56 protein-coding genes and 1 tRNA gene (2 of these 57 only partly in view) are annotated in these 55915 nt (G+C 58.2%); 37 read left to right on the top strand and 20 right to left on the bottom strand.

The features are described from left to right. On the bottom strand, window positions 1–548 hold the 5' end (the start) of the coding sequence (locus tag DXY30_RS06785) for a hypothetical protein (protein WP_115093937.1). 559 nt of this gene lie to the left of the window's left edge; the window shows 548 of its 1107 coding nt (coding positions 1–548); it begins with the start codon at window positions 546–548; its stop codon lies beyond the left edge, outside the window. A gap of 1 nt (window position 549) precedes the next feature. Then, on the bottom strand, window positions 550–1041 hold the full coding sequence (gene coaD / locus DXY30_RS06780; RefSeq protein WP_115023053.1) for a pantetheine-phosphate adenylyltransferase: 492 nt from the start codon (window positions 1039–1041) through the stop codon (window positions 550–552). 69 nt (window positions 1042–1110) lie between these two features. On the opposite strand from coaD, the gene DXY30_RS06775 reads away from it, so the two are divergent. From DXY30_RS06775 to DXY30_RS06745, 7 genes are read left to right on the top strand one after another with little or no spacing between them, the layout of a single operon-like run. Further along, a complete protein-coding gene (locus tag DXY30_RS06775) occupies window positions 1111–1593 on the top strand; it encodes a flavin reductase family protein (RefSeq protein WP_115024162.1) in 483 nt (160 codons plus the stop codon). Between the two features lie 9 nt (window positions 1594–1602). Continuing rightward, window positions 1603–3594 carry an excinuclease ABC subunit UvrC gene (gene uvrC, locus DXY30_RS06770; RefSeq protein ID WP_115093934.1) on the top strand — a complete coding sequence of 664 codons (1992 nt, stop codon included), beginning with the start codon at window positions 1603–1605 and terminating at the stop codon, window positions 3592–3594. After that, on the top strand, window positions 3591–3878 hold the full coding sequence (locus DXY30_RS06765) for a hypothetical protein (protein ID WP_115093932.1): 288 nt from the start codon (window positions 3591–3593) through the stop codon (window positions 3876–3878). Before uvrC ends, DXY30_RS06765 begins: the two co-directional genes overlap by 4 nt. 2 nt (window positions 3879–3880) lie before the next feature. Then, window positions 3881–5368, top strand: coding sequence for a cryptochrome/photolyase family protein (locus DXY30_RS06760; protein ID WP_115093930.1), 1488 nt, complete (start codon window positions 3881–3883; stop codon window positions 5366–5368). 35 nt (window positions 5369–5403) lie between these two features. Beyond that, complete coding sequence (gene hemJ, locus DXY30_RS06755) at window positions 5404–5976, top strand: protoporphyrinogen oxidase HemJ (RefSeq protein WP_115023060.1); 573 nt, start codon at window positions 5404–5406, stop codon at window positions 5974–5976. Window position 5977: 1 nt separating this feature from the next. Then, a complete protein-coding gene (locus DXY30_RS06750) occupies window positions 5978–6625 on the top strand; it encodes a PHP domain-containing protein (protein WP_115093928.1) in 648 nt (215 codons plus the stop codon). A gap of 27 nt (window positions 6626–6652) precedes the next feature. After that, a complete protein-coding gene (locus tag DXY30_RS06745; protein WP_115093926.1) occupies window positions 6653–7207 on the top strand; it encodes a hypothetical protein in 555 nt (184 codons plus the stop codon). Here DXY30_RS06745 and cobN read toward each other — a convergent pair. Further along, window positions 7197–10925: a cobaltochelatase subunit CobN gene (cobN, locus tag DXY30_RS06740; protein ID WP_115093924.1), complete on the bottom strand. Its 3729-nt coding sequence runs from the start codon at window positions 10923–10925 to the stop codon at window positions 7197–7199. The two genes, DXY30_RS06745 and cobN, sit on opposite strands and share 11 nt — an antisense overlap. Before the next feature lie 65 nt (window positions 10926–10990). On the opposite strand from cobN, the gene DXY30_RS06735 reads away from it, so the two are divergent. From DXY30_RS06735 to DXY30_RS06725, 3 genes are read left to right on the top strand one after another with little or no spacing between them, the layout of a single operon-like run. Next, window positions 10991–11905, top strand: coding sequence for a branched-chain amino acid transaminase (locus DXY30_RS06735; protein ID WP_115023068.1), 915 nt, complete (start codon window positions 10991–10993; stop codon window positions 11903–11905). Between the two features lie 52 nt (window positions 11906–11957). Further along, window positions 11958–15584, top strand: coding sequence for a methionine synthase (gene metH / locus DXY30_RS06730; RefSeq protein WP_115093922.1), 3627 nt, complete (start codon window positions 11958–11960; stop codon window positions 15582–15584). Window positions 15585–15630: 46 nt separating this feature from the next. After that, the gene (locus DXY30_RS06725; RefSeq protein ID WP_115023072.1) at window positions 15631–15903 is read left to right on the top strand and encodes a DUF4090 family protein; all 273 of its coding nucleotides are present in this window, start codon (window positions 15631–15633) and stop codon (window positions 15901–15903) included. A 34-nt stretch (window positions 15904–15937) separates the two neighbouring features. On the opposite strand, the gene DXY30_RS06720 is transcribed toward DXY30_RS06725, so the two are convergent. Further along, window positions 15938–16168, bottom strand: coding sequence for a hypothetical protein (locus tag DXY30_RS06720; protein WP_115023074.1), 231 nt, complete (start codon window positions 16166–16168; stop codon window positions 15938–15940). A gap of 111 nt (window positions 16169–16279) precedes the next feature. Between DXY30_RS06720 and DXY30_RS06715 the strand changes: the two genes are divergently transcribed. Beyond that, window positions 16280–16675 carry a DUF2237 family protein gene (locus tag DXY30_RS06715; protein WP_115094255.1) on the top strand — a complete coding sequence of 132 codons (396 nt, stop codon included), beginning with the start codon at window positions 16280–16282 and terminating at the stop codon, window positions 16673–16675. Here the strand turns inward: DXY30_RS06715 and DXY30_RS06710 are convergent. Further along, window positions 16657–17385, bottom strand: a complete 729-nt coding sequence (locus DXY30_RS06710; protein ID WP_115093920.1) for an SDR family NAD(P)-dependent oxidoreductase — start codon at window positions 17383–17385, stop codon at window positions 16657–16659. The two genes, DXY30_RS06715 and DXY30_RS06710, sit on opposite strands and share 19 nt — an antisense overlap. Before the next feature lie 76 nt (window positions 17386–17461). On the opposite strand from DXY30_RS06710, the gene DXY30_RS06705 reads away from it, so the two are divergent. Both DXY30_RS06705 and DXY30_RS06700 read left to right on the top strand, forming a co-directional pair. After that, the gene (locus DXY30_RS06705) at window positions 17462–18379 is read left to right on the top strand and encodes a SpoIID/LytB domain-containing protein (protein WP_244281305.1); all 918 of its coding nucleotides are present in this window, start codon (window positions 17462–17464) and stop codon (window positions 18377–18379) included. After that, entirely contained in the window at window positions 18369–19211 is an 843-nt protein-coding gene (locus DXY30_RS06700) for a DUF4922 domain-containing protein (protein WP_115093918.1), read from the top strand. Before DXY30_RS06705 ends, DXY30_RS06700 begins: the two co-directional genes overlap by 11 nt. A gap of 20 nt (window positions 19212–19231) precedes the next feature. On the opposite strand, the gene DXY30_RS06695 is transcribed toward DXY30_RS06700, so the two are convergent. Beyond that, the gene (locus tag DXY30_RS06695) at window positions 19232–19705 is read right to left on the bottom strand and encodes a hypothetical protein (RefSeq protein ID WP_137006810.1); all 474 of its coding nucleotides are present in this window, start codon (window positions 19703–19705) and stop codon (window positions 19232–19234) included. A gap of 82 nt (window positions 19706–19787) precedes the next feature. Between DXY30_RS06695 and DXY30_RS06690 the strand changes: the two genes are divergently transcribed. Then, a complete protein-coding gene (locus DXY30_RS06690) occupies window positions 19788–20501 on the top strand; it encodes a sigma-70 family RNA polymerase sigma factor (RefSeq protein WP_115093915.1) in 714 nt (237 codons plus the stop codon). Here DXY30_RS06690 and DXY30_RS06685 read toward each other — a convergent pair. Continuing rightward, the gene (locus DXY30_RS06685; RefSeq protein ID WP_115023087.1) at window positions 20486–20671 is read right to left on the bottom strand and encodes a hypothetical protein; all 186 of its coding nucleotides are present in this window, start codon (window positions 20669–20671) and stop codon (window positions 20486–20488) included. The two genes, DXY30_RS06690 and DXY30_RS06685, sit on opposite strands and share 16 nt — an antisense overlap. A 155-nt stretch (window positions 20672–20826) precedes the next feature. Between DXY30_RS06685 and DXY30_RS06680 the strand changes: the two genes are divergently transcribed. Then, entirely contained in the window at window positions 20827–22371 is a 1545-nt protein-coding gene (locus DXY30_RS06680) for a DUF3370 family protein (protein WP_115093913.1), read from the top strand. Window positions 22372–22449: 78 nt separating this feature from the next. Then, entirely contained in the window at window positions 22450–23397 is a 948-nt protein-coding gene (locus tag DXY30_RS06675) for a molecular chaperone DnaJ (RefSeq protein WP_170951199.1), read from the top strand. A 63-nt stretch (window positions 23398–23460) separates the two neighbouring features. Here DXY30_RS06675 and DXY30_RS06670 read toward each other — a convergent pair whose 3' ends face one another. Further along, a complete protein-coding gene (locus DXY30_RS06670; protein ID WP_115093908.1) occupies window positions 23461–23994 on the bottom strand; it encodes a YqhA family protein in 534 nt (177 codons plus the stop codon). A gap of 534 nt (window positions 23995–24528) precedes the next feature. Continuing rightward, on the bottom strand, window positions 24529–25023 hold the full coding sequence (locus tag DXY30_RS06665; RefSeq protein WP_115023095.1) for an allophycocyanin subunit alpha-B: 495 nt from the start codon (window positions 25021–25023) through the stop codon (window positions 24529–24531). A 100-nt stretch (window positions 25024–25123) separates the two neighbouring features. Here DXY30_RS06665 and rlmD point away from each other — a divergent pair, with 100 nt between their 5' ends. Continuing rightward, window positions 25124–26521 carry a 23S rRNA (uracil(1939)-C(5))-methyltransferase RlmD gene (rlmD, locus tag DXY30_RS06660; RefSeq protein ID WP_115093907.1) on the top strand — a complete coding sequence of 466 codons (1398 nt, stop codon included), beginning with the start codon at window positions 25124–25126 and terminating at the stop codon, window positions 26519–26521. Here the strand turns inward: rlmD and pheT are convergent. Then, window positions 26511–28934 (bottom strand): phenylalanine--tRNA ligase subunit beta, encoded by a 2424-nt coding sequence (gene pheT / locus DXY30_RS06655; protein WP_115093905.1) that lies wholly within the window; start codon window positions 28932–28934, stop codon window positions 26511–26513. The two genes, rlmD and pheT, sit on opposite strands and share 11 nt — an antisense overlap. A gap of 126 nt (window positions 28935–29060) precedes the next feature. On the opposite strand from pheT, the gene rpmG reads away from it, so the two are divergent. The 3 genes from rpmG to DXY30_RS06640 are packed head-to-tail and all read left to right on the top strand — an operon-like array spanning window position 29061 to window position 31556. Next, a complete protein-coding gene (rpmG, locus tag DXY30_RS06650; protein ID WP_006851071.1) occupies window positions 29061–29255 on the top strand; it encodes a 50S ribosomal protein L33 in 195 nt (64 codons plus the stop codon). Window positions 29256–29293: 38 nt separating this feature from the next. Then, window positions 29294–29515 (top strand): 30S ribosomal protein S18, encoded by a 222-nt coding sequence (gene rpsR / locus DXY30_RS06645; protein WP_006041316.1) that lies wholly within the window; start codon window positions 29294–29296, stop codon window positions 29513–29515. A gap of 10 nt (window positions 29516–29525) precedes the next feature. Then, window positions 29526–31556 (top strand): ribonuclease catalytic domain-containing protein, encoded by a 2031-nt coding sequence (locus DXY30_RS06640; protein ID WP_115093903.1) that lies wholly within the window; start codon window positions 29526–29528, stop codon window positions 31554–31556. Here DXY30_RS06640 and DXY30_RS06635 read toward each other — a convergent pair. Then, window positions 31553–33331, bottom strand: coding sequence for an FAD-dependent oxidoreductase (locus DXY30_RS06635; RefSeq protein WP_115093901.1), 1779 nt, complete (start codon window positions 33329–33331; stop codon window positions 31553–31555). The two genes, DXY30_RS06640 and DXY30_RS06635, sit on opposite strands and share 4 nt — an antisense overlap. A gap of 86 nt (window positions 33332–33417) precedes the next feature. Between DXY30_RS06635 and metG the strand changes: the two genes are divergently transcribed. Together metG and lptC are read left to right on the top strand one after the other, a co-directional pair. Beyond that, window positions 33418–34962 carry a methionine--tRNA ligase gene (gene metG / locus DXY30_RS06630; RefSeq protein ID WP_115093899.1) on the top strand — a complete coding sequence of 515 codons (1545 nt, stop codon included), beginning with the start codon at window positions 33418–33420 and terminating at the stop codon, window positions 34960–34962. 8 nt (window positions 34963–34970) lie between these two features. Beyond that, the gene (gene lptC, locus DXY30_RS06625) at window positions 34971–36140 is read left to right on the top strand and encodes an LPS export ABC transporter periplasmic protein LptC (protein ID WP_115093897.1); all 1170 of its coding nucleotides are present in this window, start codon (window positions 34971–34973) and stop codon (window positions 36138–36140) included. On the opposite strand, the gene DXY30_RS06620 is transcribed toward lptC, so the two are convergent. Continuing rightward, a complete protein-coding gene (locus tag DXY30_RS06620) occupies window positions 36085–36735 on the bottom strand; it encodes a cofactor assembly of complex C subunit B (protein ID WP_115093895.1) in 651 nt (216 codons plus the stop codon). The genes lptC and DXY30_RS06620 overlap by 56 nt on opposite strands. Before the next feature lie 62 nt (window positions 36736–36797). On the opposite strand from DXY30_RS06620, the gene DXY30_RS06615 reads away from it, so the two are divergent. From DXY30_RS06615 to DXY30_RS06590, 6 genes are all read left to right on the top strand, one after another. Beyond that, window positions 36798–37205, top strand: coding sequence for a tellurite resistance TerB family protein (locus tag DXY30_RS06615; RefSeq protein ID WP_115093894.1), 408 nt, complete (start codon window positions 36798–36800; stop codon window positions 37203–37205). A gap of 33 nt (window positions 37206–37238) precedes the next feature. Further along, on the top strand, window positions 37239–37910 hold the full coding sequence (gene psb32 / locus DXY30_RS06610) for a photosystem II repair protein Psb32 (protein WP_115093892.1): 672 nt from the start codon (window positions 37239–37241) through the stop codon (window positions 37908–37910). Between the two features lie 13 nt (window positions 37911–37923). Further along, window positions 37924–39072 (top strand): proton extrusion protein PcxA, encoded by a 1149-nt coding sequence (pxcA, locus tag DXY30_RS06605; protein WP_115093890.1) that lies wholly within the window; start codon window positions 37924–37926, stop codon window positions 39070–39072. After that, complete coding sequence (cobU, locus tag DXY30_RS06600; RefSeq protein WP_244281303.1) at window positions 39059–39643, top strand: bifunctional adenosylcobinamide kinase/adenosylcobinamide-phosphate guanylyltransferase; 585 nt, start codon at window positions 39059–39061, stop codon at window positions 39641–39643. The genes pxcA and cobU overlap by 14 nt, the downstream gene beginning before the upstream one ends. Continuing rightward, window positions 39640–40131 carry a tRNA (cytidine(34)-2'-O)-methyltransferase gene (locus DXY30_RS06595; RefSeq protein ID WP_115093888.1) on the top strand — a complete coding sequence of 164 codons (492 nt, stop codon included), beginning with the start codon at window positions 39640–39642 and terminating at the stop codon, window positions 40129–40131. The genes cobU and DXY30_RS06595 overlap by 4 nt, the downstream gene beginning before the upstream one ends. Window positions 40132–40203: 72 nt before the next feature. Next, window positions 40204–41253, top strand: a complete 1050-nt coding sequence (locus tag DXY30_RS06590; protein ID WP_115094249.1) for a M23 family metallopeptidase — start codon at window positions 40204–40206, stop codon at window positions 41251–41253. A 62-nt stretch (window positions 41254–41315) separates the two neighbouring features. Here DXY30_RS06590 and DXY30_RS06585 read toward each other — a convergent pair. Then, window positions 41316–41389: transfer RNA gene (locus DXY30_RS06585), tRNA-Met, on the bottom strand. A gap of 46 nt (window positions 41390–41435) precedes the next feature. Then, the gene (locus DXY30_RS06580; RefSeq protein WP_115093886.1) at window positions 41436–41738 is read right to left on the bottom strand and encodes a hypothetical protein; all 303 of its coding nucleotides are present in this window, start codon (window positions 41736–41738) and stop codon (window positions 41436–41438) included. A 121-nt stretch (window positions 41739–41859) separates the two neighbouring features. Here DXY30_RS06580 and DXY30_RS06575 point away from each other — a divergent pair, with 121 nt between their 5' ends. Then, on the top strand, window positions 41860–42462 hold the full coding sequence (locus tag DXY30_RS06575) for a peroxiredoxin (protein WP_115023120.1): 603 nt from the start codon (window positions 41860–41862) through the stop codon (window positions 42460–42462). A gap of 45 nt (window positions 42463–42507) precedes the next feature. Here DXY30_RS06575 and DXY30_RS06570 read toward each other — a convergent pair whose 3' ends face one another. Beyond that, window positions 42508–45255: a UPF0182 family protein gene (locus DXY30_RS06570; protein ID WP_115093884.1), complete on the bottom strand. Its 2748-nt coding sequence runs from the start codon at window positions 45253–45255 to the stop codon at window positions 42508–42510. Further along, a complete protein-coding gene (ftsH, locus tag DXY30_RS06565; protein WP_115093882.1) occupies window positions 45252–47051 on the bottom strand; it encodes an ATP-dependent zinc metalloprotease FtsH in 1800 nt (599 codons plus the stop codon). The genes DXY30_RS06570 and ftsH overlap by 4 nt, the downstream gene beginning before the upstream one ends. 87 nt (window positions 47052–47138) lie before the next feature. On the opposite strand from ftsH, the gene rpmF reads away from it, so the two are divergent. Beyond that, window positions 47139–47315, top strand: a complete 177-nt coding sequence (rpmF, locus tag DXY30_RS06560) for a 50S ribosomal protein L32 (RefSeq protein WP_115093879.1) — start codon at window positions 47139–47141, stop codon at window positions 47313–47315. Here the strand turns inward: rpmF and DXY30_RS06555 are convergent. Genes DXY30_RS06555 through DXY30_RS06545 form a run of 3 tightly spaced genes read right to left on the bottom strand, consistent with a single transcriptional unit; the run spans window position 47279 to window position 49312 of the window. Beyond that, window positions 47279–48235, bottom strand: a complete 957-nt coding sequence (locus tag DXY30_RS06555) for a phosphoribulokinase (RefSeq protein ID WP_244281301.1) — start codon at window positions 48233–48235, stop codon at window positions 47279–47281. The genes rpmF and DXY30_RS06555 overlap by 37 nt on opposite strands. Before the next feature lie 10 nt (window positions 48236–48245). Then, complete coding sequence (locus DXY30_RS06550) at window positions 48246–48557, bottom strand: DUF565 domain-containing protein (protein ID WP_115093875.1); 312 nt, start codon at window positions 48555–48557, stop codon at window positions 48246–48248. Continuing rightward, entirely contained in the window at window positions 48554–49312 is a 759-nt protein-coding gene (locus DXY30_RS06545) for an HAD-IA family hydrolase (protein WP_256359545.1), read from the bottom strand. Before DXY30_RS06545 ends, DXY30_RS06550 begins: the two co-directional genes overlap by 4 nt. 53 nt (window positions 49313–49365) lie before the next feature. On the opposite strand from DXY30_RS06545, the gene recJ reads away from it, so the two are divergent. Continuing rightward, on the top strand, window positions 49366–51264 hold the full coding sequence (gene recJ / locus DXY30_RS06540) for a single-stranded-DNA-specific exonuclease RecJ (RefSeq protein ID WP_115093871.1): 1899 nt from the start codon (window positions 49366–49368) through the stop codon (window positions 51262–51264). Between the two features lie 10 nt (window positions 51265–51274). Here recJ and psb30 read toward each other — a convergent pair whose 3' ends face one another. After that, window positions 51275–51382, bottom strand: coding sequence for a photosystem II reaction center protein Ycf12/Psb30 (gene psb30 / locus DXY30_RS06535; protein ID WP_115023138.1), 108 nt, complete (start codon window positions 51380–51382; stop codon window positions 51275–51277). A gap of 108 nt (window positions 51383–51490) precedes the next feature. Between psb30 and DXY30_RS06530 the strand changes: the two genes are divergently transcribed. From DXY30_RS06530 to DXY30_RS06505, 6 genes are all read left to right on the top strand, one after another. Next, window positions 51491–51865 (top strand): YkgJ family cysteine cluster protein, encoded by a 375-nt coding sequence (locus DXY30_RS06530; RefSeq protein ID WP_115093870.1) that lies wholly within the window; start codon window positions 51491–51493, stop codon window positions 51863–51865. Next, on the top strand, window positions 51855–52187 hold the full coding sequence (locus tag DXY30_RS06525) for a TMEM165/GDT1 family protein (RefSeq protein WP_115093868.1): 333 nt from the start codon (window positions 51855–51857) through the stop codon (window positions 52185–52187). Before DXY30_RS06530 ends, DXY30_RS06525 begins: the two co-directional genes overlap by 11 nt. 2 nt (window positions 52188–52189) lie before the next feature. Further along, window positions 52190–52507, top strand: a complete 318-nt coding sequence (locus DXY30_RS06520) for a TMEM165/GDT1 family protein (protein WP_115023143.1) — start codon at window positions 52190–52192, stop codon at window positions 52505–52507. A gap of 100 nt (window positions 52508–52607) precedes the next feature. Further along, entirely contained in the window at window positions 52608–54929 is a 2322-nt protein-coding gene (locus tag DXY30_RS06515; protein ID WP_115093866.1) for an RNB domain-containing ribonuclease, read from the top strand. Between the two features lie 3 nt (window positions 54930–54932). Then, window positions 54933–55541, top strand: a complete 609-nt coding sequence (locus tag DXY30_RS06510) for a flavin prenyltransferase UbiX (protein ID WP_115094248.1) — start codon at window positions 54933–54935, stop codon at window positions 55539–55541. Further along, window positions 55538–55915, top strand: partial view of a hypothetical protein gene (locus DXY30_RS06505; RefSeq protein ID WP_115093864.1) — the 5' portion only. The gene runs 96 nt beyond the window's last position; the window shows 378 of its 474 coding nt (coding positions 1–378); the start codon lies at window positions 55538–55540; its stop codon lies beyond the right edge, outside the window. The genes DXY30_RS06510 and DXY30_RS06505 overlap by 4 nt, the downstream gene beginning before the upstream one ends.

Raw genomic sequence — 55915 nt, 5'->3', positions numbered from 1 at the left:
TGGGCCTGTTGGCGGCTCGCTTCGTGTTGTTCGGCGTGCTGACGCTTCAGTTCAATCGCCTCTTGATCCAGTTGCTGGCGACGCTCCAGGGCCTCCTGCTCCAGCTGCTGCCGGCGGGCAGAGAACTGTTGCTCCATCTGTGCCAGCTTGCTTTGCATCTCCTGTTCGAGCTTTGCGCCCTGCTGACGCGTCGTTTGAAGTAGTTGCTCACACTGCTGGCGGGTCTCATCACGCATCTCATTCACCTGCCGCTCCGCTTCCTGGCGGATGGCGGCATTGTTCACCAGCTGTTCGCGCTGGCGCTGGGCCTGATCAACGATTTCCTCTGCGCTCTTGCGGGCGGTGTTGATGAACTCGTCGCGCCGATCAATCAGCTTGGCGGCACGCTCAAGATCTGTTGGAAGTCCTTCCCGTACGGCATCGAGAAGCTCCACGGCATCTGTTTCATTGACCAGACGTCCGCCGGTGAAAGGGAGTCGACTGCCTTCCAGAACAACTTCCTCCAACTGGTCGAGTTGATCGAGAACGGTGAACCGGACGTCGTTCATCTCAGCTGGTTGGGAAAGCCGAATTAAAGAGCCTGTTGAGGTCCTTCGCCACCTCTGGCGGCACCATGTGGTCGATGGATCCGCCAAAGCGGGCCACTTCCTTCACCACGGAGCTGCTGAGGAAGCTGTGCCGAGCAGTCGTGGCCATGAACACGGTCTCCAGATCCTCCGCTAGCGACCGGTTGGTGTGGGCGATCTGTAGCTCATATTCGAAGTCACTCATCGCTCGCAGGCCCCGCAGGATTAAGTCGGCGCGATGGGTGACAGCGCAGTTCACCGTGAGGCCATCGAAACTGATCACCTCAACGCCAGACAAATGGTGCGTCGATGTGCGGATCTGTTCGATTCGTTCTTCGATCGTGAAGGCAGGTCGCTTGCTCGGATTGCTGAGCACGGCAACGACCACTTCGCCAAAGAGACTTACCGCCCGCTCAATCAGGTCCATATGACCGTTGGTGAGGGGGTCGAAACTGCCTGGGTAGAGCGCCCGCATCGGGAATCAGCGATGGGCGGATCCTATGCAGCGGATTGCTGTTTAGATTTCGTCCATCGCACCCGTGCCATGAGCCTCGACGCTGACGCCAAGAAGGTCCTGCTCCGCAAGATCCCCCATGGGCTTTTCATCTGCGGCGTTCGCAACGGCGATGAGGTCAATGGTTTCACCGCCAGCTGGGTGACACAGGGATCCTTCGAACCACCTCTGGTGGTGATGGGCGTTCGAGCCGACAGCAGCAGTCACGCCATCATCGAAGCCACCGGCAAGTTCTCCCTGAATGTGCTGCGGGCCGACCAAAAAGATCTGGCTGCCGTTTTCTTCAAGCCCCAAAAGGCGCTTGGTGGTCGTTTTGAGGCGGCACCTTTTGAAGAGGGAGAGCTCGGCTTGCCTCTCCTCACCGATGCCGTCGGTGGTGTGGAGTGCGAACTCGTGGGGTCGATCAAGCATGGTGACCACACGGTCTTTGTTGGAGAAGTGAAAACAGCGCGTCTGATCGCTGATGGTGATGCGCTGAATCTGGCCAGCACCGGCTGGAATTACGGCGGCTGAGCTGACGAGGTGGATCCAGCTCCAGCTCCCGGTTCACCGCTGCTGACGCAGCCTGAACGTCTTGAACACCGCCTGAAGGAGATTCCCGCTGAACCGGGTTGCTATCTGATGCGGGACGGCGACGACCGGATCCTCTACGTCGGTAAGTCCAAGTCCTTGCGCAGTCGGGTGCGCAGTTATTTCCGCAGTAGGCACGATCTGTCGCCACGGATCCGCCTGATGACGCGTCAGGTCTGCGAGATCGAATTCATCGTGACCGACAGCGAGGCGGAAGCCCTCGTTCTTGAATCCAACCTGATCAAGAACCATCAGCCTCACTTCAACGTGCTGCTGAAGGACGACAAGAAATACCCCTACCTCTGCATCACTTGGAGTGAGCCCTATCCACGGATTTTCATCACCCGTCGCCGTCGTTTCCGCAGTCCCCTGGACCGCTTCTACGGGCCCTATGTCGATGTTGGGCTGTTGCGTCGCACGCTGTTTCTGGTGAAACGCGTCTTCCCGCTGCGGCAGCGGCCACGACCGATGTATCCCGACCGCACCTGCCTCAACTACAACATCGGCCGCTGTCCGGGGGTTTGTCAGGAAAAAATCAGCTCCGAGGACTACCACCGCACCATCCGCAAGGTGGCGATGGTGTTTCAGGGCCGCAGCGATGAGTTGCAGCAGCTGCTTCAGGAGCAGATGGGGCGTTACGCCGAGCGGATGGATTACGAATCGGCAGCCCGGGTGCGCGATCAACTTCAGGGTCTGGATCAGCTCACCGCAGACCAAAAGATGAGCCTGCCGGACTCGTCCGTCAGCCGTGATGTTCTTGCCCTTGCGTTTGATGAGCGGCTGGCGGCCGTCCAGCTGTTTCAGATGCGTGCCGGGAAGCTGGTGGGACGTCTCGGCTTCACCGCCGATGCGTCCGGTTTGGAGCCTGGCCTGATCCTGCAGCGCGTGATTGAAGAGCACTACAGCCAGGTGGATTCCGTTGAGGTTCCGCCCGAGCTTTTGGTTCAACACGCTTTGCCCCAGCAGACGCTGATGGAGGACTGGTTGTCGGAACAACGGGAGCGTCGGGTACAGATCCACTGCCCGCAGCGCCAGCAAAAGGCAGACCTGATCGAACTGGTTCAGCGCAATGCTGAGTTTGAGTTGCTTCGTGCCAAGCAGGGGCAGGAGAAGCAGTCTTTGGCGACGGAGGATCTGGCGCAGCTTCTGGAGTTACCGACCCCGCCGCGGCGGATTGAGGGGTATGACATCAGCCACATCCAGGGCAGCGATGCCGTGGCCTCGCAGGTGGTGTTCATTGATGGACTGCCCGCCAAGCAGCATTACCGCAAATACAAAATCCGCAGCAGCAGCATCCGAGCTGGCCACAGCGACGACTTCATGGCGATGGCGGAAATCATGCGTCGCCGTTTTCGACGTTGGGCTCGGGCGAAAGCTGAGGGCGTGGATGTGGGGGCGCTGCGACACAAAGGGGGCAGTGCGCTGCAAACCGACGGCCTTAACGACTGGCCTGATGTGGTGATGATCGATGGGGGCAAGGGCCAGCTTTCGGCCGTGATGGAGGCCCTCCGCGAACTGGATCTCCATGAGGATCTGAACGTCTGCTCCCTCGCCAAACAGCGCGAAGAGGTTTTTCTCCCGGGTGAAAGCCAACCGCTGGAGACTGAACCGGACCAGCTCGGTGTTGTGCTTCTGCGCCGGTTGCGGGACGAAGCTCACCGTTTTGCCGTCACCTTCCATCGCCAGCAGCGGGGAGAACGGATGAAGCGGTCTCGCCTGTCTGACATCCCAGGGGTTGGGCCGAAGCGGGTGAAGGATCTTCTGGCCCATTTTCATTCGATTGATGCCATCCAGTTGGCGTCGATCGAGACCCTCTCCAAAGCACCTGGGGTGGGCCCCGCGCTGGCCCGCGATATCCATGACTTCTTCCACCCTTCCGAGGACGGAGACGACGGTGTTAACGGGGCTGCTTTAGAAGAACAGCCTCAGGAACTCTCCGCATGATCCGTCATCTCTGCATGGCCCTGGCAGGAGTGCTTCTATTCGCCACCCCGGTTTGGGCGTCTCCCGGCCTCTGCACAGGGCCTGTGTGTGCCGACGGCATCACCCGCAGTGCCAAGAATCATTGGCAGTTGGTGCTGCGTCTCATCGACCAGCAGGGCCATCACGAAAAGGTGGTCATGAATTGCCGGGCCGGCCAGCTGAGCCCGATGTCCGGTCCTGTGGACCGGGCCTATGCCACCGCCCTGGGTCGTCGTGCCTGCCGTCTTGCGGGTGAGGACAGCTGACGGTGGACCTCAGCCTCGTTTTTCCCCATCAGCTGTTTGAGCACCACCCTGCGATTCGTCCAGGACGGCCCGTTGCCCTGATCGAGGATTCGCTCTTCTTTGGTTCCGACCCCACCTGGCCGATGCAAGTGCATCGGCAGCGTCTTCTCCTTCATCGAGCATCGATGACGGCCTACGCCGAGATGCTTCAAGCCAAGGGCCTCACCGTTCTGCGCGTTCTGCAGGGGCAGGTGGGCGACACCGATGAGATGCTGGCTGATCTAGTGGCTCAGGGATACCGCTTTTTTTATCTGGCGGATCCGGTGGACGACGTCCTCTCGAAACGGATCTCAGCCTTTGCATCGCGGCATCAATGCGGCCTAGAGATCGTCCCCACACCGATGCTGCTCACCCCAGCTGCGGTGATCGATGAACACTTCGCTGCTGGCAAGAAGCCCTTGATGGGTCGCTTCTACGAGATGCAGCGCAAGCGACTGGATCTGTTGATCGAACCTGAGGGTGGCCCCGTTGGCGGGCGCTGGAGTTTTGATGCCGATAACCGCAAGAAGCTGCCCAAAGGCATTGTTGTTCCTGATCCACCAGTGGAGCGCTCGACGGCAGCCGTTGACCAAGCGCGGCAGCAGCTGATCGAGGAGGGTGTGGCTGGTATCGGCAGCTGGGATTCGTTTCATTACCCCGTGACCCATTCCGAAGCTGCCCGCTGGCTGGATGGGTTTCTCGACCAACGGTTGCGAGAGTTCGGGGCCTATGAAGATGCGATCAGCACCCAGCACCGGGTGATGTGGCACAGCGTGCTCACACCGATGCTGAACATCGGTCTGCTCACGCCACAACAGGTGCTGGATCGCACGCTGGAGCGAGCTGCGAGCGGCGATGTTCCCTTGAATTCACTTGAAGGATTTCTGCGTCAGATCGTCGGCTGGCGGGAGTTCATGGCCGCGATGTACCGGCGCCATGGGGTGGAGATGCGAAAGGGCAATTTCTGGGGTTTCGAAGACCGACCGATTCCCTCTGCCTTCTACAACGCATCAACGGGCCTGCCCCCGATTGATGACGCCATCCGTCATGCGCTCGAGACCGGCTACTGCCACCACATCGAACGCTTGATGCTCCTGGGCAACGTGATGCTCCTCTGCGGATTCCATCCAACCCGGATCTACACCTGGTTCATGGAGCTTTTTGTCGATGCCTACGACTGGGTGATGGTGCCCAACGTTTATGGAATGAGTCAGTTCGCCGATGGTGGGCTGTTCACGACCAAGCCCTATCTGTCGGGTTCGAATTACGTGCGCAAGATGTCGGACTACCGCAAGGGGGAGTGGTGCGACACCTGGGATGGATTGTTCTGGACCTTCATCCACCGCCATCAGGACTTCTTCCGTCGCCAATACCGGCTGGCGATGATGGCCCGAAACCTGGATCGAATGGGCCCTGATGCTCTCTTGGCCCATCAGCGCCGGGCCAGCGATTTTCTTGACGGGCTCACCTGAACCCTGCGTAAGGTCGCTTCAGATCGGCTGTGTTGATGACGTTCTCGCCCGAGGCCTACCTCTGGTTCAAGACCCTGCACATCGTTGGGGTTGTGGTGTGGTTTGCGGGCCTCTTTTACCTGGTGCGCCTGTTCATCTACCACGTCGAAACCGAGGAGCTGGCGCCGGAACTGCAACAGCCGTTCCGGGATCAGTACACCTTGATGGAGAAACGTCTCGCCAACATCATCACCACGCCCGGCATGGCTGTGGCTGTCTCGATGGCCATCGGCCTGCTGTTGGCTCAACCGTCTTGGCTTCAGCAGGGCTGGATGCACGCCAAACTTGCTTTTGTGGCAGCCCTGCTGGCCTATCACGTGTTTTGTTATCGGCTTATGGGCCAACTGCACGCGGGCACCTGCGCCTGGTCGGGCAAGCAGCTTCGGGCTCTGAATGAGCTGCCCACCCTGCTGCTGGTGATCGTGGTGATGCTGGTGGTGTTCAAGACGCAATTCCCGACAAGCGCGGCGACCTGGTTCATCGTTGCTCTGGTGGTGTTCATGGCGGCGTCGATCCAGTTCTATGCCCGCTGGCGGCGTCTGCGGGCTGAAGCCTCTGCCAAAGCCTGAGATGACCCACCCCCTCAAGGCCGTCCTCGAGCAGGTGGGACCGTCGAGCTGCCCCACCACGCACAACTTTCACTGCCACACCGTCTGCAGTGACGGAAGCCTCGAACCTCTCGAGCTCATCCAACAGGCCACCGAGCTGGGGCTCCAGCACCTGGCGGTGACGGATCACCACAGCTCCCAGGCCCATAGGGAGATCCGTGCCTGGTTAGGTCAGCAACGCGGCGCCGGTGCTGTTTGTCCCATGGTCTGGAGCGGGATGGAAATCAGTGCTTTGCTGAAGGGATGCCTTGTGCATGTTCTGGCCCTCGGCTTTGAGCTGCACCACCCAGCACTTCAGCCTTACAACCGCGGTGATGCCGTCGTTGGTGAACCTTTGCGTGCCGAGGCGGTGGTCAAGGCCATTCATGCCGCCGGCGGATTGGCAATCCTTGCTCATCCCGCCCGGTATCGCCTTGACCATGACGTTCTGATCAACGAGGCGGCTCGGCTGGGTTTCGATGGGGGTGAGGCCTGGTACGACTACGACATGCAAACGACCTGGTCTGCCAGCCCATTGATCTGCGACTCCATCGATCGTCAGCTCGGCAACCTTGGCCTTTTGCGTACGTGTGGCACTGATACCCATGGAATTGACCTTCGTGGCCGCTAAGTTCGGTCCATCTCAGTTCCGGTCGACATGGGCTTCTTGGATCGTCTGCTGAAAAAGGATTCCGCAGAGTCCGACTCCTCGATTGAGCCTCGCAAGCCAGCGAAGGAGAAGCCGGCGGAGTTCTTCCTCGATGCAGATTCCTCATCCTCACTGGGGGATGTGAACTACATGCGGGAGTCGAAAACGATTCGCCGCACCTTCCCCGGCACGGCTGCCAGCCCCGGAACGAAGGAACAGATCATGGAGGTGGCTGCCGAAACCGAGAAGCTTGAGAAGCGCAGCGAAGGCCTTGGCGGGGTCGTCAAGAAGGATGAATCCGTCAACATCACAGCCGGCATCCCCAAGCCGGTGAAGAAAACCTTTGCTGAACAGGTGAGCACGAAGGAGATGAGCCAGCGCCTCAAGGGCACGGCTATCACCGGGGTTAATACCCCTGCTGCGGCTGATGCAGCTCCTGTCGGTCGCAAGGAAGAGCTGAAGGCCCCGGCGGAACCGACGGCCAAGGTTGGCTCCGCGGCACCATCCTCCAAGCCTGGATCAATCGATCCCTTCCGTCAGATGGTCCGAGATCTCAACAAATAGGGCTGCCCCGTTCAATCTTGGCTTCGCTGCTGTTCACCAGCCGTTGCAGCAGCTGCAACTGTTCAGCAGTTGCGGTACCCCAGAGGCCTCGATTCGAGGCTTCCAAAAGTCGTTCCGCCATATCCCTAAGCACCCAGGGATTGCTGGTGCTTAGGAACTCCTGGATCCTGGGCTGGTTCAACCACTGGTCCCAGAGTGCTCCGTAACACCAATCGGGTACACGATCGGTGGAGGCGTCATAGGCGAACAGGTAATCAAGACTGGCCCCCATCTCGAAGGCCCCCTTGTAGCCGTGTTGCATCATTCCCTCGATCCAGCGGGGATTGAGCATCCGGCTGCGCATCACCTTGTCGATTTCTTTCTCGAGATGGTGCATCCGAGGCCGTTCATGGCGTGAGTGATCCCCAAACCAGAGCTGCGGACGCGCCCCGGACACCTCTTCCACGGCTGCACTCAGCCCACCCTGGAACTGGTAATAGTCGTCTGAATCGAGCAGATCATGCTCGCGGTTGTCCTGGTTGTGCAGAACCACCTGCACCCTGCCCAGTGCCTGCTCGAGTCCGGAGCGATCAAGGCTGGGAGCGTCGGAACCGTCATAGGACCACTGACTCCAGCTGAGGAAAGCCTGCGCGAGGTCTGAGCGTGACTCCCAGCTGCCACTGTCGATCAGGGCCTGAAGACCGGCTCCATAGGCACCTGGGGCTGATCCATAGATGCGGCCCTGGGGTCCCCCTTCACGGGTCAGACCCGCCAGAGGATTGACTGAGTCCGGTTCATCGAGCACTGCGACCATCGACTGGGCTTGATGCACCCAGCCCACCAACTGGGGAAAGGCATCGCGGAACAGTCCAGAGATGCGCAGCACCACATCCACCCGCGGTCGACCCAGCAATCGAGCCGGAATGACCTCGAGATCCACCAACCGACGGGTGGGGCCATCCCAGACCGGCCGAACACCGATCAGGGCCAGCAGTTGGGCGATGTCTTCTCCGCCATTGCGCATCGTGGCAGTTCCCCAGACCGATAAAGCCATATGGCGCAATGGCTCCCCTTGCTCCAGCAGATGAAGGTCCAGCAGCTGCTCCGCTGACCGACGCCCGAGATCCCAGGCCGCTTCCGTGGGCAAACCCCGTAGGTCGACCGAATAAAAATTTCGGCCCGTGGGAAGCACATCGGGACGTCCACGACTCGGAGCTCCTGAGGGTCCCGCTGCTATGCGCTGGCCTTGAATGCCCCGCAAGAAGGCCGATTTTTCGGCCCCGGCACAACCGTTCAAGCGGGGCCAGAGCTCGTTGCGGAGGTTGAACAGGCAGCGATCATCCGGGTCCCAGTTCTTGAAGGGTTCGGCCAGCCCGTCGCTTCGTTCTCCGTGGACAACCTGTCGAATCAACAGAAGCGCCTGCTGCTCAAGCCAGTCACAGCCATCTCCGACCCGACGGCAATCCGAGCCGCCCAGCCTGCTTAGCCGGTTCTGGTCGGTCTCAGACAGCCGCTCACCTTCATCCTGTTGCCAGGGGTCGAACGCCAGGCTCGCTTGCTGGGCCATGGCCTGCAGCAACCCTGGCTGCCCTTGCCGGGGCGGGCGGGCGAGTGCGATCAGCAGTTCATCGGCTGCGGCGGCAGAAGGAGCGACGCCGAACCGATGCAGCCCGGTGCGGATCTGCGATTCCTTGAGTTCGCAGAGATAGGTCTCTGCCTGATCCAGGCAGGTCTCCAGGAGTTCCGGTTGACGTCGAAGCTCCTCCCCGCTGGGAATTCCAGGCCAGTTGAGGGTCAGCAAGGTGGCATGAACCGACTGTTCCAGCACCCGCGCCCGTTCACCCCCGAGCTGACGAACCTCCACCAGTTCATCGAGAAGCCCTTCTAAGCGCTGCAATGGTCCATGCAGCCCAGCACGGCCGAGAGGAGGTGTGAGGTGGTCCAGAACGACGGCGTGACCACGTCGTTTGGCCTGGGAGCCTTCTCCGGGGTCGTTGACGATGAAGGGATAGAGGTGGGGGATGGGACCCAGGGCCAGATCGGGGCCGCAGCTCTCGCTCAGTCCCACCGATTTGCCCGGCAACCATTCGGCACTGCCGTGTTTTCCCACATGCAACATCACCTGGGTCTGATGCACCTGGCGTAGCCAGAGGTATTGGGCCAGATAACGGTGCGGTGGTGGAAGATCTGGTGAATGAAGATCAGCGATCTGATCAGCGTCGTAACCACGATCCGGTTGGATCAACACCAGCACATGACCGAAGCGCAGCCCGTGAATCGCAAAACCCTTGCTTCCGTCCAGATCGCAGGCGCTCTCCGGCGGTCCCCATCGGGATTCGATCAAGCGTCGTGCCGGCTCAGGAATTGTGCTCCACCAGTCCAAATAGATGGCAAGGGCAAGATGATCCAGCGGCGGTCGGTTCTGCCCCTCCGGTGCATTGGTCCGTCCGGCCAGAAGCTGTTGCATCAAGGCATCGCCCGTGCTTGGCAAAGACTCCGTCCCGAGGCCATAGCCCGCTTCCGCGAGCCAGGTGAGCATCCGCCACGTGCTGTCAGGTGTGTCGAGACCGACGCCATTGGCAACACGGCCATCCCGGACGGGATAGTTGGCCAGAACCATGGCGATACGACGGTCAGCGCATGGCGTCTGGCGCAGCTCGATCCAGCGGCGGCTGTGCTCTGCAAGCCATCCAATCCCCCTTGAATCCGGCTCTAGGCAGGGAATGGCTGTGGCTAGAGGTCCGGTGGCCTTCTGGTGGTCACGAAAAGCGCACGGGCGCGTGGTGATCCGCGCATCCAGTTCTGGCATCACAACCTGCAGCGAAAGATCCATCGGATTGAGCCCTTGGCTGCTCTCCAGCCACTGGGCGCGGCTGCGGCTGCTGCTGAGCAGCTGCAACACCGGTCGATCCAGGCGATCCCAGAGCGGACTGCCCAAGCCGGCTTGTTCCGCCTGGACCGAGGCAAAAGACGTGCCTGCAATGACGAGCTCTGCCCGTTGCTGCAGGAGCAGGTCATGCACTCCGGCCTGGACTGCGGGGTCTCGCAAGCTGCTGACCCAGAGCAGACAGGGTCGCAGTCCCTGCCTCCGCAGGGCGTCATTCAAGGCATCCGCCAGGGCGAGATCACCTGCTTGAAACTGGGCTCTGTAGAGCACCACTCCCACCGTGGCAGCGGATTCATCCCGCCAGTCCCAGGGCATGGGGTCAGGGCATGGCACCACCGCAATGCTCCTTGGGGACGGTGGGCTGCCGTCAAGCAGGGCCTCGAGGCATCGCAGCAGTTGGCCCATGTTCTCGATACCTCCCTCCCGCAGTAGTGCCGACAGCTGATCAGCTAGTTCAGGGCTGCAGGAGCCAAGTCCATGGAGTTCGTTGGTTTGGTCGGCGGTTCCGGCCAGGACGATCAATTCCCGTTGCGGTGCATCACTGCACCATCGCTGCAGCTGCTCGAACCCGTAGCTCCAGTGCCCACGGCTTCCCAGCAGTCGAACCACAATCAACCGAGCCGCCTGGGCGGTGGTGTTGAGGTAGTGGTCCAGCTGAGCTGGGTGTTCGAGACAACTCAGGGGTAACGCGCGGATCCGCTCGTTCCAGGCCGGGGTGAGTGGAAGGCAGGCGTCGAGGCAACTGATATCTGTGCCGGCGCTGGTCAAGAACAGCACATCTGCGCCTGGCTGCTCGACGAGCACCACGTCTTCGGGTGGGTCCAGACCCGGACAGGTGGCAAGACGATGCATGGCTCCATTCTCCGTCTCGTGGTGCCCGGTGGTGAGAAGATTCAGCGATCGGATTCATCAAGGTGATGCATCAGTTCCTGCCCTATGCCTGGTTCCAGGGCCAGTGCGTTCCCTTCGAGGAGGCCAGGATCTCCATCGCCACCCACGCCCTGCACTACGGCACCGGAGCGTTCGGCGGGATGCGGGCCATTCCCGATCCGCAGAACAGCGACACGATGCTGTTGTTTCGCGCTGATCGGCATGCACGCCGCTTGAGCCAGAGCGCCAGGTTGCTGCTAACTGATCTGAGTGAGGAGACAATCCTCTCCGCACTCACCGCAATGCTGAGGGCCAACAAGCCTGACCAGCCGATCTATTTGAGGCCCTTCGTTTACACCAGTGATCTGGGCATCGCTCCGCGACTGCACAACATTGAGACCGATTTCCTGATCTACGGACTCCCCCTGGGGGATTACCTCTCCCCGGAAGGGGTGAGCTGCAGGATCAGCAGCTGGACCCGCCAGGAGGATCGCTCGCTCCCGTTGCGCGGCAAAATCTCCGGCGCTTACATCACCAGTTCGCTTGCCAAGACGGAAGCCGTGCAGAGCGGTTTCGACGAGGCCCTGCTGTTAAACAGTCGCGGCAAGATCAGCGAAGCCAGCGGCATGAATCTTTTCCTGGTGCGCGATGGCCAACTGATTACGCCTGGCGTCGATCAGGACATCCTCGAGGGGATCACCCGCGCCAGCGTGATTGAACTGGCGAAAGCGATGGAGATCCCTGTGATCGAGCGGCCTGTCGACAAAACCGAGTTGTTCATCGCCGATGAAGTGTTTCTGTCAGGTACGGCCGCCAAGGTGACGCCGATTCGGCAGATCGAATCCACGGTTCTGAACGCCGAGCGTCCCGTGATGAATGCTTTGAAGACCAAGCTTGTTGCCATCACCGAAGGTCGGGACCCCGCCTATGAGCACTGGGTGACCCGTATTCCGATCGCCTGAAGTTCGTCCTGAGCTTTTCCTAGGATTAGCTGTCTTCCCGGGAGTGAACGGAATGGTGGTGGCGCAGGCAACCCGGCAACTCACCACCTCCCGCTTCCTGGACCATCTGCACGGTCCCGACAGGCCTGTTCTGGTGTTCGACGGTGCAACAGGCACCAGCCTTCAGGACCTAGGTCTCACGGCTGACGATTTCGGTGGGCCAGACCTGGAGGGTTGCAATGAAAACCTCGCCGTCACCAAACCGGACGCAGTCAAGGCTGTGCACCGCAAGTTCCTGGAGGTGGGCTGCGATGTCATCGAGACCGACACCTTTGGTGCGGCATCAATCGTTCTGGCGGAGTACGGCCTTGAGGACAAGGCTTTTGAGCTGAACAAACGGGCGGCGGAGCTGGCCCGGGAGATCGCCGATGAATTCAGCACCTCTGACAAACCCCGATTTGTGGCTGGGTCCATGGGACCAACCACCAAGTTGCCCACCCTGGGCCACATCGACTTCGACACGATGCGGGCCTCGTTCCGCGAGCAAGCCGAGGGCCTGATTGCCGGCAACGTCGACCTGTTCATTGTTGAGACGTGTCAAGACGTGCTGCAGATCAAGGCAGCTCTGCAGGGCATTGAAGAGGCATTTGAGGCCACCGGTGAGCGGCGGGCGCTGATGGTGTCGGTGACCATGGAAACCACTGGGACCATGCTCGTCGGCACGGACATCGCAGCGGTGGTGTCGATCCTGGAGCCCTTCCCAATCGACATCCTCGGTCTGAACTGCGCCACCGGGCCCGAGCAGATGAAGGAGCACATTCGCTACCTCTCGGAGCATTCCCCCTTCACCGTCAGCTGTATTCCCAATGCTGGTCTTCCGGAAAACATTGGTGGTGTGGCTCATTACCGCCTGACCCCGGTGGAGTTGAAGATGCAGTTGATGCACTTCGTTGAAGATCTCGGGGTGCAGGTGATCGGTGGCTGCTGCGGCACCACTCCCGCCCACATCGGCAGCCTGGCAGAACTTGCTCAGGAGCTCAAGCCAGCGGAACGCCCCTCCCGCTGGCACTGCGCCACGGCTGAGGACGTTCGCCCCAGCCTCAACTATGAACCGGCCGCATCATCGATTTACGGCGTCACGCCGTATTACCAGGACAACTCTTTTCTGATCATTGGCGAACGGCTCAATGCCAGCGGCAGCCGCAAGGTGCGTGAACTGCTGGCGGAGGAGGACTGGGACGGTTTGGTGTCGGTAGCCCGCGGCCAGGTGAAGGAGAACGCCCACGTGCTCGATGTCAACGTCGACTACGTCGGTCGCGATGGCGAACGGGACATGCATGCGCTGGTGAGTCGTCTGGTCACCAACGTCAACCTTCCCCTGATGCTCGACTCCACTGAGTGGCAGAAGATGGAGGCTGGCCTGAAGGTGGCTGGTGGTAAATGCATCCTCAATTCCACCAACTACGAAGACGGCGATGAGCGCTTCTTCAAGGTGCTTGAACTGGCCCGGCGCTACGGCGCTGCCGTGGTCGTCGGCACGATCGATGAAGACGGAATGGCCAGAACGGCTGAGAAGAAGTTCGCGATCGCCCAACGGGCCTATCGCGACGCCCTTGAATTCGGCATTCCGGCCCACGAGATCTTCTACGACCCTCTGGCGCTGCCCATCTCCACTGGCATTGAGGAAGATCGCCTGAATGGCCGGGCGACCGTCGATTCCATTCGAATGATCCGGGAGAACCTCCCAGGCGTTCACGTTGTGCTGGGGGTCAGCAATGTGAGTTTCGGTCTGTCACCGGCGGCACGGATCACCCTCAACTCGGTGTTCCTGCACGACTGCTGCCAAGCCGGCATGGATGCGGCCATCGTCAGCCCCGCCAAGATTCTTCCGCTGATCAAGATCAGCGAAGACCACCAGAAAGTCTGTCGTGATCTGATCAACGACAACCGGCGCTTTGACGACGGCATCTGTGTTTACGACCCGCTCACCGAGCTCACCACGCTGTTTGAAGGCGTCAGCACCAAAGAAGCCCGGGCGTCAGGCCCCTCATTGGCGGATCTCCCAATCGAGGAACGGCTGAAGCAACACATCATTGATGGGGAACGCATCGGCCTGGAACCGTCTCTCAATGAGGCGCTGCAGACCTATCCCCCCCTGCAGATCATCAACACCTTCCTGCTTGATGGCATGAAGGTGGTGGGTGAGCTGTTTGGCAGTGGCCAGATGCAGCTTCCCTTCGTGCTGCAAAGCGCCGAGACGATGAAATCCGCAGTGGCTCATCTGGAGCCATACATGGAGCAGATCGAAGGGGAGAGCACCAGCAAGGGCAAGTTTCTGATCGCCACGGTGAAAGGCGATGTGCACGACATCGGCAAGAACCTTGTCGACATCATCCTCACCAACAACGGCTATGAGGTGATCAATCTGGGGATCAAGCAGAGCTGTGAAGCCATCGTTGAAGCCCAGCGCGAGCACCAGGCCGATTGCATCGCTATGAGCGGACTGCTGGTGAAGTCCACGGCCTTCATGAAGGACAACCTCCAGGCCTTCAATGATGCAGAAATCGATGTTCCTGTGATCCTTGGCGGTGCGGCGCTGACGCCACGCTTTGTTCAGAAGGATTGCCGCGAGGTTTACGACGGCAAGGTGATCTACGGACGAGATGCCTTCGCTGATCTGCGCTTTATGGACGCGTTGATGGATGCCAAGCGGAACGACAACTGGACCAACTCCAAGGGATTCCTGGCAGACGCACCTCAGGGCGTTGGCTTGGATGAAGAATCGAAACTCTCTGAGGAGGCTGTCGAGCCTTCCGCCTCCGCTACGGATGCTCCAGCAGCGGATTTGCCTCCCGTCACCTCTGATCGATCTGAGGCTGTCCCCGCTGAAGCCGCACCGAAGCCGCCATTCCTGGGGTCTGCTGTGATCACCGAAGACGACATCGACATTGCCGAGGTCTTTGACTACCTCGACCGCAATGCCCTGTTCGCCGGTCAGTGGATGCTTCGCAAAACGAAGGAGCAGAGCCGGGACGATTACGAGGCGATGCTGGCTGAGAAAGCGGAGCCGGTGTTGCAGGAGTGGATGCAGCGCTGCATCGACGAGTCACTCTTGACCCCGCGGGCGGTTTACGGCTACTTCCCTGTGGGGCGCGATGGGAACAGCCTCAGGGTGTTCGATGCCGATGGCACAAGGGAATTAGGCCGATTTGATCTGCCCCGTCAACGGTCCGGCAACCGCTACTGCATCGCCGATTTCTTCAATGATCTGGATTCTGATGGACGCCCCACCGACGTGCTGCCCATGCAGGCCGTGACCATGGGACAGAAGGCGTCAGTTGTGGCGCAGGACTTGTTCAAGGGCGATCGCTACAGCGACTATCTGTACTTCCATGGTCTTGCCGTTCAGATGGCTGAGGCGATGGCGGAGTGGGTGCACGCGCGGATGCGTGCGGAACTCGGCTTTGCTGATCCCGACGAAATGGTGCTGCGGGATGTTCTGGCTCAGCGTTATCGCGGAAGTCGCTATTCCTTCGGATATCCCGCATGCCCCAATGTGGCCGATTCCAGGCAACAGTTGGAGTGGCTTGATGCCGAGCGGATCGGCCTCACGATGGACGCCAGCGACCAGCTCGAACCGGAGCAGAGCACAACAGCACTCGTAGCTCTTCATTCGCAAGCTCGGTACTTCAGCGCCTGAGCCACGCAGGACGTCCCATAACCTGAGGCGCCCTGTTCTGTTCACCATGGCCATTGCCGGACCTGATGGTGTTGATGCCGCCATCAAGGCGGGTGTTGATCTGGATGGAAGTCCAATTCCCGAAGCAATGCTCGCTCTCTACAACCAGGTGATGGATCTTGAGAGTCAGCGTGCTCGTAGTGGTGTTGTTAAGTCGATGCGCAACCGGGTGGTCAAGACCGGAGCCAAGCATTTCGACCAGGAGACTCTGAATCAGAGGCTGCAGGAGGCCGGATGGGAGGGTCTGAAGGACAAAGAGATCGCCTTCTTCTACGGATGATTCCGGACTGATGGAGAGACTGCCTCTGCCTGACTCAGTCCTGGCAGAGCTTCTCCATGGTGTCGATCACCTCCTGCTGAAACGACTCCAGAGCGCTGGACTCACTCAGATCAAGGCCTTCCCCTGCGGCGTTCTGGGCCAGGTCCTGGAAATGAAAAGCTCCCTCTCCATTGGCAAGGAACTCGATCGGTGAGCTTTCGCCGCTCTCGCGAAATGCATCGCAGAGCGCCAGAAACGCAGCGTCTTCAGTGAACTCCCAATCCATCGAGTGGACATGACTGAATGACCTTTAACCCGCTCCCCCAGGGGTTCGTCAACCGTCTGGAGTCAAAATGTGCCAGTCCTTGGGCAGACTCCCCTTCTCTCCAGCAGTCAGATGTCCAGCAATAGCCCCGAATTTTCACCGGCCAACAACGTTCTCGGGGAACCGCTTCAGAGTTGCAGTTGCAAGCCGATGACGGGCTGGTATCGCAATGGTCTCTGCCAAACCGATCCAACGGATCACGGCCAGCACAGCATCTGCTGTGTGATGACCGAACAGTTTCTCAGTTACAGCAAAGCCCAGGGCAATGACCTGATGACCCCAGTGCCAGCGTTTCAATTCCCCGGGTTGAAACCTGGGGATCACTGGTGTGTTTGTGCACCGCGATGGAGACAGGCCTATGAAGACGGCGTTGCGCCCCTTGTCCGGTTAGAGGCGACAGAAGACACAGCTCTGAACGTGGTCAGCCTCGAGCAGCTGAAGCAACACGCTCACCAGTCGATCGACTGACCATCCCAAGCGAGAAAGCTTCCTGACTTGGCTGGGGTCTGTTGAAGCAGAACCTCCACCAACTGCTGGGCAGCCCGCTCGGGTGTGAACAACTTCTCGGGGGCGACAAAGCTCTGGAACGGACGAGACAACGCTGTGTCCGTTGTGCCCGGATGCAACAGGCTGACTGTGGCCAGGGGCCAGCGGCGGGACCATTCAATGCTCAGAGAGCGCAGAAGCTGGTTCTGCGCCGCTTTAGCAGCCCTATAGCCGTACCAGCCACCACTGCGGTTATCACCAATGCTGCCCACCCGGGCACTCAGGCTGGCGAAATGGAATGGTTGATCCCGGTCCAGTAGGGGTTCAATCGCTTTGGCCAGGAGGATCGGAGCAATGGCATTGATTCCGAATTGCTGCTCCAACTGGAAGCGGTCGACCTGTTGAAGACGTTTTTCTGGATGAAGCTCAGGTCCGTGCAGACGGCCGGCGCAGTTGAACACCAAACGCAGTGGCATCGCCTGATCACGCAGGATTGCCGCCAGAGCGTCCAGATCGCTGTCGTTCTCGATGTCCAAACGCAGCGAGCAGGCTGATGTCCCATGACGTCCAGCCGTCAGAACCTTGAGGCCAGGACAGGACCGCCTCAGTTCCGCCGCGACCGCCGAACCGATGCCACCAGGACCGACCACCAAGGCCAGGCCAACCCAGTCGGTCGAGGACGCTTCGACCATGTGATCTTGCTGCGGAGTGGAGACCGTCTAACGGAAATCGGGCATCATCGGCTGCAAGCTCCGTCGAGCACCTTTGGTGGCGAATCGCAGTCGTTACTGGCCCCCTGCAGCGCTCGGAGCTCTGCTCATGGCCGCCTTGGTGGGCTGGCTTGCACGACCTCTCCCTCAGCAAGCCGACCAGAAGCCTCTCAGCCTGCTTGAGCTGCTCGAGGATGATTCAACCGATGCTGGCGCAGCCCCATCCAAAACGTCGGCCGTTCAAACACCTAAAAACGTCGTTCCCAAGGTGCCACTGGGGGCTGAAGCCGTTCCACTGGACATCCGAGTTGGTCTGGTCAGCCAGACGCCGGTCACAGCTTTCTGGCCGGGTCGCAACGTCCTGTGTCGCAACCATGCGGGCTCCGTGGTCCCTGCCCAGCAATTGGGCAGCACAATCGCTTCATCCACCCAACAGGAGATTCACTGCTCCGGAGGGCACGTTCAGATCAATCAACAGCGCTATCTGGGGGATGTATCTCTGCTCAAAAGCGAACGTGATTGGCTCGCCGTGATTTCCCTTGATTTGGAAACCTATGTGGCCTCGGTCGTTGGTGCAGAAATGCCCAGCCAGTGGCACCAAGAGGCCTTGAAGGCACAAGCTGTGGCAGCACGCTCCTATGCCCTGGCGCATCTTGCAAGACCAGCAACAACGGCATATCACTTGGGCGACACGACACGCTGGCAGGTGTACTCGGGTGAGACAAGCACCACCCAGGCCAGTCGATCAGCTACTTGGGAGACCCGAGGGATCATCCTCAGTTACGCCGGTGGCATTGTGGAAAGCCTGTATGCATCTAACGAGCAAGTCAGTGCTGAAGCCCATGGCCATCTCGGCGCAAGCATGAGTCAAACCGGGGCCCAGCAACTCGCCCGTCAAGGACTCTCCTTCAATGCAATTCTTGGCAGGTACTACAGAGGAGCCTCACTGGCACGGTTGAAACGGCATGACCAGTGAACTGCTCCGACAAGCGAATGGCGTTGCGGCTGAAGCGAAAGCATCCGGAGCTTTGGTTCCGCTCAAGACCTCGCTAACGCACCTGATGGGAGAGGGAGGCACCAGCTTTGAGCTGCGCCATCTCCTTAGCGCAACACCAAAACACTTGCGAGCCGCAGGCCCCAAGCCAAATCCTTTCCTCCCCTGGGATCAACGGCTGGAGGTGGAACGGATCGGCGATTCGCACGTGGTGATTCTGAACAAATATCCGGTTCAGTCTGCCCACATGCTGCTGATAACCCAGACCTGGCAACCCCAAACCGGTTGGTTGTCACTTGACGATTGGCGTGCCCTCGCCTTGGTCGATGCAACAACCACTGGATTGTGGTTTTTCAATAGCGGTCCCAATGCTGGCGCCAGTCAGCCGCATCGCCATCTGCAGTTGTTACCTCGAACAGCAGGGGAACCAATTTGCGCAAGGCAAGATTGGTTCCGACGTTGTGCTGCAGATCCAACGGTCCTGGCGGATGACCCTCTGTTCCGGAGCAGCCGTGTTGCACCGCTCACTTCACCACTGACAGGTGAAACGCTCCACCGGATCTATCTTTCGCTTGCTGGAGAACTCGGGCTGGGATCCCCGTCAAACGACAGCTGTCCAAGGGGTGCCTATAACCTTCTGCTGTCACGCCAATGGATGGCCATTGTTCGGCGTCAAACAGAAGGCATTCGTGGTTTCAGCGTCAATGCCCTTGGTTTTGCTGGGTCCTTGCTGAGTACCGCTGAATCCGATCGTGAATGGATTCAGCGATCAGGGCCAGAAGCCCTGCTTCGCGCTGTTGTTGAAGCGGTCTGAAGTAAGTGAGTCAAAGAGGCTCAGGCCTTGGCCGTTGCTTTCTCCAACTGGCTGATGATCACGTCGCGATAGTCGGAAGCCAAGTCGTGAAATCCCTGTTCAATCAAACCGGCGATGACGTCGATGGCTTCGTCTTCGCACTCGGGAATCAGCACCACCCCACGATTACGACCGAGGATCATCTTCTGAATGATCGATTGCATTTTGCGTGGTTTTCCTGAGGGGTCGGCGAGAACCTCCTCGGCAGGTATAAACCGAGAACGGTGTTGATTTTTGGAATTGATCTGTGCGATGAAAAGATACTGATTTCCGTTGATTTCTACCAATCCTCTGAATTCAGAGAGCTTGTCGCTGGCATCAACACAACAGAAATTGTTGTTCTGTGATGGTGATTCGCCATCAAAGCCACGAATTCTCGAGATCGTCGCGTCGGCTTCGAAGGATTCTTGACCCAGGCGGGTCACCAGCAATTCACAGATGGCGCGCTGATTCAAGACCACAAAGAAATGATCTCAATTAGACCCGTTCTCAGTGCTCCGCTTTGTAGCGAGAGGAACAGGTCTCAAGGAGTACCGAATGGAGTTTGTGCCGTGGTGGCACGGATGCCAAGGCTTACCCCGCTCTGCCAAGGCTGGAGATGAGATCGACTCGCATCCTTTGAACAAGAAATGCCTTCAGCGTCGGAACCGTCAGATTCAGGACAACTTGCATCTGGTCCGTCCCATTGCGCGCCATTACGCCCTGCAAACAGGCCTCGAGCAAGATGATCTCCTGCAGGTGGGCTGTCTCGGACTGATCAAGGCTTCAAACCGATTTGAAACCAAGCGAGGAACGACATTCCCCAGCTTCGCTAAACCGCATATCCGGGGAGCCATTCTTCACTTTCTACGGGACAAGGTTGGTGTAATCCGCCTTCCAAGAGCCGTTGAGGAACGGGCCATGAGGATGCTGCGAAGCCCTGAAGGCTGCTTAAACGCTGCTAATGCTCTGGTCGTTCACCAGTACCGCAGCAAGCATCACTGGGTGGAGTTCAACGATGACCTGGTCGACGACACCCCGCAGGGGATCGAATTGGTCGCACGTTCAGAAGCGTGGCAGCGGGTTCGAGCAATGTTCCTGAGGATTGGAACAGATGAACAACGTGTCCTGCAAATGGTCGTGATCGATGGAATGAGCCTTAGGCAGACAGCGCAACAACTCGGGATTTCAGCGATGACGGTTCAACGACGCGTCAAACGCGGCCTGAGAAGCCTCGCGAGCCAATTGAACGAAGATCAAGCCGGGGTTTGAGTGTCGCGGTCCATTTGTTCCTGGAGTGTCTTGATGGCGGCGTTCAGGGCCGAAAGTTGCCGTTCAGCACTATCCCTCCAAAAACGCAGCATCGACAGCTTCCGTTCCTGATGGTGCCGGCGCAAGGTTGCGTGATCAGTGGTGCCGCTGCAGCAGAAAGGAGGAAGCATGTCAGCAAAAGCAATCCCTTAGATCCTGACGGATTTTCAGACGTGATGCGACTCCTCAATCACTTGGCTCTCGCAGGAGGTGGACCTACGGTATGCATTCACAACATCTGCAATGTGGTGTCGACGTCCAAGCGAACACCACGACAACAAGCCGCATGAGTCTCAGACGAGTCCCAGCATTGGTCTTGCTCTGCGTCTCGTTTACGGGGCTTGAGTTTGTTTTGCAGGGGAGGGGTGAGGCATACGTTGCCTTGATGGCTGGTCAGCGTGCACGCCCCTTAAACGGGACGTTTAACAACGTCCCGGTTCTGCATTCAAACCAGCCAGAGATTGTCACTGGTCCAGGGATTCTGGTGAACACAGCGCCCGGATCGGCCATCGCTGCTGAGTCCAACCAGCCGCTTCGTAACGCTGCCTACTCCTTCAATGGTGAGTTCGGCGTTCACATGCATCACAAGTACTACCCCCAGGACCTGTCAAAGCTTGGTGGACGTCGATCCAGGGGCTTGATGACCCTGGCTCTGATTGCAACGAATCCTGGATCGAAGCCAATCACGCTTCAATTTGACCGTGGTTCCGTCAAAAACAGTTTTGAGGCGCCGTATCACCCAAATCGCCTGATGGGGGTGAAGCCCCTTGGGAAGCGTCCCTGGAATACAGGACCGGGTGATGCCACTGCCGTTCAACTGCTTCGCGGTGAATTAGACCGCAAACTGCCCGATCGTCTTGAGATACCCGCTGGAGGACGACGGGTCGTGGTACGAACCGTGCTGCCTGCCCGTGGCATCGCCAACGGTCTGTTGAGGGGACGCAGCAATGGTCCTTTCACCATGGCTGTCGTCGCTGCTGAGCAATCAGCACAGGATTCCGATCTCTTTGCGGTGCTGCAGTCAGGTCGCTTGGCGCCTGGACGTATTTATCTCAACCGTATTCGTGAAATCCAGCTCGGCAGGGTCTTCTCGCGCGTGGCTGGAGTGGCTCTCGGCGATGCCTACAAGGCTCAGATCCACCACGATCTCGGTCAGGGGGCACTCCATGTTCCTCTTACCAGTACGAAGCGGCATCACTTCGGCACGCGCGACATTCAGGTCAATCCATTAACAACGCGGATGGTGGATTCCGCTTTGAACAACGTTGGCACCTACGGCGTCCGTTACGACGTGACACTCAACCTCTCAGGTGCGGGCCCCCATCAACTTGTGCTCAGTCACCCGGTTGTTTCCGGAAAGAAAACGTTCACTGCCTTCCGTGGATCGCTGCAGATTGTTCAGGATCAGACGCTTCAGGAGGTTCACGTCGGCATGCGCTCAGGCGAGAGCCTGGCCCTGGCGGATCTCAACCTGGCTCCTGGCACAACCAAGGCTGTCAAGGTGAGTTTGGTCTATCCAGCTGATGCCACACCTGGCCACCTGCTGAGTGTTGTTCCTGTACAGCAACTGGCCATGCTTCACCGGCGTCAGCAGCAACAGCGTGACGCCCAGGTCAAACTGGCCGAAACCAAATCTCGCAAGGTGGGGCCCAAAACCGCACCGCCACAACCCCCGCTAACGCCTGTTGTTGTGAAGCCGGCTCCCATGCAGCAGAAGCGCAACTCCGCCCCCCTTCCTTCGACGCCTGCAATCGTGCCTGCCACCAGTCCTCGCTACAGCGAGGTGATCCAATCTCAGCAGCAGTGGTTGCTTCAGCTGCAGGGTCGATAACCTTCGCAGAGCAGGACTGAACTTTTGAGCGGCGAGGACTCAAAACGTCAACGGATCTCTGTCGAGATGTCAGAGCCCATGGTCGAGTTGATTGACCAGCTCAAGGGTGAATACGGAGCACGCTCTCGGGGGCGTGTGCTCGAAATGCTTTTGCAGGATCTGCTCGATCCTGGCGATGGGAGCACCGGTCCTGAGGAAACATCCGTCAAAGACGAGGGTGAACCAGAGGCGACAACCAGCACTGATGAGATAACGAGTCTGGTTTTGATTGGCTCCGGGAGTCTTCACCACAATGCAGAACCGAGCCAACCTCCCGATCCCAGCGAACCTTCCGCCAACGTTTCTTCGGGCATTGACCTTCCAGGTTTCGTGAGCAAGCGAACCGGTCAGCTCAAAGCGACACTCCGCTCGCCGCAGCAACGAGATTCCGCTCAGAACGACCCCTTGGTATCGACGGTTGATCCTTCTGATTTACGAGATGCCAGTGCTGCTGCAGAAGATCACTGGAGATCTCTGTATGGACAACCACCGGGCCCCACGGTGATCGAAGCCTCCATGACTTGGCTAGCTCGGGACGTCTGGTTCAGCACTGACGCCAGTGATGGGCGGCCGTTTACCTGGTCTGCGGCCAATGCTGCTGTTCAGACGCTTTGTGCTGGCTGGGAGTCCCGTGACCCTTCCCTCGGCCGGGTCATGGCCGTTGCAGGTGCGCTTGAGGATCCATTCGCCACCTCATCCCTGGCGGAACGCATGCCGACGTTGATCCGCCGGTTTGTCAATCGTTTTCGTCGCAGCCGTCAGGTCACATCCTTCGAAACTCTTGAGTCCACGATGACGGTCCATGGGGCGCTCAATCTTTTAGGCCTGTCCACACGAGCGGGCACAGCGGTGACGTTGAGCTCCATTCGGGATGCCTACAAGCAGCGGGCCCTGGAAGCACATCCCGATGCAGGCGGATCAACCGATGCGATGCGTCGACTCAATGAGGCCTACCGACTGCTGCGCGAGTTGTACCGCAATCGCTAGTGCAATCGTCTAATTCAAGACGCAGGTCTGGACCCTGAATGAGTCGCGCCTGAGACGGTTGCGCTAGACCTTTTCTTCCGCTCCATGGCTCCGAACAATCAACCAGGCACTGAGAGCGAGCATCACCACCGAACCACTGAGTGCCAGTAGATCGGTGGCATTTTTCACCTCAAAACCAATTGTCTTTTTGAACGCTGCGACAATCAGGCCGACAACAATCACGTTGGAGAGATTGTTTTTAAGGCTTTGCAGGCTGTTCACCGAAAGGATGTTGGTGTGTTGTTCAGAGCCTCCTTCAAGGCGCGGATCAAGGTCTGAAATCACCAATTCATAGATGCCATAGCCAAAGATAAGCAAGGCAATGCCGATGACGAAATAATCAACACCTCCCACCATCTGAGCGATGGTCTTGGCTGCGAAGCTTTTTGTGCTGAAGGGCATTCGCAGGATCACGACAAAAGCGTTAAAGACTTCAATCGCCCCAATAACGAAGCAGCCGACGCTACCGAGGAGGCTAAGCACGACGGGAACAATGCTGATCAGACGAAATTTCCAGATGAGCCGCTCAAACCGCCTTTCAATCCAACGGGCGATCATGGAAAATTCACAGCGGCAACCACCGCTAGCACAGAACGCAAAACGAGCTCATTTGTCTCATGCGTGACTCACTGCCGGTCTCATGTCGCATCTTGCCTGCGAAGCCTGCTAATTAATAAGATCGCCAAAAGCTGTTTTTTATTGGTTCACGCCTGAGACACTGGTGCAATTCATTCCAGCGAACAATAATTCCGATTGTCGTTCGTCCATGGCCAGTCCAGCTCTTGTGCACGAGCCGCTAGAACCATTGATTGCAGCCTTTTTGAGACTTGCGTACCTGCTGTAGACACAGGTACGCAACTATTTCATCCTGGATTTGGGTTTTCGGGGCCTATTTATCTGTTTCTCAAGTCTTGCTCTGGAATTAGTACAAGACTCGTCCTGCGTCTTGTACAAGCCGACCGAGATTGTTCTCGTACTTATTGGTCTCGACTGCGTCCAGTCTTGAATCTTGTCTTTTGTCTCAAAAGCGATAACTGAGCAATAAAAAAACCGGGCTCAAAGGCCCGGTTTTAAGCGATAAGGATCCTTGGATCAGGTTGACGTCTGCATGCCTTGAATCAGGTAGTCGAAATAAGGCGACGTGAGCTTCACCTGCTGTTCCGACAAAAGGGCCAGGGAGGCATCCTTCATGCACTTGATGGCTTCCACCATGCCTGGCATCGGAACACCCAGGCTGTTGTACATCTCGCGTGCGCCCACCAAGCCGATCTCCTGGATCATTTCGGTGCTACCCGCAAGGACTCCGTAGGTGACCAAGCGCAGGTACCAGCTGTAGTCACGCAGGCACTGGGCGCGCTGACGTTGACCGTAGGCATTGCCGCCAGGGGCGACGTACTCCGGCTTACGACCAAACAACTGCTTGGCAGATTCGTCGACGATCTTCTTTTCGTTCTCGGTCAGAACCTTGACCACAGACACGCGCATGGCGCCTTGGTCAAGGAAATCCACCATCGTGCGGAGTTCGCCACTGGTGGGATACCGCAGATCGTCATCGGCCTGGAGGATGAGATCCCGGACAACGCTCATGGAACTGGGCAGGCTTCGTGGAGTTTAGTGGTCTCGACCCGTTCACCCGACCCAACTCCGCCCGGGTGTTACGCCATTGCAATGGCAGGGAACCTTGAGCATGACCAACGCCGACAGCTCGAACAGCAATGAACCGCGGCCGGGGCTCACCATCGAGGTGGAATCTGTTGACCTCGACCGTGACGGAAAAGGACTGGCCCGTTGGAACAACTGGGTGGTTGTCGTGCCTGATCTCCTGCCCGGGGAGCGTGCCACTGTTCAACTCCAGCAACGCCAACGTTCCCGCTGGTTGAGCCGACGCGTAGAGCTGATCTCCGTCTCCGAGGTTCGGCGCCGTCCCCCTTGCATCCTTGCTGACGACTGTGGTGGCTGCACCCTGCAACGTCTGGATGATCCAGCTCAGACCCGTTGGAAAGAGCAGCAGATCCAACAGACCATGCAGCGGATTGGAGGAATCAACCTTGCACCCGCGGCTCCCCTGGTTGATGCCGACCGGTGCTTCGGCTATCGCAACCGAGCCCTGATTCCTTTAAAGCGAGACCAGAACGGACGCCTGAAAGCTGGATACTTCCGTCCCAGGTCCCACAAGATTGTCAATCTGAATCACTGTCCGGTGCTTGATCCACGTCTGGATGCACTGTTGGAACCCATCAAAAAAGATCTTGATGCAGGGGGGTGGCCGGCCGACCATGACCTCATCGAAGCCCAAGGTTTGCGCCATCTCGGCCTTCGTTTGGCCAGCGCCACTGGCGATGTGTTGATCACTCTGATCAGCAGCCATGGCAAACTTCCTGGACTCCAGGACCTTGCCCAGACCTGGGTTCAGCGATGGCCTGAGGTGAAGGGTGTCTGCCTGAACCTTCAACCGAAGGCCAACAATCTCGTTCTCGGTCGAACGACCCACTGCCTCGCCGGTTCGCCGACCATCGAGGAACAGTTCTGCGGCATCAAGCTTTCCCTGAGCAGCACCACCTTTGTTCAGGTGAACACATCACAAGCGGAACGCATTGTTAAGCGGCTGACTGACTGGCTGTCGTTTCAGTGTGGTGGCGGAACCGTGGTCGACGCCTACTGCGGTGTAGGAACCATTGCTCTACCCCTGGCAAAGGCTGGCTTTCATGTTCAGGGTTTGGAATTGAATGCCGACTCTGTGGAGCAAGCTCGGCTGAACGCCATGCACAACGGCCTTTCCTCACGCTGTGAATTTCATCAAGGTGATGTGGCCGATTTGCTCGCCTCTCAGCTTGAGAACTGCCAAGCCCTCGTTCTGGACCCACCCCGACGGGGCCTCGATCGCCGCGTGGTAGCCAGCATTCTTGAACAACCTGCCGAAGTGCTGGCTTACCTCAGTTGTGATCCCGCCACCCAGGCAAGGGATCTCAAAGAACTACTTGCACCATCAGGCCCCTACGAGCTGGAAACTGTTCAGCCCGTTGACTTCTTCCCCCAAACAACTCACCTTGAGTCCTTGGCGCTGATGAAGCGAATCAGCTCCTGAGCTCGGCCTGAAACTGCTTGCTTAAAGCAGCCCGCACCTTGTCGTGCACCGGCTGGATTTTGTCGTCAGTCAAGGTTTCGTTCTTGCCGCGATAGCGCAGACGAAAGGCCTGGCTGACCTTGTTGTCACCGAGTTGCGCACCTTCATAGCGATCCACCAACTCCACCTGCTCCAGCAGAGGCTTGCCCGCTTTGCGGATGGCTTGAATCAGGTCCGCAGCTGTATTGGAACGATCGACTACGACGGCAAGATCCCGTTCACTGAAGGGCACGGTCGGGTATGCCTTGAAGGACGGGGTCCAGCGGTTGCTGCGGGTGGCGGCATCCAACAGACGCGTCAGATCTAGTTCAAACAGATATGTCGCTTCGGGGAGATCCAGCTCCTCAGCCAGGGCAGGGTGGAGTTGACCGAAACAGCCGAGGGGACGACCCTCCAGGACCAGGGTGGCGGCCCGGCCTGGATGCAGTCGTGGATCGTCAGACAGTCGACGATCAGACAGCTCAAGTTGCAGGGCTTCCATCACCCTGGTCAGAACACCACGGGCCTGGAAATAGTCCGGTGTTTGCGGTTTACCACTGGTTCTCCAGATGGAGAGGCGCCGATCTCCGCAAATCACGCCACCGAGTACAGCTGTTTGGTTCACAGCGTCAGCTGATCCGCTGTAAGTGTTGCCGATCTCGAAGACGGAACACCCGCGCTGGGATGCCTTCAGGTTGCGCACGCAGATCTGCAGATGTTCCTCCCAGAGATTGGTGCGCAGATGGCTGGTATCGGCGAGCAAAGGGTTACTGATGGCAATGCGCTGTTCTTGCTCTGAACCCGGAACAAGCGACAGGGTGGTCACTTCCTGAAGGCCCGTCGCACAGAACAGCTGCCGTAAGCGCCGTTCCGCCTGCTGGCGTGGTGTCAATACACCTGGTTCAAGCGGATCAGGCAGATGAGTTCCGAAACGGTCGAAGCCGACCAGACGCGCCACTTCTTCAATCAGATCCACTTCACGCTGCAGGTCTTGGCGTCTTGAGGGTGGCGCTATGACCTGCCACCCCTCGTCAAAGGCTGAGAGTTGACAGCCCAGGGCTGTCAAACAGGTCTCGATGCTGCGGTCGTCCAGATCTTCAGCGCCGTCCGGCCCGACGAGAGGGCCAAGCAGTTGATGCAGTGCATTGCGCCGCAACATCACTGGTGCGGGGTCAGCGGGACCATCCCCACCAACCCAGCGGCCCGTCTCGGTGCAGGCGAACTCCTTGTTTAACAACGCAGAGGCCCGAGCTGAACAAGCCAGGGTCATCTCTACGGGCAAGCCTTTTTCGTAACGGCTGCTGGCATCCGTGCGCAACCCGAGAGCCCGGGCGGACTGGCGAACCCGCGGTGGTGCAAACAGGGCGGATTCCAGCCAGATATTCCGTGTCTGGGCGGTCACGCCACTCTCGAGACTCCCCATCACCCCCGCGATGGCCACAGGAAGGTCATGACAGGTGACGACCTGAACGCGGCTGTCGAGGCTGCGCTTCTGATCATCCAGACCCACAAAGGTTTCCCTGTCGCGAGCGGGACGGACGGCAAAACTCTGGGCATCCACCGGTTGCCCTGTTAGTTGTTCCAGCGCATCGGCATCAAAGGCGTGGAGGGGCTGCCCCTGCTCCAGCATCACCAGATTGGTGACGTCGACCACCGCATTCACACTGTTCACCCCACCGCGCTCAAGCCGCTGCTGCAACCAGGTCGGTGACTGCTTGGAGCCATCCACGCCCTCGATCCTGGTGATCGAGTAAAAGCAGCCATCCATGTCCGTGGTCAGCGGTCTGGTGCTGGGATCAAGATCCAGCTGGGGCAGGCTCAAGCTCCCACCGGTCAGGGCCGCCACCTCGCGAGCAATACCCACCATGGACAGGCCGTCGGGGCGATTGGCGGTGATCGCCAGCTCCAAGACGGTGTCATCAAGGCCCAGCAGTGGCGCCACTGGTGCACCCGCCGCAGGCAGCGTTGCCTGGAGCTCATCAAGGATGGCGATGCCGTCGGATTGCTCCGTCAGGCCCAGTTCCGTCAGGGAGCAGATCATCCCGTTGCTGGCAACTCCGCGGAGTTCGCCGGCCTTGATCGTCAAACCAACGGCGGGGAGGGTCGCTCCGACCATGGCGACTGGAACATGAATGCCGGCGCGAACGTTGCTGGCACCACAGACGATCTGGATCGGCTCTTGGGCACCGACATCGACGCTGCAGACGCTGAGCTTGTCGGCATTGGGGTGTTTGTCCCGTTTGAGCACATTGCCGACCACCACGCCCTGGGCGCGCGCGCTGAGGTCATCAACGTCGTCCACCTCAAAGCCCGCCATGGAGAGACGCTCCGACAGATCGTCCACGGATTCATTCACCTGGACCAGCTGTTTCAGCCAGGAGATGGATACCCGCATCGGATCAAAGCCAGACAGCGCGCGATCTTAGGAAGTCCCCCTTGGAGTGCTGCTAAGTGCCTGTCGGGTCAGGGGGTAAGCTCGATGTTTGTCAATTCGCTTCGCACCTGCGGCGCAACGTCCTTTATGGCCAAGAACAAGGGCGTCCGGATCGTGATCACTCTCGAGTGCACCGAATGCCGGTCCAATCCCGCCAAGCGTTCACCCGGCGTGTCTCGCTACACGACGGAAAAGAACCGCCGGAACACCACCGAACGGCTGGAGATCAAAAAGTTCTGTCCCCACTGCAACAAGTCCACGCTCCATAAGGAGATCAAGTGACCTTGCAGGTCCGTCTTTCCTCCATCCGTTCCTGAGTCATGTCCAGCTCCTTCTTCAAGAAGCGTCTCTCGCCGATCAAGCCCGGTGATCCCATCGATTACAAAGATGTGGATCTTCTCAAGAAGTTCATCACCGAGCGCGGCAAGATCCTTCCCCGTCGCCTCACCGGTTTGACCGCCAAACAGCAGCGCGATCTCACAAACGCCGTCAAGCGTGCACGCATCGTTGCCCTTCTGCCGTTCGTGAACCCCGAAGGTTGATCCTCGGGCGTTGAACAACTCCATCCAACCCGGAGACACCGTCGCGGTTGTTCTTAAGGGTTCCCCACTCATCGGCCGTCTTCTGTCCATCAAGGGCAGCAAGGCGGTTGTTTCTTTTGGCGGTCAACGTCGGGATCAGGGCCTCCCCCTGCGAGACCTGATTGCTATCGATCCGGAGCATCTTTTCGATAACAGCGTTCTGCCCGCTCCCGAGCAGGTGCAGGACAGCGCCCCATCAGCCCGGGCTGTTGTTGAGGCCTGGCAGCTGTTGGAAACGGATCAACCAGGCGGAATGGCTCGACTCAGCCTCTGCGAACTGGGAGAGCTTGTACTGACACCCCTCAACCTCGAAGGTTTGGCAGCACTGTGGAGCTGGGTGCAGGGGTCCCAGCAGTTGTTCCGCTGGCGTCGAGACCGCTTACTCCAACCGCTGACCCTCGAGGAGCGTGCCAGCCAGCGGCGCCAGCGCCGTTCTGAGCGCCAAGCGCTAATAAAGGAACAGCGGCTGCTTACCCTGCTCCGAACGGAGCGCAGTCTCACCACCGATGAACAAGCCGAGCTGGGGCAGGTCTGGATCGAGCGCTTCAGCCATTGGATTCAGTTGCTGAAAGACAATCCCGCTTCAGTCGGCTCAGACCCCGAGCTTCAGCAATGGTCTACCCAGTTGTCGATTGGGTCGGACGCCGCCGATCTGCGGCACTGGTTGATCGTGCGTGGATTGCTCGATCCCAATCAACCGATCGCCCTGAGAGGCAGTGTCTGGTCCCGCAGCTTTCCCCACGATCTGGAGGTGGAAGCGGAACGTCTCGTTGCGGTCTCTGATGAGGATCAACCAGGGGATGAGCAACGCATCGACCTCACCAACCTGGCGACCTACAGCCTTGACGATGCGGGCACCCGTGAAATTGATGATGCGCTGTCGCTCGAGCGGCGAGATGGATGCGATTGGATCTGGATCCATATCGCTGATCCCAGTCGTCTCATTGGTGCCGACTCTCCACTCGATCTGGAGGCCCGACGACGGGCCACCAGTCTCTACCTCGCCGATGGGGTCATGCCGATGCTGCCCCTCGTGTTGGCAGCTGGCCCCCTCAGCCTTCGTGCCGGTCAGCGTTGCGCAGCACTGAGTGTCGCCGTCAGGCTTGGGGACGACGGTGCGGTGATAGAGCACCGCATTGCCCGCAGCTGGATTCGACCCCGCTACGGACTGACCTATTCCGACGGTGATGAGCTCATCGATTTGGCCCCCCCTGGCGATGAGGCTCTTTCGGATCTGTCTCGACTGTTGCTGCAGCGAATGCGCTGGCGTTGCTCCAACGGGGCTGTGATGTTTGATCGGCCGGAAGGACGCTTTCGCCGTTGCGATGAATCGCTGTCACTGCAGGTGATTGACCCGTCACCCTCCCGCTTGATGGTGAGTGAAGCGATGCTTCTGATGGGTGCAGTTATGGCCAGCTTTGGGCAACAGCACGACCTCCCGCTTCCGTACCGCAGCCAACCTGCAGCGGAGTTGCCCTCCAGCGATGAACTCGATCGGATCCCAGAAGGTCCAGCACGCGACGCGGCGATCAAGCGATGCTTGAGTCGCGGCGTACAGGGCACACGACCGATGCCCCATTTCAGCCTCGGATTGGCCGCCTATGTGCAGGCGACATCACCGATCCGTCGTTACGCAGATCTCGTGACCCACCGGCAGATTCTTGCGCAGCTCTCTGCTGTTCAACCGATGGGGGAGGAGCGTCTTGGTGAACTGATCGACGATCTCGACGACCCTCTGCGCCAATCCATTCAGATCAGTCGAGAGGATCAACGCCACTGGCAGCAGGTGTGGTTCGCCGAGCGTCCAAGCACCGTTTGGTCAGCAGAATTCCTGCGTTGGTTGCGCCCCCAGGATCGATTGGCCCTGGTTCATGTCAGCGACCTGGCGATGGATCTGGTGGGATGTGTCGCCTCCACAGACCCAGCGCCAGGCGACACTCTGGAGCTCAGGGTGGGTTGTGCTGATCCCGTGCGCGGGGAGTTGCAGCTTCTAATCGATTAATCCAGAACTCCGGTGATCCGGACCCAGGGTCCCCATGGATTTTTGATCCCGCGCAGGTTCAGCCTCTGACCTGAGTGATCAGTGGAGGCAAGCCAGTGATGAATGGCTGGTTCCAGGGTGATGAGAGGCCAGCTTTCATAAGCGCTCTTCAACTCGTATCCCTCTTCGGCATTGCCAGTGAGCACGCCGTTTAATGCGATCTCATGCCGCTGGTTTGGCGCTTGATTCAACCCTGGCTGTTTCAGATCTCTTGATGGCCGGCCTGCAAATTCGGCCCATGCATCCAGTTGATCCGGCTGAGCCAAGCCCTGCTTCTGGGCCTCCGACCAGTGCGGATGCCAGTGGGGCCAGTCCCAGATCGGGAGCACTGCAGCCGGGGCTTGTGGCTCGTCAATCAGGGCTGACTGGATCTCATCGACCGCCAGATCGCCAATGGCACATCCCTGTCGAACGGCCAGGGCCGCTGCAAGACCAGCCACCTGGCCCAGATTCAGAATCAATGGCTGCAACCGGGTTGCCCCGTTGGCCATGTGGCTGACGCTGACTCCTTTCTCCGCCATCACCAGGTTGGCAACGGAATCACAGATAAGGGCATCGAATGGGATGCAGAACGGGGTACCGCTCCAACGTCCTCCCCAGCGCACACTTTTCGGAGCCAGGGGCCAGTCCTCACCGGGATAGTGATGGTCATTGGCGTAGGTCCCCACAGCGATGCTGGTGCAGCGTCCCTTGGCATCGATCGGGAGCGGTCCACGAAGGGCGCCCGTGGAGATCGGCAATAGGTCGCGTTCCGTCACCGTTGTTCTGCCGATCAAGCGCCGACTTTCACGCCAGTACGGCATCAAAGCCAGGCTGGGGTCTTCTCCAGGAAAGGCGTTGCCGGGAGCAATCCAACCGCCGCTGCATTCCGACAGCGCAGCGAGAAAATCCTTGCTGTGAAGCTGCATCTCATGGGCCAGATCTTCGCGTTCCTGGGCATCGGCACTGATGGCCCGACCGAGTCCGTTGTGCCAGTCATTGCCCTTCAGAGGCCAGTTCACCATGACCAGGCCGCCCGGCAGACGGCCATAGGTCACAGTTTTTTCAAGGCCAAAATTGGCAGTGCTGCGCTGAAACGGGGCCCGTGGAATTGCATTGAGGTGCTGCTGAGCGAGCTCCCCATGCAATTGCCCCATCACCACCCACGTCGGTGACTGAACCGGTTGTCGTTGGAAGAACGTCTCGTTCTCAAGCCTTGATTGCTCAGGTGCGCTGGGTTCATCCCAGAGCTCCTTGGCTTCCCAACCCCAACGGAAAGGGGCCGAAGTCTGGGCCAGCAGCTCACCAAGGTCACTGCCATCAATAAAGACCTCCGCTGCAACGGTCTCGACACCATCCGCTCTGAGGATCTGAACTGAGTGGATGTGGCCTTGACGGCAGTGGACTTGCTCCAGCCTGCAGTTGGCGCGCCACTCAAGCTTCGGCTCAGCCGCCACCCAGCGTTGCAGGATCTGTTCCGCTGTCTGCGGTCGGTATCCGAAACAGCTCACCCAGTTGTGGTCCAGGCCAGTCGGTTCCTCCAGTTCCAGCTGCCGAAGAAAAGCGCCCCAAAGTCCGGTCTGCCAGCAACTCAACTCATGGCCATCCGGAGCACAGACTCCAGCCGAGCTCACCATGCCTCCCAGCCATGGCCCTGGGCTGAGCAAAGTCGTTTCAGCACCTGATCTCGCGCTTTGCAGGGCGGCTGCGACCCCCCCGCAGCCGCCACCCCAAACCACCACGTCGCGGTGCGTCATGGAAACGGGCTGTTGGAGTGGATCGCGATGGGCATGATCGTTAGAGTCTGGCGTCGCTGCGGTGCAGCGGAGTTCGAGTTTTTCTGATGCCTTACACCCTTACGACTCCGCTCTATTACGTCAACGATCGGCCCCATCTGGGAAGTACCTATACGACCTTGGCCTGTGATGCACTGGCACGGTTCGAGCGCCTATGCCTGCAGGAGGTGACCTTTGTCACCGGCGTTGACGAGCATGGGCAAAAGATTCAACGCACGGCTGAACGACAGCAGCTCAGTCCTCAGGACCACTGCGACCGCGTCAGCAGCCGCTACCGCGACCTTTGGAAACAGTGGGGGATTTCAGACGATCGCTTCGTGCGTACCACCAACCCGCGCCATTTGAAGTTGGTGGAGCAGTTCTACGAGCGGGTCAAGGCATCAGGCGACATCGTTGTCGGCAATCAGACGGGCTGGTATTGCGTCGATTGTGAGGAATACAAGGATGATCCTGCTGAGGCGGAGTCCCCGTCATGTGCGATCCACCGCAAGCCTCTGGAATGGCGCGATGAGGAGAACCTTTTCTTCCGGCTTTCCCGTTACCAGTCCGCCATTGAAGAGTTAGTGGCTCGGGACGACTTCATCGCTCCCGCCAGCAGACGTCAGGAGGTTCGAAATTTTGTCGCCCAGGGTCTCCGCGACTTCTCCATTTCCCGCGTGAATGTGTCCTGGGGTCTGCCTGTGCCCGATCATCCCGGCCACACCTTCTACGTCTGGTTTGATGCACTTCTTGGCTATCTGACCGCGCTTCTCGATGACGGAGAACCGGTGTCTCTCAATCGACTCGGCTCCTGCGGTTGGCCGGCTTCCGTTCACGTGATTGGCAAGGACATTCTTCGCTTTCATGCCGTCTTCTGGCCTGCCATGTGCATGTCTGCGGGTCTGCCGGTACCGCAAAAGGTTTTCGGCCATGGCTTTCTCACCCGCGAGGGGCAAAAGATGGGGAAATCCCTCGGCAACGTGCTGGATCCAGAATTGCTGCTGGAGCGATGCGGCACCGATGCCGTTCGCTGGTACCTGTTGCGCGATATCCAATTCGGAGACGACGGTGATTTCCAACAGCAGCGCTTCGTCGATTTGGTCAATAACGATCTGGCCAACACCATCGGCAATCTTCTGAACCGCACGTCATCGATGGCGCGGAAGTGGTTTGACGACAGCGTTCCCCCTGCCGGGGCTGCCACCGACCCTGGCCATCCCTTGGCTCTGAAGGCCGCTGTAACCGTCAGCACGGTGATGGACGCCATGCCGAATCTCGCCTTCAAGACCGCGGCCGAGTCGATTCTTCAATTGGCGATTGCAGCGAACGGCCATCTGAATGACACCGCTCCTTGGAGCCGAATGAAAGAACCCGGCCAAGAGGCCAGCGTGGGCGAAGATCTTTTCGCTGTGTTGGAGACCACTCGAATCGTCGGTCTTCTGCTCGCTCCGCTGCTGCCAGACCTCAGTCAGCGCATCCTGGCCCAGCTGGGGCAGCGACTTGATTCCAAGAACTGGTCGAACCAGCTGATATGGGGCAGGCTGAGCAGCGGTTCCGCCCTGCCCAAACCAACCCCGGTGATGCAGCGGTTGGAACTGGATGAACCGCTTTGAGGGAAAGCATGCATTGCCTGTCTCGCTGTGGTCTTACAGCAGCCCTCGTGGCAACCTCGCTTTTGGCCGCCTGCAGTTCCAGCCGGCATTCCACGATTGAACCCACCCCTTCGTTCGTCTTCCGATCTCTTGATTTGAGTCAGCGAGCCGACAATGGTGATCGTGACTGGGATTTGACCAGCCCAGAGGCGCGCTACGACCTGAGCAGTCGAACCATTCGCGCGCGGCGCCCCCAGGGGATCTTGTATCGGGACGATCAACCGCACTACCGGATCACCGCTGATCTGGCCACGGTGTTGAGGGATGGTGAACTCGTCGTCCTTGAAGGGTCGGTTCATCTCCGTCAGTTGAACCAACGGGGGCTAACGATCAAGGGGGACAACCTGATTTGGACGCCCACTCAGTCGCTGATGGTGATCAATCAAAGGCCGATGGCGAGTGATGGCCAGACGCAAATCCGTTCCCGTGAGCTGGCCTTTCAACAGGACACTGAACTCTTGGTCTTCGACGGTCCAACAGAGCTGAAACGTCGAGATGAGGCAAGCGACAACAGCACCTCCACAGACGACAATCCTGATTCAACAGTGGTGCGTGGTGGCAGCGGCAACTGGAATTTGCGGAGCGGTCTGATGCAGGCTCCGGGCCAGGTTGAGGCTGTTCGACGCGATGGCCGGAAGCTCAGTGCTTCAGGGTTAAGTGGCAACACCCGCCAGGGATTTCTCGATCTGCAGGAGCCGGTCACGCTTCTTCTCGAGAACGACCGTGGCACCATCACCGCCGGCCGAACGCGCTGGTTGTTCTCGGCGCAGCAGCTCCAGTCCGTGCAACCGGTAAAGGCTGAATTGCAGAACAGCACAGTTCAAGGCAAGGGTTTCAAGCTTGATGAACGCAGCGGTACGGTGATCATCCCCAGCGACTGTCGTCTGCAGCAGAAGCAGGAAACCCTCACAGCTCGCCGTTGCAGTTGGAACTGGAACAGTGAACGGGTCGTGGCTGATGGAGATGTCGTGTTGCGCCGAAAGAAACCAGAGCAGACCACGCGGGCCTCAAGGATGGAAGCCACGATCACGGACGATGGCGAGATCCGTTTCGGCCAACCGGGTCAGCGTGTTGAATCAACGATCAAGCTGAATCCCAAGACCGATGCGAAACGTCCTCGGTCTCCAGTGTCGTTCTGAGTCGCTGAGCCCATCCCTCCAGCCAACGCTCATCTGAGCGGCTGAAACAACGGGGCGACCAGCCCCCCACAATCACCACCCCCTGCTGTCCCATGGGGCACACGACAATTGCTGGAAGCGACTGCAGCATCCCGTCAAATTCGGCCCGACCGGGAAAAAGTGTGGTGTTCACGAGAGAGATGGTCTGTTCACGGTCCATGGCTCGCTTGGTGATGGCTCCTGGTTGGAAGGGGTCCTGACTGATCAGGCCCCTTCGCAACACAACCTGCTGACGCCAAAGCACCAGAACCGAAGCAGCTGGAGTCGCTGTCAGAAGCATGTGACTTCCCCAGGCCAGCTCCTGTTTCTGAACATCATTGAACTGCTCGAACAACACCAGTCCCTGCTCTCCCTTCAACGACACCTTCTCAGCTGATTTCGGGTTGGCCCTTGTCCAGAGAACGGCTACCAACATCAGTCCCACCGATGCCATGCCTGCCAGAACCTCTGCCCTTTGGAGGTCTGGTGTGACCGTTCCCGCTAACCCCGCATTTGTCACGGTCAGACCCAGCAACAGGAGCGCACAGATCAGAACGACACGGGCGGGGGCTGGCATCAACGATGGGGGCTGTCAGAACGCAATCATCCTGCTCAAATACGGACACGTATGTCCCTGCCATGACGACTCAAGAGGCCTTTGCCGCCATAGCCCTAGCCGCTGTTGCCTGTGATGGAAGACTCGGGAGGGATGAAGCACACGCCCTCCGGTGTCAACTGGAGTACCGATCCCTTTACAGCGACAGTTCTGAAGCTGCGATGGGGGAATTGTTTGATCGGTTGCTGCTTCTGCTGAGGGACCAGGGAGTTGATGGTCTGATTGCATCTGCCCTGCCCCAGCTCAACGCAAGACAGCAGCAGTCTGCCCTTGCTGTGGCGGCTCATCTTGTCCATGCCGATCGCAAGGTCACTCCGGAGGAGAGCGAATTCCTGGATCAACTCACCTCTCAAATGTCTCTGCCCGTCAACGAGGCCCGCATGGTCGTTCAAGCAATTGAGGCGCTCAACCGCGACATGCTGGACAGCTAACGGCAGACTGAGGAGGTCATAACGCTTGATGGGATGTCCCTTTCCGCCCGACGCCTGTTGGCCAGCTTGCTCAGTTTCGGGATCTGTCTGCTTCTCTTGGCCCCTGCCAGCCTCGCGATAGCTCCTGCTGCCTTAGGCGGAAGCCTGCCGGAGACACTGGTGATCGACGAAGCGGATGTGCTCAGCCGTGCCAGTCGTGGCGAATTGGAGGCGAAGTTACGCAGTTTTGATGATCAACGGGTGGATGCCCGTCTGATCACCCTGCGTCGCCTGGATTACGGCATCAGTCTGAACAACTTTGGTGAGGAACTTCTCGAAAGCTGGAGTTCTCCGACTGGCAATCCTCTCTTGTTGATGTTGATCGAAACTCAGAACAAGAAATCCGCCGTGGTTGCGGATCAGGAGCTGGAAGCTCAGCTTCCCGCCAGCCTTCTTTCCAGTACCGCCCGCACAACGATGACTGTGCCCCTGCGGGAAGGGGACCGCTACCGCCAGGCTTCCGTGGATGGTCTGACGCGTCTTTCGACAGTTCTCTCAGGTGGAGAGGACCCGGGCCCACCGCAGCAAATTGAACGCGTCACCCTGCCCACCAACATCCCAACCAAGGCGGAAACCGAAGAGAGCGATGCCACCAAATGGGTCATCATCCTTCTGGTGCTTGGAACCATCATTCCGATGGCGACCTGGTGGGTTTTCTCGCGCTGATTGAACGATTGAGATGAGCCGCCGTAACTGGATCAATTTATTCAGCTCCAAACAATCCGTTGAATTCTCCAGTGATCTTGAGCGTGGTTATGAGGCGGCTCTGCTCATTCAGAGCCTGGAACTGGAGTATTACGGAGACCGGCAGATCCGCCCTGACCTCAAGCTTTCCGTACCGCGAGCTGTTCAGGCCACGATTCTGCGCCGGTTTAAAACTGCACTGGCCATTTGCCGCAATTCAGCGGTCAATCTTTCTGAACAACGGGCGCAACTTGATTCTCAGGAGCTACGGCAACTCCAACTGATTGAAACCGTTGTCAGCCGCTATGGACCCCGACGTTCGAGTGGATCACCCTCTATTAGTCGCTCACCGGACGCGCTGCCCCGTTCACTTCTGGGTGTCTTTGACAGTATTCGACTGCAGTTGGATCCCTCAACTGAGGACAACGTTGTTGCAGGCTATCGACGCCGTCGTGACAGCACGTTGATCTCCCTGCGTGTTCTGCTCTTGCTGATTCTGGTTCCCTTGCTGGTTCAGCAGATCGCCGGCACGTATCTGATCTCACCTGCGGTGAATCACTTTTCACCTGAACTACCGTTCCTCAGTTACCCCAAGCCGCAGCTCGAAGAAAAGGCGGCTGAAAAGCTTCGCCTCTACAAACAGGAGCTGGAATTTGATGCATTTTTAAAAGGTGTGCCGCCTTTGGATGATGCTCAGTTGCGCGACCAGCTCACCGAGAAGGCGACGGAGCTCAAACATGATGCTGATGAGGAGAGTCTGAAGGCGATCAAAAACGTCTTTGCTGATCTCGCAGGTCTGATCGCTTTTGCGGTTGTGTGCCTGATCAGTCGCGACGAACTGCGGGTTCTCCGAGGATTTGTTGATGAGGCTGTATACGGCCTGAGTGATTCCGCCAAGGCCTTCGCCATTATTTTGTTCACCGATATCTTTGTGGGTTATCACAGCCCTGAAGGCTGGTCTGTGTTGCTGGATGGAATCGCAGAGCATTTCGGCCTTCCATCCAGCCAGAGTTTCGTCAATCTCTTCATTGCGACCTTCCCTGTCGTGTTAGCGACGATATTTAAGTATTGGATTTTCAGGTATCTCAACCGCGTCTCTCCGTCGTCCGTTGCGACCTTGAAAGGTATGAATGGCGGTGGTTGATCCAACGGCCCCTAACAAGCCCATGGTTTTAAGTATCAACAACGGTTTGATTCTGGTCAGCGGGCCAGCGCGCAGTGGAAAGAGTCGGTGGGCAGAGCATCTGCTGCACAACCACCCTGATGTGACGTACATCGCGACGGCAGCTGCCCGACCAGAAGACCTTGAGTGGCAGAAACGCCTTGATGCTCACCGACAGCGTCGTCCTGAGCACTGGGCTGTTGCTGAATCCGGTGCTGAGCTGGTGGAGGTCATTGAGACCCTTTCGCCAGGTCAGTCCGTGCTGATCGATGCGCTTGGTGGCTTTGTCGCACATCATTTGGAGCTCGATGCATCCGCCTGGAACCTGTTGTGTGAACGACTGATCGCTGCTGTCACGTCATCGCGCTGCACTTTTGTGCTCGTGATTGAAGAGACAGGATGGGGCGTCGTTCCCCCAACACGTATTGGTGGGCTGTTTCGAGACCGTTTGGGAGCTCTCGCTCAACAGTTGGATCGTGTTGCCGATGCTGCCTGGCTTGTTCTCCAGGGACGTGCTCTTGACCTTCATGCCCTTGGACGTGTGGTGCCATGACTGAGATGGAGCCCCTGCGTATTGCATTGTTCGAGCCACAGATTCCACCAAACACGGGGAATATTGCGCGTACCTCTGCTGCCTTCAGAGTGCCGCTGACGTTGATAGAACCCCTTGGCTTCAAGGTCGATGATCGCAGCGTTCGCCGTGCCGGTCTCGATTACTGGCCGCACGTACAACTCTCCATCGCCTCAGATTTTCCGGCATTCCAGTCACAACTTCTGCCGGAGCAGAGGTTGATCGGCTGTAGTCGTCGCGGTGGTGCATCACTCTCTTCATTTGAATTCAAACGGGGTGATGTTCTGCTCTTTGGACGTGAAGACACCGGTCTGCCGGACCCGGTTCGCGAGGCCTGCGACACCATTCTGACGATTCCGATGCCCGGTGCCGCCGATGACGCTGGCCAGGGTGGCGTGCGCAGCCTCAATCTTTCTGTGGCCTGTGCACTGGTGACCTACGTGGCTGGTCAGCAGTTGAGGTTGTGGTGATCACACCACTGCTCCAATCCCCCTTGCGCTGTGATGTTTGGCTCGTTACCTTCAGCGCGTCTGTTGGGTTTCATGCGCGCACTGCTTGTCGTAGCAACTGCTGTAACCCCTGTTGTGACGCTGGGAGTGTGGAGCTCTCTGCCCGGAATTGCTGATAACGCCACCTTCAATCTCGCTGAATTACCCCCACTCCCAATTGTTGAGTCTCCAGAGCCCGTTTCTCTCGCCAGCACAACAGACACCACAACGCGGCTTTGGTTCAAAGTTCTCTCGTCGACCCCACTGAACAGATTCGCTGATTTGCTTCGGCTGGACGCACAGAAGCTTGCGACGTTGAACAGCGTTTCTCCGGATCATGTTTTCGAGCCAACCAGTTGGCTTGCTCTTCCTGATTCAGCTCGGGTGGTTGCTGTGACACTGTCGTCTCTCGATCGAGCCAGTGAACGCAAAACGCTTCCTGTTTCGGCCCCACCTCCAGTCAGCAATATCGCGAAAATTCAGCAGGGTGATTCACTTGCTGCATTTCTCAAGCGTCATGGCGTGACCCAAGCGCAGTTGAAGACCTTTAATCCCGGTGTTCAGCTCAATGCCTTGACGGTCGGTCGGGAACTTCAGATCTCTAACGCATCCTCAGGTCAGTCTGTTCTCGCTGTTCGCCCGCTCCGCAGCGGCGGCGCCGCCTGGCCTCAGCAAACTCCATTGTCGACAGCTGATCATCCTGACAGCCTTAAGCCGCCGATTGTTGGTTATCAGTGGCCGACAAAGGGTGTGTTCACCTCCGGTTATGGATGGCGCTGGGGTCGGATGCACAAAGGGATTGACATCGCCAACAACACAGGAACTCCGGTTATTGCTGCACGGGATGGCATCGTCTCCTTCTCCGGCTGGAGCGGTGCCTATGGCTATCTGGTTGAAATCGCCCATAGCGATGGTGAGTCCACCCGTTACGCCCATAACAGTCGCCTTCTTGTCAAAAAAGGCCAGGTTGTTTCCCGTGGCGCGCGTATTTCTCTTATGGGAAGTACCGGTCGAAGCACAGGGCCCCACCTTCATTTTGAAATCCGTCGGGCCGGTGGTGCAGCCCTCAATCCTCTAGTCAAGCTGCCTGCACGCAAGGCTTGAGCAAATAACGATCCAGTCCGAAATGACAAGCAGCTGGCTTGTCCCCAGTTTTGTCGAATGAATGTCAGAGGGGAGACTTGAACTCCCGACCTCAGGGTTATGAATCCTGTGCTCTAACCAGCTGAGCTACTCTGACGCAGGCCCTTCAGGCCAGTCACCATCATACATCTCGGGGTTCTGGCTCAGCGCATGTCGATGGCATTGAGTCGATCGCGAAATGACTTGGGCTGATCATCCATGTTGGCTAGAGCATCCACCTGGACCGTCGGTGCTGGTGCCGTAGCTGGCTCGACGTTTCGCGCTGGCGCCGAACGACGGGTTGAACCGCGATTGAGACCCACACTCCGGAGCTGACCTGATCGTTGGTCACGATCCAAGGGCTTTTTGCGTAGATCTCCCTTTAGCTGGTTCAGCAGACGAAAATGTCCGGTAGCGCTGAACTTTCGAAGCAGCGAAGGGTCCCAGCTCGTGAGTTGATCAGTCATCGTCTGAGTTTATGGCGACGGAGGGCCATAGCCGTGATAGGTTGAAACGTGAAACTGGAAGTCGAATCGACTACGTATTAAGTCGGTTGCGGCCTTCAGGTCATTCATTCTCCCTCCAATCATGACCGACAACGGTTGCCTGCGTGTTGGCCAGCAGGCCCCTGATTTCACAGCTACCGCTGTGGTGGACCAGGAGTTCAAGGAAATCACGCTGTCCCAGTACCGGGGCAAGTACGTGGTGTTGTTCTTCTACCCTCTGGATTTCACCTTCGTCTGCCCGACTGAAATCACGGCCTTCAGTGACCGTTATTCCGATTTCTCCAGCAAGAACACCGAAGTACTCGGCGTTTCCGTAGACAGCCAGTTCAGCCACCTGGCTTGGATTCAGACAGCACGCAATCAGGGTGGCCTGGGTGACATCAACTATCCCCTCGTCGCTGACCTGAAGAAGGAAATTTCGACGGCTTACAACGTCCTCGATGACGCTGAGGGTGTCGCCTTGCGTGGCCTGTTCATCATCGATCCCGATGGCGTCATCATGCACGCCACGATCAACAACCTGCCCGTGGGTCGTAACGTTGATGAAACCCTGCGGGTTCTGCAGGCCTTCCAGTACGTGCAGTCCAACCCTGACGAGGTCTGCCCCGCTAACTGGACTCCTGGCGAAAAGACCATGAAGCCCGATCCCAAAGGCTCGAAAGAGTATTTCTCGGCAATCGGCTGATTTCTCTTCAGCACGCGATTTGGCATGCATCGTTTGCCCTACCCCTCAAACGGGTGGGGCTTTTTTCATGAGTTGCTCTAAGGCAAGGGACAGGCTTTGATCCATGGCAATTGAGCGACCATCACTGACGACGATTCGTGCCAGAGAGGGCAAGCCCACCTTGCTGGTGCGCAGATAAACCGGTTCGACGTAGAGAAGACCGTCGCCAACGGGTAGAACCAGAAGATTGCCTTGTACGAGTTCGAGGTCGCCTTGATCCCAGAGTCCAAACACCTTGCTGACTTCAGGATCTTGATGAATCAGAGCCTGAACTTGTTCAGGACCAAGAATGTTCTTGTCCTTAGGGAAATCGATGAGAAGCAATTCACCGTAATGATCGCCATCGTTTCGGGCTGCCAACCAGGCTGTTAAATTCGGCCGAGCCAATGGGGTTAATGGTTGCAGCAGGAGGAATTCTGAATTGTCATTCCCCTGAACTTGTGCCGTAATGTGATAAGGCTGTACGTCAACTTTGCGGCCACCATAAATCTCACTTGGTACTTGCCAGACATCATCACCGCTATAAAAAATTCTTGGGTCTTCAACGTGATAACGCTTTAGTTGATTGACCTGAACATTGAAGAAATCCTCAGGCACTCTGAGGTGATCGCGAACAAACTTTGGCATTGCATTCATCGATTCAAACAAGACCGGGAATGCTTGATTCCAAGCGCTGATGATTGGATCGTCGGGTTCCGAAATATAAAAGTGAACACTGCCGTTGTAAGCATCAACGATGGCTTTAACCGAGTTCCTCAAATACCGTTCCGGATTATTTGCTCCTACCGCCGCGCTATAGGCCAGGGTTGAACTGTGTGTATATCCCTCGACGACCCAATATTGATGTTGTTGGCGTTGTTCAGATTGCGATTTGGTCGTGCTTGTTGGGTCTGCTGTAGCTTCTGGAATCGAGATCAAATAAGGATCACCACGAAAATCAATGAACGGAGCGATCGCGGCAACACGATTTCGAACTTCACGTCGAATCAGAAGCTTTGAATCATTGGTGATCGCCTTGGTTGTCAGTAAACGTGGCTCATGGAGGTAAACAGCCGCTGCACACCGTTGCAGCCAGGATCCAATGGGTATCCCACCAAAACCCTGATAGTGGGTATCAACATTGAGATCTCCTTCGGGGTAGTCGAATTCCGCGATCTGCGTGGGCGCGACCGCATAAGGAGAAGGCAGCATTCCGTAATACAGCGCGGCATCGCCGACAGGTATCGCCTCTCTGACCTCCGATTGTTCAATTCCTAGTGCCTCATTCCCCTCAATCCTTGTTTCCGTGCCGAGGTCACTGATGAAATACGAGGGCAAGCCATCGTTGCTGCGCTCGTTCACGGGGCTAACCGTGAATCCATAGCCATGAGTAAAAATAAAATGGCGGTTCTGCCAGGTTCTTGATCGGCGTGGCAGGGCTGACTGATCCAATTCACGTGCCGAAAGGATCACCTGTTGCGCCGTATCGCTGTCTTGATTGAGCGGATATCGATCAACGGCCGCATTCGAAAAGCGGTAATAAACACGAAGTTGTTGTAGTTGCCGATTGGCTTCCAACAAGGGAGCGCTGTCCCACAGGCGCACATTGTCCAGGGTGCTTTCGCCTTGCTCTAGATCAGCGCTGCTTAACTTGGTTTTTGGTTCGTAGACACGCCGTTTGATCCGATCCAGCTGGAATCCCCGCTGTGTCGCCTGAATGGCATTGGCTAGGTAAGGAGCCTGCAAATCCAGTTCCTGCGGCCGCACCACGAGCCAGCGTGTGAGCGGTGTAGCGATCATCTCGAGAGCCACGAGCGACGCCAAGCTCAAGACCAGGCCCTGACGAAACCGTCTCCGACAAGGAAACAGCAGCGCGAGTGCGATCAGAACCAACAGAAGTGTGACGCCACCACGCAAGGGAAGGGTGAGGTGATGCTGCAGCCAACCAGCACCAGCCACCAATCCGTGTTGTGTCCAAAGCAGCTGGTGCCTCGATAACCACACCAGCCCTGCCGCTCCCAGCAGAAGAACAGCCGAGGGCAGTTTGAGCAGTTGAATCTGTCGGGCTGAAAAAACTGGACTGGCCCAGTCAGAGATGGCTTTTGAGCGGGCCAGGCAACGCCAGAGCTCAAAACTGAGAGTGAAAGCGGCACTGAGGACTAGCAACTCCAGGCCTAGATCCACTCCAGCGAAGCGACCTAATCCGAAGCTGAGATCGGCCTCAAGGATTGGATCATGCAAGGAGCTGTTGGGAATCGAGAGGGATAGCGACCAGATCCCCCACGATCGGGCGACGACCAAGACGAAAGAGCCCGCAATGATTCGTGCCAGCCAGGGGTTCCAACGCGGCCAGGCCATCGCTAGGGCAATCAGCCCGCCCTGGATCAGCATCACCAAAGTCGTGATCCGGTTGTGTGGAACCAGAAACTGTTGCCATTCGGCCAGTTGGAACGGATGACGGGTGGACAACTCCGCCAGATTGAGCGCCAGCATTGAGCTGATCAGCAGAACACCGCCACATAGAAAAAGTGCTGTTGCGTAGGACCAGCCGGTCAAACACACTCCCTGGGATGACACAACGTTCTGACGCCTGAACTGTCTCGACCAGGTGCGTGCAGCCAGCAGCGGCAGCAGTGCAAATCCCGCAAAGAGCAGCTGCAGTAGCCAGCGTTTCAGAAGGACGTTGGTCCAGCCGAACTGCTCAAACCAGAGCCACTCGATCTGCATCCGGGCTGCGACAACAACCAGCGGCAGCAGAAGGAGGAGGCGTCTCATGGGAGTCCAGCGATCTCGCGGAAACGATCACCGTTGATCGTTTCCTCCGCAATCAAAACTTCAACCAGGTGGTCCATCAACTCCCGACGCTGCTCCAGCAGAGCGATGGCCTGCGCCAAAGCATTCTTGGCGAGCTGGCGGATCTGTGCATCAATGGCCTGGCCCGTGGATTCGGCATAGCCAGGCCGTTGGTTGAACCAGTCGCGACCGAGGAAGACCTCCGATCCCGGACCCTCCAGCGCCATCGGTCCGAGATTGGAAAAGCCGAAGCGTGTCACCATCTCGCGGGCCAGTTGAGCCACCATCTGGAGATCTCCACTAGCCCCCTGGGTGATCTCGAGGGTGCCGAAGACCACTTGCTCCGCTGCTCGTCCACCCAATGCCACAACCAGATCCGCCAGGCAGGACGAGCGGGTGACCAAACCGGAATCGAGCACCTCTTCGTCTGGCATGAAGCGGGTGTATCCACCGGCTCCGCCCCGAGGAAGAATCGTGACCTTATCCACCGCATTGGCGGCCGGCAGAAGGGTCGCCACAAGGGCGTGGCCCACCTCGTGGTAGGCGATGAGGCGTTTTTTGGCGGTGTCCTGCAAGGGGCGGTTGCTCAGCCCCATGGTGATGCGTTCCAAGGCACCTTCCAGCTGAAACTGGCCGATGCGGAGCATGTTCTGACGTGCCGTGAGGATGGCTGCCTCATTGAGAAGATTGGCAAGATCAGCACCAGAGAATCCGGGGGTCCGGCTCGCCCAATCCGACAAAGAGACGGAGTCATCGAGGGGTCTTGTTCTGGCGTGCACCGCAAGAATCGCCTCACGTCCACGCCGATCAGGTAGGCCCACATCAATGCGGCGGTCGAATCGTCCTGGCCTCAGGAGAGCGGCATCAAGTACGTCGGCGCGGTTCGTCGCCGCAAGAAGGATCACGCCGGAGTTCTCCTCGAATCCATCCATCTCCGTCAGGAGTTGGTTGAGGGTCTGCTCACGTTCATCGTTACCGCCGCCGATTCCAGCCCCACGCTGACGACCGACGGCATCGATCTCATCAATGAAGACGATGCAGGGGGATTTTTCCTTGGCCTGGCGGAATAGATCGCGAACTCTGCTCGCGCCGACACCAACGAAAAGTTCCACAAATTCGGACGCTGCCATGGAGAAGAAGGGCACTTCCGCTTCTCCTGCAATCGCCTTGGCTAGAAGGGTTTTCCCTGTCCCAGGGGGGCCGACCAATAGCACGCCCCGGGGAATCTTGGCGCCAAGTCGAATGAAAGCCTCAGGCTGCTTGAGAAAGGTGACGACCTCCTCAAGTTCGAGCCGTGCATCGTTGATTCCGGCGACATCCTCAAAACGAAGCTGCAGGTCTTCCTGCGGTTTCAACCGGGGCTGACTGCGCCCAAAACCAAGGGCACGATTCGCCATTTGTGCTGAACGTTTCAGCAAAAAAGACAAACCGACCACCACCAGGAGCACCAGAAACAGGGTCCCCGCCAGTTCTCGACCTGCTTGTTCGCGTCGCACATCCACGACCGTCAGGGATGTGCCGGAGCTCTCGGCAGCGCGCAGGATCTGATTGTCGTTCGCGAAGACGGGAACAGTGATTCGTCGCCCGTCGTTGTATTGGACCCTGACCTCCCTCTGGTCCGGCACGAGATCCAACTGCTTGATCTGTTTTGCGTCGATATCCCGCAGCAGGGTGGAATAACTCACAGTGTCCTGTTTCTTCCAGAAACCCTGAATCGAGGAAGGTTGAACCTTCTGAAGGGCAGCGGAACCACTAGAGCTGTTCGAACCTGGTGCCACGTCAACGCTGCGCTTTGTTAAGCCTAGCGATTTGACGCAAGGGGGTTCCAAACGAGACAATCTCGGTTTGGAAATTCACCAGGCGCAATGGCCGTCCCGAAGAAGAAAACATCCAAGGCCAAGCGCAACCAGCGCAGCGCCACTTGGAAGGCCAAGGCTGCCGTTGCCGCACAGCGTGCAATGTCTATCGGCAAATCTGTGTTGAGTGGCCGGGCTCAGGGTTTTGTCTACCCAGTGAGTGAAGCCGAAGACGGCGAATCCTGAATCGCTTTGGGGAGGTGGATTCGCCGCAAGGTTCTATCCGAATCGACCTCCACAACAACATCAGCGCGCATCTGTTGAAAACAGCTTGAGGGCAGTGCGCAGAGAATCATTCGGATGAAACGTTCCAGTTCTGAAGAGGAGAGTGATGCTCCTCGTTCAGACTGAAGCGTTGCTTCCTGTTGGCGTTTCCAGAGCAAAGGAGCGTTGAAATTGCGTGCTCGCAATTGCCAGAGCTGATCGAAGCTGCTCCAGATCGCTTCGTAATCGGCAAGTACGGGTTGCAGTTTTGTGCGCCACGCCAGTTCCTCCGGTGCCAAAGGAGTTTCGAGATGGGATTCTGCTGTTGCAAGGTCCATCGTCGATTCACAGCCGACAAACCAACCCTCGAGAATCAAGACGTCGGCGTCACAGCGTCGCCAACCGTTGCGATCTCCACGACCATTTCTCTTCGCTTTGTCAAAGCAAGGCATCGACACGTCTTGGCCCTGTCGCCATTGCAGAAGGCAGTCCTGCAGAAGGTTCAGGTCATGGCTGCCCGGAAGCGCGCGAGGCACCCCCCAAGGGTTACCGCGCATTGCTGCGTCAAGCCGATCCGCTTCGAAATAAAAATCATCCAGTGAAACCACTTGAATCGATAGGTCCAAGACCTTTGCGGCGGCTTCAATCCATTGCCCAAGGGTGGTCTTACCGCATCCTGGGAGAGCATTGAGCCCCAACAGACGGCGTTGCCCACGCCATTCGTTCGCCAGACTCAGAAGGGGCAATCCAACCGACCACAACCAATCCGGTGTTGCTTCGGGATGCCAATGGTCGAGAGCAACTTGATGGCGCTCCGTTTTGCGCTGTTCTGCGAACCAGGTCGCTGCATCACCCAGATGAAGGTGGTGGAGCAACCGTTGCTGGTCGTCGCTCGGAATCAAACGTTGGCCCTCAGGATCCAACTTTGAAGGCCTCCAAAACTACGGAATAAACAAAACCGAGCCGCAGGTTGTCGAGCCAGGGGAGACGACGGCGCCAGAGCACCAGCAGTTCACAGGCAATAAGGGAATAGAGGGCTGTGAACGTTCTGACCCCTACGGCATTCGCCAGATGCACTGTGAGATTGCTGCCGATAAAAAAGCCAATCAGAAGAATCAACAACGACGCACTACGTCGCCACCAGGGGCCAGACCAATTGCGTCGAAGGACTGCTCCCCAACTGTTCTGCAGGCCCGCCAGGCGTGTGCGCTGGATTGAGCTCATCTATCAGGCACCGACAGCAGAGTCTGCAAATACTTCAGCGTCACTGTTCCGTCCTGGCAAGTGGGACCGGAACGTACGGTCGCCGGCTCCCCCGGTTCCCCAAGGTGATCCAGCACGGCAGCTGCATTTTTACTGGCATCACGCAGGGCAGATGCATCCCAGGGGGAGGGGGTGAGCAGACAACACAGACCAGCTGCCGTTGCAGCAGACAGACCCGCCGCTGAATCTTCCACAGCGAGACTTGCCGCACCATCGGCGCCACTGCGCCTGAGGGCCAGCAGGTAGCCGTCCGGTGCAGGTTTGCCTGCTGAAACGTCGTCGGATGTCACGACGCCATCGAAGTGAGGGATGTCGTTCTGAATCTGCTCGAGAAGGGCCATCACGGAGGCGGATCCGCTTGAAGTCACAATCCACTGCTGCACCCCGGCGAAGTTCAGCTCCTCCAGCAGTCTCCTGACACCCGGGCGCAACTTCACATGGCCCTGACGGACGCGCTCCAGATAATGCAGCCTTTTGCGATCACGCACTTGATCCAATTGATCCTGGCTGAGCATCACCCCACGGTCTTCAGCGTGGACCTTCACCCTGCGGAGCCCTCCAGGAATTGCCAGAAGCGTGTTGTAAAGCTGTTCATCCCAATGAAACGGAAGATTTAGCTCCTCGAAAGTCTTGTTAAAGGCAGGGCGATGACCATCCATTTCCGTGTCGGCCAAGGTTCCATCCACATCCCAAAAAACCGCTGAAAGCCTGTTCAACTTGATGACCAGCAACGGCACAATGCTGGGACATCACCGCCTGTTGCGTTCCCTTGCCGGCTGTCCCCCTTCACTGGTCCTGGTCCCTTCCGGCCGTAGTGGAACCGTCGCCATTGCTGGGGCTTGATTTACCGCTGGCGTTGCGGTGTGTTCTGCGTCGCAGGGGCTTCACGTCACGATCCGAGGCGGAAACGTTCCTCTCACCTGGTGATCTGCCGCCCACCAGCGATCACTTCCCTGATCTGGAACAAGCCTGTGCGCGCTTGGTTAAGGCTTGCCATGCCAGAGAACGCGTGGCCATCTGTGGCGATTACGACGCCGATGGAATGACCAGCACAGCTCTCCTTTTGAGAGCTTTGGGCCCGCTTGGCGCCGATCCAGAGCCAGCGATTCCGTCACGGATGGACGAGGGATACGGCCTCAACCCAGCCATGGTTCAGCGGCTTTTTGACGACGGAGTGCGACTTTTGGTCACCGTCGATAACGGCGTTGCCGCGCGGGAAGCGCTCGATCTCGCTGCCAGCTTGCACATGCAGGTGATCGTGACTGATCACCACACCATCCCGGCGAAACGGCCGCCCATGACCGCCCTGATTCACCCAGCGACTACACCGGACGGCTCTCCTTATCGTGGTCTGGCTGGGGTTGGACTGGCTTATGTGCTTGCCCATGCCGTGGCCGAAGCCCTGAACAAACCTGAGGCCATCCGCGTGGCTCGGGATCTGTTCTGCATTGGGACTGTGGCCGATATGGCCCCCTTGGTAGGCGCCAACCGCAGCTGGTTGCTGGAGGGACTGAATCATCTACATCGTTCCGAGTGCAGCGGATTGCAAGCGCTGCAGCGTCTAGCTGGTCTCGGGGAACGTCCGCTGACGGCCGAAGACATCGGATTTCAACTTGCACCACGCATCAATGCCGTTGGTCGCTTAGGAGAACCGAAGCTCGTTGTGGATCTACTCACAGCGGAAGACTCTGATTCGGCAATGGCGCTGGCGCGACGTTGTGATGATTTCAACCGCCAGCGGCGCGATCTGTGCGATGCGATTGAAGCGGAGGCCGTGGCCCTCGTGGATGCGGAGACAAGTGATGCTCTCCCGTCATTTCTTCTTTTGGCGCAAAGCCACTGGCATCACGGGGTGATTGGAATTGTTGCTGCGCGTCTGATGGAGCGATATCACCGACCCACCGCTCTCCTGGCTGGAGATGGTGATGGCTGTCTTCGGGCTTCGGTGCGTGGGCCCGTCGGATTTGCTGTGGATGATGCCCTCTCCAGTTGCAGTGATCTGTTGTCCCGTTTTGGAGGCCATCCCGCCGCCGGTGGGTTCACCGTGAAAGCTGAGCATGTGCATGCCCTGCATGAACGCCTCTGCGAACAAGCGGATGGTTGGCTGATGACCCAGGCCCTCGGCCGACCCGTGCAACCCGATGCCCTGCTGCATTTAAAGGACGTGAACTGGGAGCTCTGGCGGCATTTGCAATCCTTGGCTCCCTTTGGGATCGGTCATCCGAAACCGTTGTTCTGGTCACGGGGCGTCAACGTTGAGGAGCGCCGTGACCTCAAAGGAGGACACCTAGCCCTGAGGCTTCGCCAGGGAGACAGCGAGCGCCGTGCCATTGCCTGGCGATGGGATCCATCAGCGGTCGTACCCGAATCCTGTGACGTTGCCTACAGCATTTCGATCAACCGTTGGCAGGGCGAACAGCGTCTGCAACTGGAGCTCAAAGCAATTCGAGCCCATACGGAGCTTGTGCTGATCGACCGCGGGAACCGTCAGTACACAGCTAGCTGGACCGAAATGTCAGGTCTCACGCTCACCAATGGAGAGGGGAAAACCTTGCAGGCAAAGATTGAACAAGAAAAAACCCTCACCAGTGACGACGACCTGGCGAGGGATACACGTGTCGTTCAGTTGATGGAGGAAGCCTGTCTTGGATTGGGGCTTCGTCCCTAAGCAGAGGCGATCAGAGCGCGCCGCGGCGGTAGAAGAGGATGAAGATGACAGCGGGGCCGGCAATGGTGATCAACGCCAGGGCGGCAAAGTTGGCGATCAGGTGAATGTCAAAGCCCATGACGATGCAGCGCTGTCCGAAATCTTTTCACCTCCCAGGCTACGGGGCTCTGTCCCGAGATCGACGAATTCGTTCCTCTCTCTGTGATGGCTTGTCACAGCCTCAGCGATGACCAGAGAAAAGCTTCAGTGGACCTGCATCAAGCACTGCGGTGCCTGTTGTCGACTCGCTCCGGAGGAACGTGCTGATGCTCTAGCGGCTTTGACCGAAGATCAACAGCGCACCTATCTAGCCATGGTGGGGCCAGATGGCTGGTGCATCAATTACGACACGGGCAGGCAGCGCTGCAGGATCTACGACGAGCGTCCTGATTTCTGCCGCGTCAGCGAGCTGGGGCGGTTGTTTCACGTTCCAGAGGATGCTCTCGACGGCTTCGCCATTGCCTGTTGCAACCAGCAGATCCGCAGCACCTATGGCGGCCGCAGTGGCGTGATGCGTAGGTTCAACCGCGCGCAGACAGCGGGAGGTCCTGTTGACCAGTGAGCAAACAAGCAACGAGTCGCGGAGCTTCGCTGCCGTGCTGTTCAGCACCTTCACAACCGTTTTCCTGGCTGAACTGGGAGACAAGACGCAGCTGGCGACGCTCCTGCTCTCCGCCCAGTCCGGCTCACCGGTGTTGGTATTCATCGGTGCCGCACTGGCTTTGATTGCGTCCAGCCTTGTGGGAGTCCTCGTGGGTCAATGGTTGGCCAAAACGCTTCCTCCTGAGCGACTGGAGCTGATGGCTGGACTGCTGATGGTGGCCCTTGGCATCTGGCTGGGCCTGCAAGCCGCCCGATCTTTATGGCTTAGTGCTGCGAGTTGACGATGGATTTTCCCCTTCTGATTTCCACCTTCTTGACTGTGTTCTTGGCCGAACTCGGTGACAAGACCCAACTCGCCACCGTCGCCATCAGCGGCACTTCAAATCGCCCCCTGGCGGTGTTTCTTGGATCATCATCAGCGCTTGTTCTCGCGAGCTTGCTTGGAGCCTTTGCAGGAGGATCCGTCGCGACAGTGATTCCCAGCGACCTTCTCCAGTTGGTTGCTTCCATCGGTTTTCTCGTGATTGGTGGTCGCTTGCTGCTGCCTCTGTTCAGCGATGCTGAAAACTCCACAGACGGGGATCAGACTTCAGAGCCTTAAAGTGAAGTTCGAAGGGTTGACTCAGCACGGCCAGCTGTTCGGCGTCGGCCACCCCTTCCTTCTCTCCCGGCCCTGATGGTCGGTTCCTGCGTACGCCACGATGAAATTCACGGTTGCCGATCTGCTGGATCAGCTCTCTACAGAGCATCCTTCTGAACAAGACCAGCTGGCCAAGATCCTGAAGCTCAATAAGGCGGATCAAGTGTCACTGGAGCTTGCTCTCGCATCACTGGTGAAGCTCGGTGTCGTTGAACGATCGAGCGAGGGTGGACTCAAGCGCCCACTTGAAAATGATCTGATTGATGCCCGACTGAGGTGCAGTAGCAAAGGGTTCTGCTTCGCCATTCGTGATGACGGCGGTGAGGACATCTACATCCGGGATCATCAGCTCAACCATGCTTGGAATGGTGATCGCGTGTTGGTGCGTGTAACGCGCGAGGGCGGACGACGACGCTCTCCTGAAGGCGGCGTTCAGTGCATCCTTGAGCGTGCAACCCGCTCTCTGCTGGCCCAGGTGGAGCAACAGGGCCAGCAGTTACTGGCATCACCACTTGATGACAGGGTGCTGGCTGGCATCGAACTGCCACCAGAGGATTCCGAGCATCTACCTGGAGAAGAGATCTCAAGCGTCGTCGAGGTGCACATTGACCGCTATCCCGTAGCCCAAAACGCTGCTGCAGGGCGTGTGGTGCGCTCTCTCCCGCTCAACGGCGGCCCTGCAGCGGATCGTGACCTCTTATTGACCAAGGCTGGGCTTCAAGATCGTCCGGCGGCGCCCCGTAGTTCTGGCAAAACTCCTGCGGCGAAGGGCCGTGTCGATCTGACCGGACAACCGTGCCTCCTTCTCAAAGGCTGGAAGCAGGAAGATGCACCGGGCTTGCCGGCAGTTCATGTTGAAGCCAAGGATGGCGGATGCCGTCTATGGATCCACGTGCCCAGCGTGGGCGAGCGAATCGGATTAGGCAGCAGCCTCGATGTTTGTCTGCGAGATCGCGGTGAAGCGCTTTGCCTCGGTGAGGTCTGGCACCCCCTGCTAACACCCGCGCTGCACAAAGCGACGAGCTTCGCCACCGGCACAGATGTCGAGGCCATCAGCGTGCGACTGGACATCGGAGCCAATGGTGAACTCTGCGACTGGGAGTTCATGCTCAGCACGGTTCGCCCCACAGCCGAAGTGAGCGCTGATCAATTAATCGCTCTGGCGGAACGCAAACCAAAGGCTCGAAGCATTCCGGCGGCACTTAAGCCCATCAAAGATCAGTTGGCTCAACTGGAGACCTTGCGGTTCTGCAGCACTCTCCTGCTGGACTACGAGCGCAACATCGGGGCTGTGCAACTGGACCTACGCCCTCCCCAGCTGGAGGCGCTTGGTGATCTACGCAGTGCGGATCCATCCGGTCTTCGTCATCGCTGGGTTGACGCCTTCAACCCGGAGGATCCCCATGCATTCCTCCAACCTCTGCTGAGGTGTGCCGATCGTGCCTGGACTGCACACCGGATTGATCTCCAATTGCCCGGGATCAGCATTCAGGCTGAGGAACCCGATGGCAACGTCTTGACCGATGTTGCCAAGACGGCCATCGCCTTGGACCTCCCCCTTGAACTCGATGACGAGGGGTGTCCGTCAGCGTCCGAGCTGATCCAGGTGTTCAAAGACAGCAGCCAACGACGGGTGCTTGAACAACAGCTCAGCCACGCGCTACCTCCACTCAATTTTGCGGTGTCCACGGAGACGTCCCATGCAGAACAGGAGCCTTCCCCAGCAGAGGGAGGTGATCCAGCCAGCCATGACGCGTCATTCACCCCTTGGACCTGCGCCACACAGCATTACGGACACCTTGCCAATCAACAGTTGCTCGTTGCACTTTTGACGGACGCCAAAGATCGTCCGACCGTGCGTCACAAGACGCGTTTGAAGCTTGGTTGCAAGGGAGCAGGCGCTGATCTGACTTGGCCCTTATTTACGGCATCCCAGGACGAGAAATTGAATGGGTTGGTCAACGACCGCACGGTGCAGCGGCTCAATTCCCTTCGCCGGCAGGTGCTGGAGCTTGAAAAAGATCTGCTGTCGATGATCCAGGCCCGATCAGCACAACCGCTGATCGGCGAGCAGGTGGAAGGCCGTATCAGTGGTGTTCAGAGCTATGGCTTCTTCGTTGAAGTGGGCGAGAGTCGGGTTGAGGGCCTGGTTCATGTGAGCTCCCTCAACGATGACTGGTACGAATACAGATCACGACAGAATCGTTTGGTCGGTCGCAAGAACCGTCAGACCTATCAACTCGGTGATCAGGTTCAGGTGCGTGTGATCAATGTCGATGTTCTACGCAATCAGATAGATCTCGAGGTCATCAGTCAGGGCGACGAAGTCTCCACCGAGCTTGAACCGTCTGAGCCGCTGCCTGTTTCCCTCAGCGAGCGCTGAGTGATGCATCCCTACGTTCTGGCCGTCACCGGTGCGTCGGCACAACCCCTTGCCGAGCGTGCCCTGCAGTTACTTCTGCAGCGAGGGCGCTCTGTCCATCTCGTTCTCAGCCACGGCGCCCATGAGGTCTTCCGTGCAGAACAGGGGCTGTCCATTCCCGTGGATCCCCTGAAGCAAAACGGGTTCTGGAGAGACAGGCTTGGGGTGGAGAGCGGAGATTTGAGATGCCATCGCTGGAATGATCAAGCCGCCTGCATCGCGAGTGGGAGCTACCGGACACGCGCGATGGTGATCGTTCCTTGCAGCATGGGAACGGTTGGACGCATCCACGCCGGAATTGCCGCTGATCTGATCGAGCGCTGTGCGGATGTTCACCTCAAGGAGCGCCGTCCGCTGGTGATCGCTCCACGGGAGATGCCCTTCAACCTGATTCACCTCCGCAACCTCACCGGTCTGGCGGAAGCAGGAGCAACCATTGCCGCTCCCATTCCGGCTTGGTACACCCGACCAGAGTCGTTGAACGAGATGGTGGATTTTCTTGTGGTGCGCCTATTCGATGGGCTGGAAGATGATCTTGCTCCGTTGAATCGCTGGAGCGGTCCACTGGAATGAGCACGTTTCAGCGGCTACTGCTGATCCCCTGTCTGGCTCCTCTGCTGGCGTTGCTCGCCTTTTCTGCGATCAATGTCGGAGACAAGACTCGGCTTCGCTTGCTGGTTTGGACGACCCCAGCCATGCCCCTGGGTGCGTGGACCGCACTCGCCGCCGGTGGTGGCGCTGTGGGAGCAGCACTCACAGCTTTCCTGTTTTTACCAGCGCAACGTCCTCTCAGTCGGAAGCGCCATTCCCCTGTCCACCCCGACGTCCAAGAGACGGAATCGGCCGTCAACGATTCGGCTCGCCGATCCACTACAACCCCAGGCCCTGAAAGGGATGTGCGCGAACCGGCCCCCACGGTTTCTGTGGCTTATCGCGTGATTCAGCGC

The sequence above is a fragment of the Synechococcus sp. UW106 genome (assembly GCF_900474015.1).
Taxonomy (GTDB): Bacteria; Cyanobacteriota; Cyanobacteriia; order PCC-6307; family Cyanobiaceae; genus Parasynechococcus.
This window is presented reverse-complemented; position numbering and strand designations above follow the sequence as displayed.

Excerpts from the sequence above, each read along its gene's own strand:
- coaD (WP_115023053.1), bottom strand. The coding sequence starts at position 1,041 with ATGCGGGCGCTCTACCCAGGCAGTTTCGACCCCCTCACCAACGGTCAT.
- DXY30_RS06775 (WP_115024162.1), top strand. The coding sequence starts at position 1,111 with ATGAGCCTCGACGCTGACGCCAAGAAGGTCCTGCTCCGCAAGATCCCC.
- DXY30_RS06765 (WP_115093932.1), top strand. The coding sequence starts at position 3,591 with ATGATCCGTCATCTCTGCATGGCCCTGGCAGGAGTGCTTCTATTCGCC.
- hemJ (WP_115023060.1), top strand. The coding sequence starts at position 5,404 with ATGACGTTCTCGCCCGAGGCCTACCTCTGGTTCAAGACCCTGCACATC.
- DXY30_RS06750 (WP_115093928.1), top strand. The coding sequence starts at position 5,978 with ATGACCCACCCCCTCAAGGCCGTCCTCGAGCAGGTGGGACCGTCGAGC.
- DXY30_RS06745 (WP_115093926.1), top strand. The coding sequence starts at position 6,653 with ATGGGCTTCTTGGATCGTCTGCTGAAAAAGGATTCCGCAGAGTCCGAC.
- cobN (WP_115093924.1), bottom strand. The coding sequence starts at position 10,925 with ATGCATCGTCTTGCCACCTGTCCGGGTCTGGACCCACCCGAAGACGTG.
- DXY30_RS06735 (WP_115023068.1), top strand. The coding sequence starts at position 10,991 with ATGCATCAGTTCCTGCCCTATGCCTGGTTCCAGGGCCAGTGCGTTCCC.
- metH (WP_115093922.1), top strand. The coding sequence starts at position 11,958 with ATGGTGGTGGCGCAGGCAACCCGGCAACTCACCACCTCCCGCTTCCTG.
- DXY30_RS06725 (WP_115023072.1), top strand. The coding sequence starts at position 15,631 with ATGGCCATTGCCGGACCTGATGGTGTTGATGCCGCCATCAAGGCGGGT.
- DXY30_RS06720 (WP_115023074.1), bottom strand. The coding sequence starts at position 16,168 with ATGGATTGGGAGTTCACTGAAGACGCTGCGTTTCTGGCGCTCTGCGAT.
- DXY30_RS06715 (WP_115094255.1), top strand. The coding sequence starts at position 16,280 with ATGTCCAGCAATAGCCCCGAATTTTCACCGGCCAACAACGTTCTCGGG.
- DXY30_RS06710 (WP_115093920.1), bottom strand. The coding sequence starts at position 17,385 with ATGGTCGAAGCGTCCTCGACCGACTGGGTTGGCCTGGCCTTGGTGGTC.
- DXY30_RS06700 (WP_115093918.1), top strand. The coding sequence starts at position 18,369 with ATGACCAGTGAACTGCTCCGACAAGCGAATGGCGTTGCGGCTGAAGCG.
- DXY30_RS06690 (WP_115093915.1), top strand. The coding sequence starts at position 19,788 with ATGGAGTTTGTGCCGTGGTGGCACGGATGCCAAGGCTTACCCCGCTCT.
- DXY30_RS06685 (WP_115023087.1), bottom strand. The coding sequence starts at position 20,671 with ATGCTTCCTCCTTTCTGCTGCAGCGGCACCACTGATCACGCAACCTTG.
- DXY30_RS06680 (WP_115093913.1), top strand. The coding sequence starts at position 20,827 with ATGAGTCTCAGACGAGTCCCAGCATTGGTCTTGCTCTGCGTCTCGTTT.
- DXY30_RS06675 (WP_170951199.1), top strand. The coding sequence starts at position 22,450 with ATGGTCGAGTTGATTGACCAGCTCAAGGGTGAATACGGAGCACGCTCT.
- DXY30_RS06670 (WP_115093908.1), bottom strand. The coding sequence starts at position 23,994 with ATGATCGCCCGTTGGATTGAAAGGCGGTTTGAGCGGCTCATCTGGAAA.
- DXY30_RS06665 (WP_115023095.1), bottom strand. The coding sequence starts at position 25,023 with ATGAGCGTTGTCCGGGATCTCATCCTCCAGGCCGATGACGATCTGCGG.
- rlmD (WP_115093907.1), top strand. The coding sequence starts at position 25,124 with ATGACCAACGCCGACAGCTCGAACAGCAATGAACCGCGGCCGGGGCTC.
- pheT (WP_115093905.1), bottom strand. The coding sequence starts at position 28,934 with ATGCGGGTATCCATCTCCTGGCTGAAACAGCTGGTCCAGGTGAATGAA.
- rpmG (WP_006851071.1), top strand. The coding sequence starts at position 29,061 with ATGGCCAAGAACAAGGGCGTCCGGATCGTGATCACTCTCGAGTGCACC.
- rpsR (WP_006041316.1), top strand. The coding sequence starts at position 29,294 with ATGTCCAGCTCCTTCTTCAAGAAGCGTCTCTCGCCGATCAAGCCCGGT.
- DXY30_RS06635 (WP_115093901.1), bottom strand. The coding sequence starts at position 33,331 with ATGACGCACCGCGACGTGGTGGTTTGGGGTGGCGGCTGCGGGGGGGTC.
- metG (WP_115093899.1), top strand. The coding sequence starts at position 33,418 with ATGCCTTACACCCTTACGACTCCGCTCTATTACGTCAACGATCGGCCC.
- lptC (WP_115093897.1), top strand. The coding sequence starts at position 34,971 with ATGCATTGCCTGTCTCGCTGTGGTCTTACAGCAGCCCTCGTGGCAACC.
- DXY30_RS06620 (WP_115093895.1), bottom strand. The coding sequence starts at position 36,735 with ATGCCAGCCCCCGCCCGTGTCGTTCTGATCTGTGCGCTCCTGTTGCTG.
- DXY30_RS06615 (WP_115093894.1), top strand. The coding sequence starts at position 36,798 with ATGACGACTCAAGAGGCCTTTGCCGCCATAGCCCTAGCCGCTGTTGCC.
- psb32 (WP_115093892.1), top strand. The coding sequence starts at position 37,239 with ATGTCCCTTTCCGCCCGACGCCTGTTGGCCAGCTTGCTCAGTTTCGGG.
- pxcA (WP_115093890.1), top strand. The coding sequence starts at position 37,924 with ATGAGCCGCCGTAACTGGATCAATTTATTCAGCTCCAAACAATCCGTT.
- cobU (WP_244281303.1), top strand. The coding sequence starts at position 39,059 with ATGGCGGTGGTTGATCCAACGGCCCCTAACAAGCCCATGGTTTTAAGT.
- DXY30_RS06595 (WP_115093888.1), top strand. The coding sequence starts at position 39,640 with ATGACTGAGATGGAGCCCCTGCGTATTGCATTGTTCGAGCCACAGATT.
- DXY30_RS06590 (WP_115094249.1), top strand. The coding sequence starts at position 40,204 with ATGCGCGCACTGCTTGTCGTAGCAACTGCTGTAACCCCTGTTGTGACG.
- DXY30_RS06580 (WP_115093886.1), bottom strand. The coding sequence starts at position 41,738 with ATGACTGATCAACTCACGAGCTGGGACCCTTCGCTGCTTCGAAAGTTC.
- DXY30_RS06575 (WP_115023120.1), top strand. The coding sequence starts at position 41,860 with ATGACCGACAACGGTTGCCTGCGTGTTGGCCAGCAGGCCCCTGATTTC.
- DXY30_RS06570 (WP_115093884.1), bottom strand. The coding sequence starts at position 45,255 with ATGAGACGCCTCCTCCTTCTGCTGCCGCTGGTTGTTGTCGCAGCCCGG.
- rpmF (WP_115093879.1), top strand. The coding sequence starts at position 47,139 with ATGGCCGTCCCGAAGAAGAAAACATCCAAGGCCAAGCGCAACCAGCGC.
- DXY30_RS06550 (WP_115093875.1), bottom strand. The coding sequence starts at position 48,557 with ATGAGCTCAATCCAGCGCACACGCCTGGCGGGCCTGCAGAACAGTTGG.
- psb30 (WP_115023138.1), bottom strand. The coding sequence starts at position 51,382 with ATGGGCTTTGACATTCACCTGATCGCCAACTTTGCCGCCCTGGCGTTG.
- DXY30_RS06530 (WP_115093870.1), top strand. The coding sequence starts at position 51,491 with ATGACCAGAGAAAAGCTTCAGTGGACCTGCATCAAGCACTGCGGTGCC.
- DXY30_RS06520 (WP_115023143.1), top strand. The coding sequence starts at position 52,190 with ATGGATTTTCCCCTTCTGATTTCCACCTTCTTGACTGTGTTCTTGGCC.
- DXY30_RS06515 (WP_115093866.1), top strand. The coding sequence starts at position 52,608 with ATGAAATTCACGGTTGCCGATCTGCTGGATCAGCTCTCTACAGAGCAT.
- DXY30_RS06510 (WP_115094248.1), top strand. The coding sequence starts at position 54,933 with ATGCATCCCTACGTTCTGGCCGTCACCGGTGCGTCGGCACAACCCCTT.